Below are 57,671 nucleotides of genomic sequence, written 5' to 3'. Positions count from 1 at the left end.
GCGGTGGGCGGCGATGCCAAGGACCCCAACACCAAACACAACGTCAATTACCAGTTGACCGTCGACGTGAAACAGAAGCAGCCGGCGCAGTGAGACCACGGCGCTTCGCTTCGGTCATCCGCCAACTTTCAAGTCCGACCCGTTTTTAGGATTCACGATGAAAAGAATTATCACCGCCCTGGCCCTGGGGCTCGTCTGCGCCGCGACCCCGGCGGAAGCCGTCGAAATCGTCCCCGGCGACGGCATCATCTACGCCGCGAAATTCGTGTTCCAGAAAAAGGACACCAAGGCCGGCGCCTCGGCGCTCTCGGTCTATTCCGGCCAGACCATCGACACCCCCGGCGACGGCGGCTCGCCCGCCAGCATCCCGACCACCAAGTCCATGGCCTGGTGCGACCCGGCGACCAATCCGCCGGCCGGCGCCGTACCCGGAACCTGCTACGGCTGGGCCATGCATTCGAAATGGTTCCTCATCGACCTGAGCGGTCTGAAAGCGCAGGGTCTGAGCAAGCTCAACGTCACCATCAACGCCAAACGCTATATCGGCAGCGATCCGGCCAAGAGCGACCTCATCCCCGCCCTCACCGTCTGGCGCGGCAACCAGAACCAGGGGCCGCACCTGCACTGGTATCCGAGCCAGTTCCAAACCACACCGCCGTTCTGGGGCTGGCTGCTCACCCCGTGGACCAGCAAAACGAACCCGGGCTACATGTCGGCCTACGGTGTCGGTCCGCAGACCGTGGCCAGCGTCAGCGGCCCTCTGACACTCAAGGGCAGGAAGGAAGACTGGCTGACCGTGGCCGTGGGCGGCGATGCCAAGCACGGCGATGCCAGCCAGAAACACGACGTCTATTTCCAGCTCGAGGTGGACGTCAAGCAGGCCAGCAGTGGTGGCGGCGGCGGCCAGGTGATCGATCCCAACGGCTGCGTCGTCGGCAAGACCTGCTGGCATCCGCCGATGAGCCACTGCATGAACGTGGATCTGTGCAACCTGCCGCAGTATCTGGGCCAGTGCCAGTGCTACTGAGACCGTAAGTTTTCGGGATACACGGACGTATCCCTCTTGAGATGCGGCCCGCCGCCTCCTCTAGACAGGCAGGAACAAGCCTGGAATCGCCACCTCCCGGACCAACCGGCCCGACCCGGGCCATTCCCGGCCGCCAGCGGGCAGAGAGCCCGCCGGACGGTCTGTCCGACACCGACGGTAAAACGCCATGCTTTCATCCTCTCGACACCTTGCCTCGCTCGCCGCCGCCCTGGTGCTGGCAGCGGCCCTGGACACCGCCTTTCTCGACGAATCCCAACCGGCTGCCCCGATGCTCGGCCACGGCGATGCGGCGACCCTCCGTTCCGTCATGGAGCGATGGAAAAGCCGGCACGAGCAGCAGGGCGACGCGGAGACACTGAAGCTCGCCCTGGTTCCCTCCTCCACCCTCTCGGCAGCCAGGACACAAGGCCGAGGCGAACTGCGCCTCAACCTGCTCACCGGCGCTCTGGAGGTGAAGGCGCGCGGTCTACCCGCGGAGAGGGATTACGAAGTCTGGCTGGCGGACAACCGCGGCGGCACCAGCCGGGCGGTGAAACCCGAGGCAGGCGATCGCCTGATCGGGCTCGGCATGCTGAGGCGGACGGCAGACGGCGGGGCGATACTGCGCACCACCCTCGACCGGACATCGCTGGCCGGTTTCGAACTCGACCAGGCCATCATCACCGAGAGCGGCACCACCCCGGACCGCGGCGGCCTCCTGTTCGGCGCCCCCAATCTTTTGCAGCGCACCTATTTTTCCTCCCAGCCCTGGAGCTTGACGGTGAGCGGTGACGCACCGGCTCCCGCCTCCGGCCCCGCCCTGCCGTTCGCCTTCCTGCTCCCGAAGGCCGCGGTCGCGCAGACGGCCGGGCCGGACGCCGCCAGCCTGGAACAGCTCATTGCCCGCGGCCGGCAAATATTCGTCGAGGAAACCTTCGACGGCAACGGCCGCACCTGCGCCACCTGCCACCGCCCGGACAACAACCACACCATCGATCCGCGCTACATCGCCAAGCTGCCCGCCTCCGACCCGCTGTTCGTCGCCGAGTACAACCCGGATCTCAAGGACCTGGAGAAACCCGCCCTGCTGCGGCAGATGGGCCTGATCCTGGCCAACGTCGACGGCTTCGACAAACCGGGCGTCATGCGCAGCGTCCCCCATTTGCTCGCCTTGCCCACTTCCATCGATGTCGAGGTCTGCGTCGAACACGGCGGCAAAGGCGATTTTTGTGAAGACGAAGCTTTCGCCAACGCTCTGGGCTGGTCGGGCGACGGCTCCCCAGGCACCGGTTCGCTGCGGGAATTCGCCCTGGGCGCCATCACCCAGCACATGCCGAAGACCCTGAACCGCGTTCCGCAGGTCGATTTCCGGCTTCCCACGGACGAGGAGTTGACGGCGCTGGAAGCCTACATGCTGTCCTTGGGACGCACCCAGGACATCGACCTTTCCAAGCTCAGTTTCAATTCCCCGCTGGTCCAGCAAGGCAAGCTGCTGTTCGATGTCAAGGAAAACCCTGTGCGGAACGGCGAAGTGATCCTGGGAGAAACGGCCAACTGCAACGGCTGCCACCAGAACGCCGGCGCCAACAGTTCCACCACCCATGCCAATCCCACCCGCGACACCGGCGTGGAGAACATGCGCACCCCCCCCGCGTTCCTGCTCGATCCCGCCCTCGCCGTGGACGGCGGCTTCGGCAAGGAGGAACGGGTCAGTTGCGGTTTCAGCCAGGACCACACCTGCTACGGTAACGGCCGTTTCAACACCCCCCCGCTGGTCGAGGCCGCGGACACCGCGCCGTTCTTCCACAACAACAGCGTGAACACGCTGGAAGAGGCGATCGCCTCCTACAACGGCGACTCCTTCAACCAGTCGCCGGGGGCGAAGACCTCGTCCGGCAAGGACAGGCGGGTCAAGCTCGAATCATCGCAGGTGACCGCCATCGCCCTGTTCCTCAGGACCTTGAACGCCCTGGAAAACATCCGCAGCTCCAACAGCCTGTCCAGGAAATCCATGGACCTGCGCGGCAGGAACGCCAAGGAAACGCTGAAATTGGCCATGGCCGACACCGAGGATGCCATCGAAGTGCTGCAGGGCGGGACGCTGCTCCCCTACCCCGAAGCCCTGGCCCGGCTGGAGGAAGCACTGGCCCTGGAAAAGAAGGCGCTGCACACGGAAATCGGCCCGCTCCGGAACCTGCGCCTGCACAAGGCGATCGCCCTCAAGCTGCAGGCCAAGGCGTTGATGGTGACGGAGCAGCCTTCAGAACCTGTCTTGAAAAAGAAAACGTAGTAACGTCAATGCTCCTGGATCTGACGAGCGAGGCCATTGAGTTATCCGAGTGAGTTGAAGGAGCACGAATGGGTGCGGATAGAGCTCTACTTCCAACCCAACAATCGGCGAGGTAGGGGGTGCAAGCATTCGCGTACACGGATCGTCGATGCCATTCTGTACTTGGTTAAAACGGGTGCCCAATGGCGGCAACTGCCTCACGGGGGCTGTCTGAATTTTTGTGTTCAAGGCTCTTTATTCGGGCTGCCGTTTCAGACGAGCCCAGTGGACATATTACGCGGCCGGTCGTGTAAAGCGCTCCCCATAGGCGATGGCGAACTGGTTCATGGCGTCTTTCCACTCCCTGGCTGCTCGGCCCCAGTCAGCCGTGATGTTGCGCAAGGCCAGCCACAGCAGCTTGGTGGCGGCCTCGTCATTGGGAAAGTGCCCCCGCGTCTTGATGATCTTGCGCAGCTGACTGTGCAGGCTCTCGATGGCATTGGTCGTGTAGATCACTCTGCGCACCGCCGGGCTGAACGCAAAAAACGGTATGACGCGGTCCCAGGCCCGGCGCCAGGTCGCCACCACCGTGGGGAACTTCTGCCCCCAGGGGCCAGCCTCCAGGGCATCGAGTTGGGCCGCTGCGGCTTCTGCGCTGGGCGCCGTGTAGATGGGCTTGAGCGCCGCTGCCAGCGCTTTGCGGTCCTTCCAGCTGGCATAGTCCAGGCTGTTGCGGATCAAGTGCACGATACAGGTCTGCAGCGTCGTGGCCGGAAACACCGCCCCAAGCGCCTCGGGAATGCCCTTGAGCCCGTCGGTGACGGCAATCAGGATGTCAGCCACGCCGCGCGTCTTCAGATCGTTGAACACCTTCATCCAGAACTTGGCCCCCTCGGTGTTTTCGATCCACAGGCCCAGGATGTCGCGCGTGCCGTCGGGCAGCACGCCCAGCGCCAGATAGATGGCCTTGTTGCGCACCACGGCATCCTCGCGGATCTTGACCCGCAGACAGTCGAAGAATACGACCGGGTACATCGGCTCCAGCGGGCGTGCCTGCCAGGCGGTGACCTCGGCCATCACCTCATCCGTGACGCAACTGATGAATTCAGGACTGACCTCGGTGCCGTACTGCTCAGCCAGAAAGCCCTGAATCTCGCGCACGGTCATGCCCCCCGCGTACATGGCCACGATCTTGTCGTCAAAGCCCGTGAAACGCCGCTCGTGCTTGGGGATCAGGATGGGCTCGAAGGAGCCTGCGCGGTCGCGCGGCACCTCGATGCGCAGCGGCCCGTCCTGAGTCAGCACCGTCTTGGCGGACTTGCCGTTGCGCTGGTTGGCTGCATCCTCGGGGCGGGCGCTGCCAGGCGGATAACCCAGGTGGTACGACAGCTCTGCGCCCAGCGCCCGCTCGATCAGCGCTTTCTTCAGCGCCATGGTGGTGGCGTTGATCTGTTCGGCCGTCATCGGCGTGGTGCCGCCGGTCAATTGTTCAATGAGTTCTTGCGGGATCGACGGCAGCGCCGTCATGCCGGCTGCCGCCGGCTTCTTCTTGCTTGGCATAGATGCTCCTTTCCAACATGCTATGCCTCAAACACAAAATTCCTGACAGGCTCGCCTCACGATTTTCCTCGTTGGAAAACGGTGCACGACCATCTCCGCCGCTGGGGCAAAAACGGCGCCTGGGAGCGCGCTCTGGATGACTTGAATCGGCAGTGGCGGGAAAAAACGGCAGAGCCTGCTGTTCCAAGACTCGCAAAACGTCGAAACCCAGTATGACAGGGGAGACCGCAGCATCGATCGCGGCAAAAAAATGAAAGAGCGCAAACGCCACGTTGTGGTCGATGTCTTGGGCAACCTGTTGCACGTCCAGGTTCATGCCGCCAACCTTCACGATACGGTGGGGCTTGCGAGGTGCTACGTCGAACCGCGGAAAAGCATCCCAGCCTACAGTCCTTTTCTGGCGACACAGGGTATCGCGGCACCGCCGTTCGGTTTGTCGACGAGACCTTGGGGTTGACGCTGTACAATTCCGAGAAGATCCAAGATGGCTTCGCGGTCTTGCCCAGGCGCTCGGTGCTCAAGCGTACCTTCGCTTGGCTCGGAGCGTTCCGCAGACTCGCCAAGGATGTCGAAATCCTCACAGCCACCCTCGAAAGTATGATTCGCCTTGCCATGCTCAAGCTGACTCTTGCTAAATATGCCTGAACTTTTCCCAGACAGGGTCTAAATGATCGTCTGAATAAAATCAATGAGTACAACGCCCCTCCTCAGATTACGCTCTGGCATGGGAGGCGTGGCCACGGCAGCATTGCCTTCATTGATGACGTTTAGGGTCCTCAACGGCCAACCGTCGCACAGCGTGTCACGCAAGAGACCAGCCCACCAGACCCGACGGATTGCGTCAGCGGCGCGTGGCAACTGTTGCTCGCGGCTTGGCAACCGCTTCGTTTTTCTCAGCAGATTCCTCTTCATCGTACAATACGCTGGGTACACCCGTTTGTGGTTGCACGGATGGACATCGGCCCAGAACCGCCGATAAGAGCCCGTCTGGTAAATGCCCGGGCGCGTTTAGCAAGAGTCAGCTTGAGCATGGCAAGGCGAATCATACTTTCGAGGGTGGCTGTGAGGATTTCGACATCCTTGGCGAGTCAGCGGAATGCACCGAGCCAAGCGAACGTGCGCTCGACGCTCGTCCTGAGTTCAGCCGAGTGGCCCCAGCGCTTGGGCAAAACCGCAAAGCCAGCATGTATCTGCTCGGAATTGTACAGCGTCAACCCCAACGTCTCGTCGACAAGCCGAACGGCGGTGCCGCGATACCCGGAATCGCCGGAAAACGCTTGTAGGGTCGGATCTTTTTCGCGGATAGACGCAACGCCTCGCAAGCCCCCCCCTTGCCCCATCGTTAAAGTTGCGGTATCAGCCTCGATGTCCAACAGATTCCGCCACAATGTGTCGCTCCGTTCGACCGTGCTCAGGGCAAGTGCACCCTTTCGCTTTTTTGCCGCCATCGATGCTGCGGTCTTCGCTGTCGTATTGGGTGCTCACGCTTTGCGAGTCGATGATGCCGAAGCAAGAGTGAGGGCCTCTGCAGTTCTTTTCCGCCCGTGCCGATTCAAGTCATCCAACGCACGTTCCCATACACCTTTTTGTTCCAGCGGCGGAGATGGTCGTACACCGCTTTCCAACGGGGAAAATCGTGAGGCAATTGTCGCCATTGGGCGCCCAGTTTAACCAAGTACAGAATGGTATCGACAACCCACGACAATCCACTTACGCGAACGCTTGCACGCACTGCCGCGCCGAAGGTTGGGCTGGAAATAGCGTTCTATCCACACCTCAATTAATTCTAATTCAAATCGCTTGGATAACTCGCCGGCTTCCCCAAGCAGGGTTCGATCATGGAGATAGTAGCGATACGCTGACCAACTGGCGCATGGTTCCAACTCTGAAACTCACCAATGAATTCCTTCGGAAGACGCTCGGCCTCCAAGTGGAGATCTCTTTACCTACCACCAGAGCAGTTCCGGCTTTTCACAAAATCAAAACCTATCGACAGCTGACCGGCTGAAAGCCGGTGTTTTAAACCGCATGATGGAAAATCAACGTACGCAACTCTAATGCTGCCCATAAAAGATGCAACACATCAAAGATATCGCGCCGATATCGACGGCCTACGCGCCCTCGCAGTACTATCTGTTGTCGGGTTCCATATGTTTCCAGAACGCATTCCTGGCGGATTTGTCGGCGTCGACATTTTCTACGTTATATCGGGATATTTAATTTCCACCATAATATTCACCAGCCTCCAAACTGGCAAATTCAGTTTTGTTGAGTTTTACAGCCGCCGCATCCGGCGAATATTTCCTGCATTGCTCATCGTATTATCTGCATCTTTTGCTGTTGGTTGGAATATATTGTTAGCCGACGAATATAAGCAACTAGGAAAACACATTGCTGGCGCCGCAACGTTTATATCAAACTACATACTATGGCAGGAAAGCAGCTATTTTGATACCTCCGCAACGACGAAGCCATTACTACACTTATGGAGCCTTGGAATCGAAGAACAGTTCTACATCGCATGGCCTCTCTTGCTTGTTTTGACATGGAAGCAACGACTCAATCCTCAGGTAATCATCGTTCTAACCGCAACCATATCATTCTCACTCAACATCGCCATATATCAAAGCAGCCCTGTAGAAGATTTTTACTCCCCCAAAACTAGATTTTGGGAGTTGGCGAGCGGCTCTCTCCTTGCTTCCTCTATATTTTATAAAAACACATTTTTTGAGCGATTCTACTGTGCGTTAGAGGAGCACCTTAACAAGATACTTCACTTACCGCCAAAAAAAACAGCACGAGAACTGTTACGCAATTTTGAATCAGTTCTCGGAGTGATGTTAATCGTCCTTAGCGTACTCAATATCACCAAACAAAATGCATTCCCTGGCATCTTAGCAACAATACCTGTTATTGGTACGATATTTGTTATCTCGGCAGGAGCCCATACATGGCTAAATCGCTTTCTTTTGTCCAACCGAGTTGCGATTTGGTTCGGCACAATAAGTTATCCGCTATATTTGTGGCATTGGCCACTACTGGCATTTACGTACATCATAGATAACGAGATCCCGGGATATTTTGTCCGAATCACGACTACCGTGATTTCTATTGCACTCGCTTGGGCTACGTACGCGATAATTGAGCGACCGATACGCTTCGGAACACAACCCAAGAAAAAAACAGTCGCCTTGTTATCGCTGATGAGCCTTATTGGCTTTACAGGATGTATAACATATTGGAGAGAAGGAATACCAAATAGGTCATTTTCAGAGCGGCACAATGCGATTTCTGAGGCAGTAAACGATTGGAAATGGCCAGTAGGCCTAAACAAAATGGAAAAAGACGGGCTCATTCTTTATGGAAATTCCACACACCCCCCAACGATATTAATTGTCGGTGATTCCCATGTTATGCAATTCGGCCCCAGAGTTGTGCACCTCGGACAACATACTCAAATGCCTCCCGTGGCTTTCATGACAGACATAGGATGCCCGCTAGTGCCTTTTGTATTTGATGACGAGAGACATCAACACTGCAGATCTTTTGTGGACAAATTTCGTGAGATCTTGAAGAAATCGATCGATATACAAAAGATCGTTATAGGGGGATGCTGGAATTGTTACTTCATTGATCAAACCAAGCCATCCGGATTAGTACATCACCCCCAAACTTTTAAACTTGTCAATGACCCACAAAATTTCTACTACGAAAAGAGCGGGGCCAAGTCCCTATTTAGAGGCCACGATGGAAAGAAATTAGCGATCGCTTCGCTCAGAGAAATGCTCGCAGATCTCTCAAAAAACTATTCCGTGTATTTGCTCCTTGATAATCCAAATGGTGAATTTTTCAACCCGCGTAATATATTACGAAACAGACTAAATATTACAAGACGCATTGCGACTGACACAATCGACATTCCTCAGGAACAACTCAACCTCAATAATGAGCTACGGTCGATTGCTCTAGGAGCTGGCGCAAGAGTCATTGACCAAATCCACGACTTATGTCCCAATAATAAATGTTTTCGACTCGACAAGTTTGGTCGCCCCATTTACAAAGATGAAAATCATCTTCGATCTAGCTTTGTAATTGAGACAAAGAGTAAGTTAGACGATGTCTTTCTGGAGTAATTTACCCATTGAGAAAAATGCAACTGCAAAAATCAATTTTCCCAAACCGAAAGGCTGACAAAATACATTATAGATTATTTTCCATGCACGGCATAGTGGGCGATATATTAACAAGACAATCAAATCTCGGTTAGTGATATAGTATTGGGCATGGAAAAAATTGATGCTCGGAAGTTACCCCGCGAAGCCCAAGACGAAATGCGTCGGCAGGCGATGCGGATGCGTACGGAATTGAAATTACCATGGCGGGAAATTGGGCGGGTGGTTTGCGTCAATATCAATACGGTATCAATACGGTCATTGGTTGGTCCAAGCGTTATTCAATGGAGGGCGAGTCTGGTCTGAAATCGAAGACGCGAGGTCGTCGGTATTTGTCGGGACGGACGCTGACCCTGGCCCAGGAGTGGCAATTGCGATCGGTCATCGTGGGCGAGAATCCCAAGCAATTGAGTCTGCCGTTTGCCTTGTGGAACCGGCGGGCGGTGATGCAACTGGTCAAGGCGCTGTTCGGCATCGACATGCCAATTCGTACCGTCGGCGAATACCCGCTGCGCTGGGGCTACACGCCGCAGCGCCCGATGAAGCGGGCACTGGAACAAAATCCGGTCAAGGTTGAGCAATGGCGCAACGACACTTATCCGGCGATCGCGGCCCGCGCCAAGGCAGAAGGTGCCGTCATTTACTGGGGTGACGAAACGGCGGTCGCGGAGGATGGACACTGGCTGCGCGGCTATGCGCCGGTGGGACAGACGCCAGTGCTTGCGGCGCCGAGCAAACGGCATGGCCTGTCGATGGTTTCGGCGATCAGCAACCAAGGACTGGTGCGCTTCGAGTTCACCGAGGAAGCCATGAACACCGATTTGTTCATTGGCTTCATGGAGCGCCTGATCGCCGACAGCCGCCAGAAAGTCTTCCTGATCCTCGACAACCTGAAAGTGCATCATGCAAAACGCGTGACCGCTTGGTTGGCCGAGCGTAAAGCGCAGATCGAAGTCTTCTATCTCCCGCCGTACTCGCCCGAGATCAATCCCGACGAATACCTGAACAGGGATTTCAAAACCGAACTGCGATCCTCTGACCGAGCCACCAGCAAAAAATGTTGCTTCAAAAGGCGAACCGATTCATGGAATTCCTCAGAAAAACGCCAGAACGGGTTAGGGCTTACTTCAATCATTCGGCTGTCCAATATGCAGCATTTCAGGATATTTGATTGCCGGATTAATATTCTATTACGCAGGCCGAACAAACCTCATTTCACCCAAAACTTTAATGAAGCAAACGGCCACAATTTATCTGTAGAGCGCATTACAAAGATAACTTGACACCATTAATACAATTACCAACCACTCTTGACTTAGTATGACGTTGAAAATATTACACATCGATCTCGACTATCCTTTAAGCACTCTCCCTCGATACGAATTAGGGAAGAAACCGCATCCAGGGCTCTTAGCGGTATTGGAACGACAACGCAAACACTATGAGGATATTATACATTCCTTCAGCGAGTTTACTGAACCACTGTCTAAACTAAGCAGGCTCCCTCAATCTCTCCAGCTTTCACCCCATGACCTAACCCAACTCTCGCTTAGATACTCCCAAGCAATTCAAGGAAATCATGAGGCCAACGAATGGTTTAAGCCAATTGCAGGGGAAGTTGCTCGGGAAATCAGTCCTTGCTGGTTAAACGGCTGGATTCCAGGATTAGATGGAATGGCTCTTTATGCTTTTATGGCGCTTCATAAGCCTCAAAATTACATAGAAATTGGTTCAGGGGCTTCCACTAAATTTGCTCACCGAGCCGCTTCGGATTATCGGCTCTCTACCCGAATTATATCAATCGATCCTCGCCCAAGGAGTGAAATCGACAAATTATGTGACAAAATAATCCGCACCTCGCTCGAAGAAACCGATCTTGCTATATTTGATAATCTCAACGCGGGAGATATGCTTTTTTTTGACGGAACCCATCGATGCTTCACGAACTCCGACGTCACCGTTTTCTTCTTAGAGGTGCTGCCCCGTTTGAAGGCTGGTGTATTGGTCGGAATTCACGATATTTTTTTACCTTATGATTATCCTACGGAATGGGTAAGGAAGGGCTATTCAGAACAATACCTCCTAGCCGCATTGTTACTAGCTAATACGCCCATGTTTACCGTTGAATTTCCAGCATTATTTATTAGCTTCGATAAGCGTTTGAGCCAGCGTATGGAATCACTATGGGAGCAGATTCCTAATGTATTCGAAAAGCACGGCGGAGCATTTTGGATACGGACCAGTAAACCATAAATAGTTTCAGCCGCTTCACCAACTGAAGCTATGACCGGAGGGCCAAATCGTGACATCACATAGCGGCAGCAACTGGGGATCGAACAGCGTGCCTAAACTCGTACGTTCTCTGCTTTATTCTCGCCTTGTCAATGGCAGGCCTGCTGAACCCCCATGACAATGTGTCCAAGGGATTCAGATGGCTAGACTATTAAGCTACTCTAAAACTCAATCCCATTTTAGAAGCTTGTCCAGGGAAATCCTACGCACGTATTATAGGCCCGGAACTGACGGGGTATATAATATGGAGCCCAGGTGTTACCAATGGCGTAACCTTGTGCGCTATTTGATGTAGCCAGAGCAAGGGCAGAATTAAACTCGCTTAAAGATATTTGCCTGACATCAACGCTACTACTCGACGCCCCCCAAAATATTTGCGGGCTTCCCCAGTCATATATAGCATCTGCGCCATAAAGAATATCGCCGTCTTCCGACGCTCCAGTGAATGAAAACTGCCCTGTTAAGCCTGGCATGTTCCCAGACAACGTACCAATCTCGTGAAAAAACATCACGCCTCGTTCTACAAGAACCGTGGTTTGCGCAGGATACGTGACTGGCGGCGGGCTTGAAGGCTTTGACATATAATTCCCCACTGTAGCAGCGCCGAAGAACCTCCATGCCCCCAACACACCGTCCCAAGTTCGACTGTTCATCGCCGGCCAGAGGTTACATTCTTGATCAAAATGCCAGCACACCCCATTATATACTGTTCCAGACGAATTTCTATATTCGTGACATGCACCCCAAACACGATCTTGTAGCGGTCCGTCTTCCGCTATGGCCCAGTAGGTCATACCGGCATCAACGCTTGCGTACGCAGCTTGCCCCACTATAACCAGGCTCCCAAAAATAAGAGCAATGTATTTTCTCATCTCGATACCTTTCAAAAATCCCAGTTTAAAAGAGCCTTACACGTACCAGCTGGCGTATTCGTTTTTGCTGAATTTAGAGCGGACGCCCATTGGCTGACTGATATAACTTTGAATGCTCCTCCAAATTGCTGATCAATAGTGACGCTATCGCTAGCCCATTGAGAATCAATGCGGCCACTATATGTTCCATTTATTGAGTCTGTCATTATTACGGTTGGATATGCAAGCGCTAGTTTGCGCCCCGGATATCCATTCGCATTAAATGTATTTCCGCGCTGAGCCCATACATATATTTGAGGACCAGGCGCACTCGGTCTCTGGTAAATGTAGATGGCACTAGGGTTTAGATTGCATCCGGCGTCAAAGTCCCAGCACTCTCCATATGAATCTGTCTGACTATTTGTGTTCCGCCAGATGCGGCATTTGCTATATATGGTCTGTTTATTACTTCCAGATGTGTCTACGTACTTGTAATAAGTATATCCAGAGTCGGCAAAATTTGAAGGTATTGCTTTGCAATTCACAGAGAATGCAACCAAGCATATAAATAATAAAACATGATGGAATGACTTAAACATTTACGCCTTCTATACCATAAGTTATCGTTTTCATATTAAATCCCCAGATTACCGTTCATGCCTTCTCTAAAGCAGGAACAGCATAACTAGATAGATACCACCAATTTGAAATGCGACTCAAAACCGCAAAACACCGTTACCACAACAGCACAACCCCGCCAGATGTCAATATTTTCCATAGACGCACCCTATTTGGCCGCCCATAACCAGCCTCTATTTGGTAACCCCCCCGCGATCATCGCCATGATATTTTGTCAAATTCATACATATGGCCTCCGTTCGATAATAATGCCAGTTGAAGTGAGTTTTTTGATATCTGATTGCTTTAGATGGTAATCCGCAAACATTTGACGGGCTTACGTGACAATTAAGAAGATACTGCCACTGTTTACTTGCCATCATCCAACTCTTTCCAAAAGTAGATGGCTCGATGTATGAAGTTCTTTTCTTTACGCTTAGCAAACTCAAGCCCGAAGTGCTGACCGGCGAGCAGTTGCAGCAGCGCTTATTCTTGAACCGTCGCCAGGGACAGCCGGTTGACTCCGGCCTTGTGGGCGGTGGCCAGCACCTTGGCGACGACGGCATAGGACACCGCCTGGTCGGCGTGGACGATGTACAGGCCTTCCGGATTCTGCTGCACCCGTTCCCGGAGCTTCGCCTCCAGCTCCGCCAGACCGGCGATCTCGGTCTTGTCCAGCACGATGCGCCCCTGGGCGTCGATGCCGATCGGGGTCGATTGGCTGTCGTCCGAGGCGGCCACCGCGCCGGTCTTGGGCAGGTTGACGTTCATGCTCTGGGTCAGCAGCGGCGCCGTCACCAGGAACACGATCACCAGCACCAGCATGACGTCCACCAGCGGAGTGACGTTGATCTCGCTCATCACTTCGTCGCTGTCGCCCCCGGTTTTCATGGCCATGGCGTCTCTCCTTCAGCGGTGGGCGGTCTCGGCGGCGACCAGGTGCAGGAAGTCTTCGGCGAAGATTTCCAGCGCCTGCTGCTTGCGGCGCGATTGCCGCATCAGGAAGTTGTAGGCCAGCACGGCCGGCACCGCGACGGCGATGCCGATGGCGGTGGCGATCAGCGCCTCGCCGATCGGGCCGGCCACCACTTCCAGGCTGGCCTTGCCGCTTCGGCTGATGTCCTGCAGGGCGTGCATGATGCCCCAGACGGTCCCGAACAGACCGACGAAAGGCGCCGTAGACCCGATACTGGCCAGGACCGTGAACCCGATATCCGACAGCCGGGATTCGCGCTCCAGCTGGCGCTTGAGTTTGCGCTCCAGGGTCGCCACCAGATCCCCGCGGTGCTTCAGGCTGGCCGCACCGTTGCCGTTGCCGCTGTCGAACACCTGGAAACCCGCGCTCGCCAGCCGGTAGAGAGGACAGCCGCCGGCTTCACCCATCCTCAGCCGCGCCTCGTCGAGCGAGGCCGCACTCCAGAATTTTTCCTCGAACAGGCGGTTACCCACGGCATGCCGCCAGTATTGCCCCCCTTTCAGCAGGATGACGGTCCAGGTCAGGACGGAAAACGAGATCAGCACCCAAAGGGTGACGTTGATGATGAGCGCGGAAGTATCGGTGACCATGATTCCTGCCAGTGCTGTCAATGAGTCAGAGAGAATTCGAGCGGCACCACGACCCAGCTCGCCACGGCCTTGCCGCCCTTGGTGGCCGGGACGAAGCGCCAGCGGCGGACGGTTTCCAGCGCGGACTCGTCGAGGATGTCGTGGCCGCTGCTGGCTTGCAGCTCGACTTCCGCCGGAATGCCGCTGGGCAGGACGTGAACCTTCATCGTGACCCTGCCCTGCCAGCGCTGCTTCCTGGCAAACGCTGGGTATTCCGGCAAGGGATTGTGCAGATAATTGGCGTTGAAACTCGCGGGAGTCGATGCGGGGACTGAACTACCGCTCCTCCCGCCTGGCACGCCTTCTCCGCCCGCGGCGGACGACGCTTCGGGAGGGGGCGCGGCCGGCTCGCTCCGTGGCGCGGCGTCCCCTAGCGTCCGCTCGGGCTGGACCGGGAGCGGCCTGGGCAGGGTCTTCGTCAACGGCTTGGGCTTGGCGACGGGCTTGGGTTTGGGCGGGGTGACCGGCTTCGGCGGCGCGGTCGGCGCCGGGGCGGGCTGGGCGGCGGGCTCCGCCGGCTTCGGCGCCGGGGCGATCATTTCCAGCGACACCTCGATGGGCTGCGACGGCCGCTCTTCCGGTTCCAGCAGCTTCAACTGCCGGTAAGACCACCAGACAGCGAGATGCGCCAGGGACACTACCACCAGAATCGCGCTGCCGGGGCGATACAGGGACTCGGCTCCGCTGCTCTTCGAGTCGGTCTGGACAAGGGGAACTGCGGCCATGGCTGCTGCGGCGAGATACCCGGTCAAAACTCCAGGTTCAGAGACACGTAGACCGACCGGCCGATGGCGGGAAGTCTGACGACGTCTTGCGCCTTGATGCTTTCGACGATGTCCACGCCGCCCAGCGGATGGTAGTAGAGCTTGTTGAGCAGGTTGTCTGCGCCCACGTCGACCCTGAGGTGCTCGCGCTGGTAGCTGGTGCGCAGGTTGAGCAGGACGTAGCCCGGCGTGGTCGGCTCCGCATAGCTCTGGGCCACTGCCGTCTTGCTGTCCACCAGGTTCACCGAAATCGCGCTGTCGACCACGGCCGAGCCGGCGGGGATGCTGTGCTCCAGCGACACGGTCGCGTTCAGCGGCATCATGTGGTAGAGGTTGACCGAAGTCGGCGCCAGAAAGCCGTTGACCGGCCAGAACTGCTGATTGTTATTGCACAGGCCTGCCAGTGAGGTCCCCACGTAGGGGCAACCCATCGAGCGCTGGCCGTCGTTGCCCACGCCGCGCACGTAGGCCGCGACCACCTTGGCCGCGAAGCTGCCGGCGGGCGATTCCGGCAGGAAGGCGTAGCGGGCCGAGAAGTCGCCGCCGTACATGTCCGCATGGCTCAGGTTCACGAACTGCATGCCGTGGAAACCGTTGGAATACTGCGCGACCTTCTGGCCGTAGATGTAGTCGTTCACCCGCGTGTAATAAGGCGTCAGGCTCACGCTCCAGACCTGCTGCCGTTCGTCGTGCCAGTTGGCGGTGAAAGTCGCCGTGTAGGCCGCCTCGGGTTTGAGGTCCAGGTTGCCCAGGTAGGAGTTGCCGTCGCCGAACCAGGTGATCATCGAGTTGGGCCCGGCCCAGGCATAGCGCTCGTACAGGTTGGGCGAGCGCTGCTTGCGTGAGAGGCCCAGCTCGTAGCGGCTGTTGGCATCGGGGGTGAAGGCCGTGGTGGCGGTGACGTCGAAGTTGTGATCGACCCGCGACCGGTTGGCGGCGTTGAAGGGCGTGGCCCAGAAGCTGTAGAAGGCGCCGTTGTCATAGCCCTGGACCCGGCCGGTGTTCATCCACACCATGTCGTTGCGCACGCCGAGCTGGGTCAGCCACTCCTTGTTCCAGTTCGCCTCCCACTCGGCGAAAGTGCCGAGGCGGTTGCGCTGTCCGTCGTTGATACTCAGGAAGTCCTGCGGCATGTGCATCCCCTGCCCAGGCCACCAGTCCTGCAGTCCCTGCTGGAAGTACTCGCTGCCGACCCGCACGGTGTGGACGTCGTCCACCGGCAGATGCGCCCGCACCCGGTAGCCGAGGTCCGAACCGTCGGCCTTCATCGGCATGTTTCCCTTTTTGCGATCCGGCAGCAAGTCCATCAGATGCCAGGTGGAGTGGTAGTAGACCCGCGCATCCAGCTTGCCCCAATCGAAGCTGTTCTCGTAGCTGAAGCCGCCGAGCAGCCCGGTGTTCTCGGCCACGTCCATGCGCTGGTTCGGGAAACCCTGGTAGGGAATGTACTGACCGGTCACGTCCGCCGAGAGAAAGCCGTTGTCGAGCTTGGTCGAAGCCCGCAGGTTCATGTTGGTGCTCAGGTACCGGGTCGGCAGCACCGTCGGACCGCCGTTGCCCGCCATGTAGTTGTTGCCCTTCGCCCAGGATCCGCCGTAGTCGAAGGCGAAGTCTTCGCTGGCGATGGAGCCGCTGAAGTTGTTGCCGAAGGTGTCGCTGTTGCTGCGGAACATGCCGCCCAGCTTGCCGGTGTAGGCCATCTGCCCGGCCTTGGCGAAACTAGGCGCCGCCGGGTCGACCGAGATGGTGCCGCCGATGGAGTCGCCGCCCTGGCTGACCGGCGTGACGCCGGCCATGATCGAGGCCTTGCCGACCGAAGCCGGCGCGACATAGGACAGCGCCGGGTTCATGTGGTTGCTGCAGGCGGAAGTGATGTTCATGCCGTTGACCAGGATCTTGACCCGGTCGTCCGCCATGCCGTGGATCGCCGGCAGGCTGGAGACGCCGCCGCCGGTGTACAGGCTCACCCCCGGCACGTCCTTGAACAGGCTGGCGGTGTCCATGGTCTGCGCCTTCTTTTCCTCCAGCTGCTCCTCCGGCAGATCCTCGGTTTCGGGCGAAACCTCGTCTTCCTCGCCATAGACGGTGATCTTGTCGAGTTCCACGACGTCTTCCGCCGCCTCGGCAGATCCGACTCGAAGACCGGCGGAACCGAAGATGAAGAGGAACGGCGCCAGGACCCACGCCTCGCGGCGAAGTCGGGAACGGCGAACGCCGGTTGCCGGCAAACCTGAACCTGAATGCGTATTCATGAATTTCCTGCACCTGATGGCGAATCGGCTCCAATGCTCTACAAGTTCTGCGCCATTCATTCCCCAAAGCTTCCCTTTTCCCCGTCCCCGTCGACCCGCCGTCGCCACTCGGCCGAGCCTCCCGGCCGCGGGGACGAAGAAGACGACGCCATATCAGTGAGTTGCATCCACGCCGCCGGGTTCCTCCCCCGCCGCCGTCAGGGCCGGGCGAAACGACCGGCCACGACCCCGCCCGGAGATGTTGAGCGATATCACACACAATACTGTGTCATTTCACGCAGTTCCGTTTTCGGCGATCAGAAGTCCATGCCTCAGAGGCGGATACGCTACGCTTGTCCCCTTTCCCCCGCCGTTTACGGAGAGAGAAAAAAACGGGGCCGGATCAATCCCTTCAGTGGACGAAACTCGGTGAGGCAACAATCACACCAATTAAAAATCCATCAATAAACAATCGATTACATCCTGTTCATCCGCTACAGAGGGTGCCTTCACACATCCGTTGCGCGATCTCACCGGGCCGCGGCGCAGCCCTTTGCAAAGAGCCTTGGCATGCGCACTCAACGCCGCTTGAGCCTGAACTCCATCGTCAGCATTGCCCGCTGCTCCACGGCCCGGCCTTCCCGGAACGCCGGCTTGAAACGCCAGTGCCGGATCGCCTCGAGCGCGGCCTCGTCGAACGTGTCGCGGGGGCTGGCAGCCACGACCCGGGCATCGCCGAGGAGGCCAGCCGCCGTCACCCGGACTTCGAGCCGGACCCAGCCTTCTATGCCCCGGCGCCGGGCCACCTCCGGGTATTCGGGCACGACCCGGAACAGGACGATCAGGGGATTGCCGCCGCCCCCTGCGCCTTCGGCGCCGCTCGCAAGATCTCCCGGGGCTGCCGGCATCTTCCGGAGATTCCATTGCGCTGGCGGCGCTGTCAGCCGCGAATCGGTCCCAGCCACGGCCGGAAACTCCACCCCCGTGCCCCGCGCGGGGATGTCCAGCCGGGGCGCGGCGACGCCGGGCATCCGGGGCTCCGGCTTCGATCGGGACACGGCGGGGGCACGGGACAAACGCGGCGCCGATGGCGTGGACGGCTTCGCGGAATCGGGCCGCGCATCCGACGGACTGCTCTCGGCGGGCGATTCGGTCACGGTCTTCCGTGTCTGCGACGGTGGCGGCCCGGACTCGGCGGGTCTGGGAGGGAGCCGGACGAAGTCCACGGGTACCGGCTGCGGCCCGGGCTCCTCGATGAAGTCTTGCCGGCGTACCAGCGTGGCAATCAAGAGGAGCAGGGCCAGATTGACGATCAGGGCAGCGCCACAGCGCGCCGATGCCGCCCCCAACGCGCGTAGCGGTATGCCGGGAGTGGCGGCGTTCACGGAGGTTCGGGCGAGGAGCTGGCCGCCACCGAAATGTTGGTGAAGCCGGCCAGCCGGAGCTGGTCCATGACCTTCACCAGCAGCCCCGTCGTGGTCCGGGCGTCGGCCAGGATGATGGCCGAGCGCGCCGGATTGCCGAGTCCCGAACCTTCGAGGCGGGCACGCAACAGGCGGACGTCCACCGAGACGTTGTTGAGCCAGACTTGCTCGTCCGCGCCGATCGTGACGACGACCTCGACGTTGCGCGCCAGCGTCGCCGTGGCGGCCCTGGGACGCTGCACTGCGATGGACGACTCGCGGATGAACGAGGTCGTCACCAGGAAGAAGATCAGCAGGATGAACACCATGTCGATCAGGGGGGTGAGATTGATCGCATCGGCGCTCTCTTCGGCGCCGCCTGTCCGCGACATGAACGAACCGCGGCGTTTCATGGCGACCGGCTCCCGATCATGGCTCGCTCGCCGGCCTCCGCCCGCCGGCTCAGGTCATAACCCGCACCCACGCCGGAGAGCCCCATGACCAGGCCGGTCAGCGTCGTGATCAATGCCTGCGACACGCCGCGTGCGACGATACGGGTTTCGGCACTGCCGAACACCCGGATCAGGTCGAAGGTCTCCACGATCCCCGTGACGGTCCCCAACAGGCCCAGCATGGGGAGGATGCCGGACAGCGTCCGGATGAGCCGGAGATGGCGCCACAGCGCGATGCGTAGCTCGACGGCCTCCACCTCCGAACGGGGCCGCCTCCGCACCCTGGGCAATACGCGCAGGAAATACCAGTAGCGGTCCAGGATCAGCCCCCACGACAGCAGCGAAACGCCCAGCAGCGGCCACATCACCGGACCGCCCGCATCCATCAGCTCCTCGACGCGCCGAGCCGCGGCCAGCACGGTATCCACCACAGACGAAGACCCGGCCGCTGCCATCCCACCGTCACCCTTCGAGGAGCCGCGGCCCGCCCGCGACCGGAACGATCCGGTCTCGCCGGCCTGTGAGACGGGCGGACAGGGCGGCGGAGGCCTGTGCCTCCAGCAGCGTGCCCAATGTCTGAGCCTTGCCGACCAGCACGCTGTGCAGCAGCAGGATTGGTATGGCGGTCACCAGACCCTCGACGGTGGTCACCAGCGCCTCGGAAATCCCCCCAGACATCAGCCTGGGGTCCCCCGAGCCGTGCAGGGCGATGGCCTGAAACGTCCGGATCATGCCGGTCACCGTGCCGAGCAGCCCCAGCATGGGCGCTATGGCCGCGACCAGTTTCAGGAGCCCCAGAGCCCGTTCCAGGCGCGTCCGCTCGCCGGCCAGGGCTTCATCCACCGTCAGATACAGCGCGTCCTCGTCCTCGGTCTGAGCCTGCTCCAGCCGAAGGAGCACCCGGCCCAGGGGATTGTCGGACCGCGCCTCGAGCGATCCCAACTGCCTGCGGATGCGCCGACTCGTCCGCGCCAGGTCGGCAAACCGGCAGCCGCCGAGGACGAGCGCGAACGTGGCCAGAGCCAAGATGAGGTAGCCGACCGCGCCCCCTTGGGCGATGCGTTCCGCCAGATCCGGCACCTGCACCAGTAGCTGCAAGGTCTGACCACCGGAAGGGTCGAGAGCGACCGGCGCCAGCGAATCCGCGTCCGCCTCGGCGAACCGCTGCGCCAGATCCAGCAGGGCCGAAGACGGCTGGCGCGCCAGCTCCGCCAGGGCGCGGACCTCGGGCGCGTAGACCAGATAACGCCTGCCGGCGATGAAACCGAAGCCGCCGAGCCGGACTACCTCGCGTTCCGCCATCCGTCCATCCGGAGCATAGACCGGGGCCCGGAAGGTCGACACGCGTCCCAGGGCGTCCATCTGGGCCCCCAGGCTGGCGAACAGGTCTTCCAGTTCGGCGGCGGCAGGCACGTGTTGCGGATCGGCCAGGCGATCGAGGAGTCTGCGCTGTCCGGGGCCGTCGCCGGCGAGGTAATTCTGCTCGTAGAAGAGCTTGAGATTCGCAGCGCTTTCCCGAACCGCGAGGAACAATGCTTCCAGGGCGGCGGTCGGCGCGGCCCCGAGGCCGGATGGTTCCGGCGGAGGTGCCGGGAAGCCGGGCCGGGCCGTCGCGAAGAACACGAGTCCCGCGGCGGCTCCGGCCAGGTTCCGGAAAAGGGAAAGCCCCTTCATGGCGAAGGCGACCGTGGCCCCGGCAGGGGCAAGGACAGGAGCTGCGGGGGCTCCAGCTTGCGCGCGGCGCGCAGGCCGAGCGCGATGGCGCGGTCGTAGCGGGGCGCGAGTCTGTGCCATTGCCTGTCGCGGTCGTCCCACATGCCCGACTCGCGGCCATCCAGGGTTTGATAATACAGGGCCAGACGGCCGATGCTCAGGAAATCGACCAGGCGTTCGCCCTCCTCCGTCCGCAGCAGGTCGCGGTAGGCTTCCACGGTTTTCCCATATTCGAGTTCCGCCCGGTACGCCTCCAGAACGCGCCGGTATTTTTCGGCGATGTCGACACCAGGCTCGGCCAGCAGCTTTTCCAGCCCGTCGATGCGGCGCTTGCGCTCGGTGAGCGAAAACGGCGGACCGTTCTCGATCTCCTGCCTCAACCGGGCCACCGCGGCCTGGATGAGCGCAGGAACCGCTGACTCGAAGGGCAGCGGAGCCGAAGAAGCGGGACGGGCGGGCGCTTCCGGCGGCCCCTCCTTGCCGGCACGGTCCGCGGACGGCGTCCGGTCGGCAGCCGGCGCAACGGCCGCCTGCCCGAAGAAGGCTCCGGTGACGAGGAGGACACTGGCGAACAGGGGCCGGAGCGGAAAGCGCCGGGCCGTATCTGCACGGGTCGAGTCCAGAAACTTCATGACCGCCTCACCCTGGTCGTCTCGATCAACGTGAAAATCGCAGCGACCTCGATCACTCCTCCGGCGATCCGGGAGTAAGGGCCGGACCGGCCAGGGCTGCCTGCATCGCGGTCCAGACCTCCCAGGTCAGCCTGCCGACATGACGGTAGCGGACGATGTTGCCGCCGTCCACCGCATAGGTCTCCGGGGCCCCCATGACCTGGAACGCCGCACCGAGGGTACCGCGCTCGTCGAACAGCACCTCGACATAGGGATCGCCGAGACGGTCCAGCCAGCCCAGTGCCGCATCACGCTGATCCACGTAATCGATGCCGTAGATCTTCACGCCGGCATTGCGGGCGAGGTCCACCAGCAGCGCGTGCTCGTCGCGGCAGGCGGCGCACCAGCTCGCCCAGAAGTTGACCAATGCAGGTCCCTCGATGTCTCCGTCACGAATCGTTCTGGACAGATCGCGCAGCGCGGGCAGTTCCAACGCCGGCAGACGCTTGCCCAGCAGCGGCGAGGGAAGCGTATTGGGATCGAGGTTCATGCCCTGGAAAAACAAAAAACCCAGGATGGAAAAGATCAGCAGCGGCAGAAGGAGAAAGAGACGGGGCATGGCCGGACTCCTGACAGGCCGGGTGTAGAAGGACTGGACACCCCGGACTGCGCTCGTCGGGGATGATCCCATGAATCGATAGGCACTACCTGGAAAATACCGTGCATTTCAACATCGACCTGGACGATGAAACCGGCCTCCGTTTGAATGGTCTCGCCGGGGCCGACCGGATCGCCGGTCTGCAACCGGAAGACCGGCAGAAGAACGCTCAATGGACCCTTCACCGCAGATAATCCACCCCCCGGTTCCGGGCGCGCCTGGCATCATGGTAGTACTTGTACTTCACCAGGGTGTCGAGACCGTGGCAGTCGACGCAGAACACCTTGTCGGCGTCCTTCGCCCGGAGGAACGCGTCGCGGTTGCTGCCTTCCAGGTTTTCCCGGTTGGCGGAGGGCGCGATCGTCCCGTCCTTGCCCGGCGGCGGGATCTTGTCGGCATCCCAGACGTGCGGTTCGTGGCAGGTGATGCAGGCGATGCCGCCGAAGTCCGCCGGCTCTTCCCTGGCCCCCAATAGCGGCAGGATCTTCTGATCGGAGCGCAGCACCAGATCCCTTTGCGGGTGGCTGAAGTGATGGACCACCTTCTTCTCGCCGACCCCGCCCTTCTGGTGGCAGTTCAGGCACAGTCCATCCCGCTCGAAAGGCGTCTCGTCCATCGCCGGGCCGGGCTGCGGCTCCACCTTCCTCGCCGCGAACAGGAAGCGGCGGTCGCCCTTGCCGCGGTGCAGCGTATGGCAGCTTCCGCATACGCCGGTGGCGGACGGCAGTTCGCCCAGGGCGTTCTTCTGGTCCTTGGCGGTGATCCGCAGGTCGTGGTCGGTACCCACGACGGTCTGCTTCCGTTTATGGCAATGGCTGCACAGCTCGCCGTCGCGGTCGGTCTCCACCAGGGCGGAGGTATGGGGTTTTCCGCCGTGCACGGAGTGACAGGTGAGGCAGCCCACCGTCCTGACTTCCCTGCCGCCGATCCGCACCGGCTCGTCCAGTTCGGCGTTGACGGGATGCACGCCCTTCTTCCTGGCGTCCTTCTCGTCTTCGGCGTGCTGGCGCTCGTGACAGTTCCTGCACAGGCTTTCGGCGTTCGCCACGCCTTCCGGCAGCAGCGAGGTGCCGGCGCTGCCGTCGTGGACGCGGTGGCAGGTCTGGCAACCGACTTCGGTGATTTCCGGCCTGCCTTTCCACAACACCGGCCTGGCGCCGGACTCGTCCGGCTCGCGCTTGACGTTGACCGGGTGCACGCCCTTCTCGTGGGCCTCCTCCTTGCTCTTGGTGAATTGGCGCCGGTGGCAGGCGGCGCACAGTTCGCCCTCGGCGGTTTCCAATACCGTGGTCTTGCCGTCGCCGTGGCCGCCATGGACCTGGTGACAGGTCTGGCAGATCAGCTCCTTGTGATCACCGAGCGCGGCGCCGCCGGCGGTCAGGCGCTCCGGCAGTCCTTTGCGCAATTCGTTCTCTGTGGGATAGCCCTTGGCCTCCGGATGCTGCGGTGGCATGAAGCGTATCCCCAACGGATGGTTGAGGCCCTTGCGGCCCTTGGTCCCCTCGGCGGACCCCGCAGGCACCGGCGCGTCGACACGAGCGCCCTTGACCTTGGATTCGTGGCAACGCTCGCACAGGTCGCCGCCGCGGTTCGGCACGCGCAGCCAGGCATTGCCGTGGGCGGGATACAGGGTCTGCGCCTTGTCCGCGTCGGTATGCGGGGTGTGGCAGGAAGTGCAGAGCAGCTGTTTGTTCCCGGTGACCGGAAACTTGTCCGGAAGCTTGTCCTTGCGCGGTTTGAGCCCCGCATGGCGCTTCTTTTCCTTGGGGCTTTCGTAGACGGTGGGATGCTGTGCACCCCGGTGGATGGTCAGGCGCGAGTCCATGACCGCGCCGTTGTGGCAGCTGTAGCACATACGGTAGGAAGCCTCCGGCAGCGCGCCTTCCGTATCGGCGGCGCGGACCTCGGGCGGCGCATCGCCGGCCCAGGACAGGTGGCAGAGCAGGCAATCCTTTTGCGACAGCTCGGTACGCTGGCCGCTTCCCCTGCTGGAGACGGCACGCCCCGGATAGCTCACCCGGTAGCTCCAGACCCGGCTGGCGCCGGTTTCGGCGACGTACAGCCGGCCGTCGCGGAAATGGAGTCCGGTGGGCGAGTCCAGCCTGACCGGCTGGCCGTCCGCCTGCCGCAGCAGTCCCAGGAACTCACCCTTGCGGAACACCGAGATGGTGCCGAAATAGCCGTCGCTGACGAAAAACGCGTCCTGCTCCCGGTCGACGGCGAGGCCGTTGGGCCGGAACAACTCGCCCTCGTCGAGGCCGAAACGGCCGATCTGGGAAAACACACGCCCGCTCTTGTCGAATACCTGGACGCGGGCATTGACGATGTCCACCACGTTGAAATAACCGTCGCGGTCCTGCGCGATCTGGAACGGGTACTGGAAGCGCCCCGGCTCCCCGCCGCGCCCGCCGAAGCAGCCGAGCCCCCGGCCGTCGGCCAGCCGGGTCCGGCACACGCGGTGGCTGCGCCGGTCGGCCCAGAAGGCGACGCCGTCCTGTACGCTGACGGCCACCGGCTCCGGCGGCAGGCTCGGCGGGGAGCTGGCTGATGGCGATCCGCCCGGCTGCGGGGACGGCTCCGGCATGGGTTCGATGGGGAGTTCCAACACCTTCAGCACCCCACCCTCGGGGCGTAGCAACACCAACCGGTGATGGCCGGTGTCGGCGACCACCAGCCCTTCCTCCGACAGGGCGAAGTCCATCGGCAGCTTCAGCAGGTCGGCGCCGCCCAGGATTCGAAGGACTTCACCGTCCGGCGACAGCGCCACGATCCGGTGATGGGCGCCGTCGAGCACGTAGACCCGGCCCTCACCGTCCGTGGCAACGGCCGAAGGCTGCTCGAAGCCGGCTTGGTACCCGACCGGATCGGACGCCACCACCGCCTCGAACGCGCCGGCCGCCACCGGCCACAGCCCGATCAGACCGGCCGCGATCGCGGCGGCACGGCGCAGCACGAGTGCAACATTCCTCGCCATGATCGCGTCAGCGCAGGATGTCGATGATCTTCAGCCGTTCGTCGTCGGACTGGTAACGGCCGAAGAACTGCGGAATCACATGCCTGCGGATGGCCGAGGCCTGACGCGAATCCGCGCCGAGGGCCGAGAGATCCAGCAGGGGGGAGTCTTCGGTATGGCACTTCGCGCAGGCCGGACCTTCCTTGCTCAATGGAGCATGCAGACGGGCCTTGAGCTGCGCCCTGGCGGCGAGATCGCCCTCCTGCCACTCGCGGCCGACCCGTTCGGCGAACGCCGTTCCGGGCAGGACGAACGCCGGCTCGCCCCGGTAGAACGGCGCGATCTTGAATTTGCCGTCGATCGGCACCGAATTGTCCAGGTTCCGTCCGGTCCGGAACCGGCTGCCATCGGCAGCGGCCGGCCGGCGGGCGGCATAGTCGAACCAGCGGTACTCCAGCCGCACGTCCTCGGGCCGGAAGTGGCAGGTCTCGCAGGCGACGTAACGGCTGTGCATGTTGAGGAAACTGCGGGTACGGAGTTTCTTGCTGTGCGGCTGGGGACGGTGGCAGCCCTGGCAGTAGGTTTCGCCTTCGTGCAGTGGCGGCTCGATCCGTTTGTGGAACGCCGGTACCGCCATCTTTTCCCGGAGCTTGACGTCCTTGTGCTCGCGCACCTGTTCCTCCGCCTTGCCGATGGCTTCCTGCGTCGGCGCGGCCGACTCGACCCGCTGGACGAACAGCGGCTCGCCGGCGAAGGACGAACCGCCGTTCGCCCAGCACGAGAGGGACAGCACCAGACCCGCGGGTCCCAACTTCATCTTGTCCTTCAACTTCATCTCCAAGCACCGTTCGGCGAAACCGGCTCAGTACACGTCGCGCAGATAGCGCCGGGAGGCGGCCATGGCCTCGAGGTATTCCTCGGCCTGCTCCTGCGTCCTTCCGCCCTCCTGCATCACGATCGCCAGCAGCGCCCGGTGGACGTCCTGGGCCATGCGCGAGGCGTCGCCACAGACGTAGAAACAGGCGCCCTCCTCGAGCCAGGCGTACATCTCCCTCGCGTTCTCCAGCATTCGCGTCTGTACGTATACCTTCCGCTCCTGGTCGCGCGAGAAAGCCAGATCCAGCCGGGTCAGCACGCCCCGCCTGAGCTTGTCCTCCCATTCCTCCCGGTAGAGGTAATCGGTGGCGCGGCGCTGGTCGCCGAAATACAGCCAGTTCCGGCCCCTGGCGCCGGTGACCTCGCGTTCCTCGACGAAACCCCGGAACGGCGCGATGCCGGTGCCCGGCCCGACCATGATGAGCGGCGTCTCCGGGTCTTCGGGCAGGCGGAAATGTTTGTTCGGCTGCACGAAGATGGCAAGCCGCTCCCCCGGCCCGATGCGACCGGCGAGATAGGTGGAACAGACCCCTTCCCGGTTCCGGCCATGGGCGTGGTAACGCACCGCGCCGACGGTGAGATGCACCTGGCCGGGATGGGCCTTCATGCTGGAAGCGATCGAATACAGGCGGGGCGGCAGGCGCCGCAGGACGTTGACGAAGGTCTGGGGCGAAATGCCCTGGATCGGGAAATCCTCGACCAGATCGATGATCTGGCGGCCCCACAGGTAGCCTTCGAGCCGTGCGGGATCAGGATCGGACAGCAGGCCGGCGAGAACCCGGCTGTCGCACAGTTCCGCGTATTTCTCGACCAACACCCGGCTCAGACCGGTGATGTCGAGATGCTTGTAGAACGCTTCCCGCAAGCTGAGGGTCTCCTTGCCCAAGGTCACCTCGCTGTAGCCGTCGGCCTGCAAGGCGGCCAGCAAGGCTTCGACGTAGGCGGGGTCGTTCTTCGGATAGACGCCGAGGGCATCTCCCGGCTCGTAGCTCAGACCGGAATCGCCGAGATCGATTTCGATATGGCGGGTCTCCTTGGCCGAGCCCTCCCCGTTGAGATTGACGTTGCGCAGGACCGCCGCCGGATAGGGATGGGTCTTGCCGTAGCCGGACTTGGCCACGGCGTGATCCACCGGTTCGGCCTCGAGCGGCCGTTCGATGCCGGTGTCGCCGATGATGGCGCGGCAACAGCCGAGCACTGCGTCGATCCAGGCGGCTGCCGCCTCCTCGAAATCGGCATCGGCATCCACCCGGTCGAGCACCCGGCTCGCCCCCAGTCGCTGCAGGAAGGCATCGAAATCCTTGCCGGCCTTGCAGAAGTGCTTGTAGCTGCTGTCGCCGAGGGCGAACACGGCGAACTTGAGGTGCTCCAGCCGCGGCGCGGTTTCGGCGTAGAGATAGCCGTGCAGCTTCTCCGCCGGAAGCGGCGGCTGACCCTCGCCGTGGGTGCTGACGATGACGAACAGCAGCCTTTCGTTGACGATTTCACGGGGATCGTAATCGGCCATGTCGGCCAGCTCGACGCTGTAGCCCCAGGCCTTCAGCCGGGCTTCGAGATCGGCGGCGACGCCCTCGCCGTTGCCGGTCTGGGAGCCGAACAGGATGGTCAGCGACGTGATGGGGGCATCGGGCTCGACCAGCGGCGCGGGAACCGGTACGGCAGGCGTCCCTCCGACCAGCCGACCCCGGATGCGCCGCCACAGGCCGTCCTTGGCGGAACCGCTGCCGATCATCACGCGCTGGAAGTGGTCGTAGCCCACGACCTCCGTGACCGGCGCCCGCCGGGAACGCGACAGCGGCGAGAGGAGGCTCGATGTCAGGAAAATCAGGCCGAGCGGACCCAGTACCCAGGCGGCGGCATACCAGGCCGAATCGAGGCGGGAGAAGTCCAGGGCGAAAGACAAATCCTCCATGCGCAGGAAGTCCAGATCGTGCAGGTCGGTGTTGAGGAATCCGAGATTGAGCGGGCTCTTCGCATAGCCATGGCAGCCGGCCTGCGAGCAGGTCTCGCCGAGCCGGTCGGGATGGGTCGGTGAGTCCTTCGATTCGTCCCGCAGGATGCCATGGCGGAAACCGTCGGGCGCGTGACAGTCGATGCAGCTTGCGCCGGACTCGTCGTCGACCGCGAGGAGCCGGCCATGAAGCGTCTTCGCGTAGCTGTCGGTCGCGTGGGCGAAACGGAAACTGGCCTTCTTCCTTTCCTTGGTTTCCGGATCCTGGATTTCCACTTTCGCCATGGCTTCATGATCGCCGTGGCAGTCCACGCACATGGCGTTGGCTTCCATCTTGTCGTAGTTCTTGCCGACCAGTCTGCGCAGGATGTGACCGCTGAACTGGTTGCGCCAGGTTTCGCCCTGGTGGCAGGTGCCGCACTCGGTCTCGGTGTGATGAAGTTCCTGCTTGAAACGCTCCAGGTTGGCGTCCTTGATGTACGGGGTGTTGGAATGGCAGCGCCGGCAAGAGGGATTCTGCTGGCTGGTCTCCTCTTCGAGGCGGTTGCCGCCATGGAAATCCTTGGTCGCTCCCGGCGCATGGCCGGCGCCGTGGACCGACTTCTTGAACTCGTCGACCACCGGCTTGTGGGTGAAGGCCCTGTCCTTGGACGGCTCCTTGAGGTGACAGGACTCGGAGCAGTCCACATAGCCCTCCTCCGGCTTGTGCGGATAGCGCTCGATCTTGCGGTGGCAGTCCTTGCAGGGCACGCTGCCGTGCAGCGAGCCGTAATAATCGCTCTTGAGGATCGTGGCCACCCGCAGCACGCCGTGGTCGTCCAGGTATTCGAGCCCCGGCAGGCCGTGGCAGGAGAAACAACCGTCGGGATCGCTGTGCCGCTCCGCGGCCAGGGCGCAGCCGCAGGCGATCCAAAACAGCCCGGCCAGACAAAGAGAACACGCGTACCGCATCATCGTCGAATTCAAAAATCGCTGCCGCATCGGTGCGGATTCAAGTTCCTCGAGCTCAGTGCAACCACACGGCGGTCGCGAACAGGAATACGGAGAAACCCGCGACGATCACGCCGTTGACCACCCGTCCCCAGTGGATGACCCGGGCGGTCGGTGCCGGTTTCGGCCGCATCCTCACCACCGCCTGCCATTGGGGCTCCGGATGGATCTGGATGCCGCGTTTGACCCGCTTGGGCGTTTTGTTCCTGGGCGCCGTGGTCCACTCGATGGCATTCCAGTCACAGGCATCGACGCAGTCGTGGCAGGACATGCAGGAGAACTGATCGACCACCGCGACCTTGTCCACCATCTTGATGGCCCCGCACATGCATTTCTTCGCGCATTCGGTGCAGCCGGTGCAGCGCTGCTTGTCGACCCGGATGTGATGGGTGAACCGGAACTTCGCGCCCAGCCGGTTCACCAGTCCGTCGATGGCGCCGATCGGGCAGAGGAACTGGCAGTAGGCGCGCCCCTTGCTGGCGAAGAAGCCGAGCAGGAACAGCAGGGACAGGTTGACCAGTCCTACGGTGGAGAAGATGAAGGCCAGACCGACGAAGCCACCGCTCAGCGCCTCGACGAAACGAGGCACGGTAATGAAGTTGCACAAAGTACAGGCGCTGACGCCCAGTAGCGGCAGCAGCCCCATGTAGACCGCGAGATAACCGTAGCGGATCTGGACCTGGGGCAGCCCGCGGTATTCGATCTTCCAGCGGTCGCTCAGCATCCGGCTGACCAGCTCCGAGAACCCGCCGACCGGACAGATGAAGGAACACCAGATGCGTCCGAAGAAGAAGGTGAAGGTGATGATGACGAAGAAGGCCACCACCCCGATCAGGGCCACCGAGACATGCATGAACAGGTCGTCCCAGCTCATGCCGGGAAAATACAGATAGAAGCGGCGCATGCAGAGCTTTCCGCACAGGTCGGTGTTGCCGGCCAGGCCGGGCAGCACCGCCAGCGGCCCCAGGAACATCGCGCAGGATACGGCGATCCAGAAGTAGCGGTAGCGCTGGATCTTCGGCACCGATCGGATTTTTTCGGTCAGTTTCGCGGTCAGGGCATTCATGGTCTTGCTCCTCGCGGATGGGTTGGTGTCATTCGTCGAACTGATGGCAGGCCAGGCACAGCTCGCCGTTCTTGGCCGGCAGCCTCAACAATACTTCCTTGTCGATCCGCCGGTACCCCAGCTCGAATCGTCGTCCGCTTTGTTCGCTCAAAGTCTCCAGCCGCGCCTTCTTGTCTTCCCGGACCACCGCATCCCAGGGGTGCTCGCGGTAGCTGACACCGGTTTCCAGATCGGCGTCGTCCACCCGGCCGGCGGCGGGATTGAGCGCATCGATGACGCCCGGCTGATGCGGGGCGTGGCAGGTCGGGCACATGACCTTGCCCTCCCGGCTGAGGGGCAGAATGATCCCGTAGCGCTCCTTCGAGTCCTTCATGTGGAGCTTCATCTGGGCGTCGGGCTTCGATTCCTGATGTTCCAGCGCATTGAAGTGAGGCGTCTTCAAATGGCAGCCGTAGCAAAGATTTTCCGGCGGCAGCCGCAGCTTGTAGTCCGGCGCGCGCAGCGGCCGGTCCCGCTCCCGGTGAACCTCCTCGTGACAATAGGTGCAGTGTTCCTCCTGGAGCTTGCCGCTCTTGTCCAGCATGATGTGGACGTTGGGACGCTTGAACCTGTTTTCCTCGTGGCATTGGTAACAGAAGGCATCCAGCTCGTCGTAAGGCCCGCCCCGCAGGAAATCCGGCAGGCTGCGGTCGATGAGGCGGTACGGCACCCTGTCGATGTCCTCGACGCCATGACAGGTCGGACAGCGCAGCTCGCGGTCCTCGCGCAGCGGCAGGCGTTTCGGCGTCTTCATCTCCTCGGGCAACACGACGCCGGTGACGTGGTGCAGGGGGGGCAGCTTCTTCGTGGTCGCATAGCTGTCCTCGGCGCCCGCAGCCGCGATGCCGGTACCGAGCAGCCACGCCATCATTCCCGCCAACCACCTGCCCGGTCCCGGCCACGCGCTCCGGCCTTCCCTCACAATCCCCCCTTCACCGGCTCCCCGTGGGTGTGGCACTGGCTACAGTCGGAGGTGACGTCGTGCACGCCGGACAGACCGTTGCCCGCGTCGTAGGCGCCTTCCTCGACCGAAGGGTCCTCCATCCGGTGGCACAACACGCAGAATTCGGCGTAGTTGCCGTCGTGGACCCGGGCCTTGTAGGGCTTGGGCAGCGTCTTCAGCAGCCGGTTCGAGCCCTTGCGGGTGTCGTCCAGGATGAGCTTGGGGTTGCGGGTTCCATGCATGACGTGGCAGTCGGTGCAGGCGACCTCGTCCGCGTAGTGGAACTTCTTGCCGCGCAATCCGGGGTACGGCCCCGTACCGCCGTTGACCCAGCCGTGGCGGTCGATCTGGGTGTAGTCGTCCTCGATGGCCACCAGCGGATCGTTGAGCCCGTAGCTCGGCCTCGACTTGATACGGACGCCGGCCGGCTGATGGTTGCGGTTGTGACAGCGCAGGCAGAAGTCGCTATCGCTGGTATACGGCGCGAAGCTGCCGGCAGCGTCGCGGATCGCCGTCAGATCCACGTCGCGCTCGAACCGGCCGTCCATGTCCGGCTTGACGTGGCAGGTCAGGCAGTCGCCGTCGCCGAGTGGCCGGTCCTTCTCGACCGAGAAATCGTGCTTGTGGGCACCGCTCTGCCGGGGCGAGGTGACCAGGTCGGCGGTGTTGTGGCAGATGATGCAGCGCCGCGGTGCGTTGGTCCCGTTGGTGCCATGGCAGCCGGTGCAGGTGGCCGTGCCTTTGTAGAGCACCCAGTTGCGGATGTTGGGGGCCTTCTTGTGGATGTTCTGCAGAAAATGGCAGCTGACGCAGTTGGTCCGGCCCCAGGCGGTACCGTCGCCGCCGTGTTTCGGCGTCAGCAGCAGATTGCCGGTCACGGTCGACACCGTGTAGGCCGCCGCCATCGAGGGACAGACCGCCGCAAGCCAGACCAGGCACAGCCAGACCGTCAGACCATGGGTGTTCGTCTTCATTGGAAACGCGTCCTCGCATGGCAGGTCTCGCAATAGATCTGGTTGTGGCAGCGCCCACAGTCCAACGTGTCGACCCGCACCCCGAGGCCATGCAGGGTGCGGTATCCCAGCGGGTGGTAGCCGGTGCCCATGGTGTCCCTGCGGAAATGGCAGTTGGTACAGAAAGCCAGATCGAGATGGCACTCCTTGCAAGCGGCTTCGTCCCGGCGCGCGGCCTCGCCGTGGTGGTCGACATAGCCGAAACGGTGGTCTTCCGGCCAGATCTTGGTCTTGTCGTCGTGGCACAGGTTGCAGCGCCAGGGGCCGCGCTGCTCGGTCACGTGGCAATCGTGGCAGACCGCCTTGAGCGGCTCGTTGGCGATGGTGGTGAGCGGCTTGAGCTTGCTCTCGTCGGTCATTGCGTTGGGGGCGAAGGAATGGCACAGCATGCAGCTGTCACCCTCCTCGTCCATCACCTCCATGTGGGCATTGTGCGGATAGCGAATGTCCGTGCGTTGCTCCCGCTTCTCCCACCATTTGGGGTCCTTCACCGCGTCGGGCAGGTCGCCGGCGCCGACCATGGGGGCGAGGACCACGGCCCAGAGCAGAACCAGTATCAGCCTCGCCATCACATCCCCTTCGGTTTGAAGTTGTCGAAGTAATAGATCACCTGGACCGCCCCCAGGTATTCGTCGAGGATGCGGGTATACCAGACGTAACTCCCCGCGACGTTGAGCACCAGATTGTTGCGGAGCATGTAGAAAGCCTCGATTTCCGCACCCACCGCCCGGTTGAACCCGTACAGGATCTTGTCCTCGAACCGCAGCGCGGTGTTCACCCGCATCTGCAGCCTGGAATTCACGGTGTGCGTGCTGCTGACGTAAAAGCTGCTGGCACTCTCGGGTCCCAGGGACATGTAGTCGAACTCGCCGATCAGGCCGAAATTGGGATTGAACACGTAGTTCGCCCCCAGCTCGCCGCCATAGCCGTCGTATCCTTTCCGGCTGGAGGCGAGACCGCCGACGTAGTAGTTGAAACCCTTCACCGGCTCGTGCTGGATACGGGTCCGCGCCAGGGTCTGCTCGCCCAGCGCGTAGGCGCTGTAGAATTTTTCCCGGAAGGTCAGGATGGGATCGCGCGGCTGGAAGTATTCGTAGGAACCGCGGACGCGCACGTCGTTGGTCAGATCGAGCTGGCCGTTGAGGCGGATGTTCTCGAATGCATCCCGGTCGGCCCGGTAGGTCCCCAGCACCCCCAGTTCGTAGTCGCTGTTCCGCCAAAGCCCCAGCCTGCCCGCGCCGGTGGTGGCGAAATAGAGGCGCTGCAGGGAGCTGCCCCAGGGCTTGGAACCGCCGTAGGCCGAATAACTGCCGGCGACCGCGCCTTGCAAGCCGGTATCGCCGATCAGCATCCCCGGGTTCACGGTGCCGCTCCCGTTACCCCCGTCCCCAGTGTACGGAGAATAGCCGAACGCGCGCTGGGACAGGTCGCGCCAGAAATACTGGTAGCCGCCGCGCACGTCGATCCAGCCGAGGGAAGGCCCATCGCTCCCCCAACCCCAATCCGGGGTCCATTGCGCGCGCCCCTCCAGCCCGCCGACGAACTTCCCCTCGACGCTGATCACGTGGTCGTATCGGCTGGGATGGCCGGCATAGGCGTCGAAGCCCCAGCCATTGTCATCGGCGGCATAGGCGACGGCCCCGCCATCGACCAGGTACAGACCCAGGTTGTCGGTGCGCTGGAAGCGCCCCAGCTTGACGCGGGTGTTCAGGGAATCGAAACCCTTCTCGACGAAAGCCTGGTACAGCCCCGCCACGCCGCCTCCATCGGGCTGATAACCGGTGCGCGTCACGAACTCCATGGCGCCGTGCAGATCATCCTGGGAATCGTCATAAAACCCCTGCCCCCACAGCTCGCCGAAAACATGGGCGTTCTGCAAGGTATAGCGATTGTCCACCTGGAGCTTGCTGCGCACCGAACCGTGCCAGTTGTCACAACGGCCGGGAAACGGGACCAGTCCACCCACGGCCAGCCAGACCAACGGCAGGGCGCGCAAGACACGGGCGGACCGCTGCCCCCTCCCGCCACCGAGACCGCCTCGCCTCGCTATCATCAGGACTTGCTTCCCGCCTTGCCCGCGAACGCCAGGTATGCGACGGGGCGCTTCAGGCGCAACAGGACATAGCCCGCTGCACCGCCGGAGGCGGCTTTGAAGGCTACGATCCTGTGGCGCGACAGCGTGCGCCAAGTCTTCCCGTCCTCGGAATACACCACCTTGACACCCTTGATCCGGGTCGCGGCGCCCCAATACGGCAGTTTGATCCAACCTTCGCCGCCGCCGAAATTCTTCACTCCGCTGCCGCCACTCCGAGTCAGACTCAGGCCGTAGACGTCCGGGGCCAGCGTGCCCGTGCCCAGCTTGCCGACCTTGCGGCGCTCGGCAGCCGTGGACTCCCTGCTGCTCAGCTCCACCCGGACGCCTTCCAGCAGCAACTGGTTCAGCGGGGAACCGGGAATGAACAGCGCCGCCCCCTGGACGGAGGGGTGGCCGACCCTGGCGGAAAAGGTCAGCGACAGTCCGCTGTCCCATCCTGCGGTGAGCTTGCCGGTAGCATCCTGATCCAGCGCAGCCAATGCCGCGGCTTCGGAGGCCGGCAGTTTTCTCAACGGCCCGCCGACGGCGCGGCCGGTCGCAGCCTTGAGGATCGACATGTCCGGCGCCTTGTCGGTGGCCTCGAGCACCTCCGCGACGGTTTCGGTGATCCTGCCGTCGGCCTGCACCTTGTGGTAGCCCGACGCCAGCTCCACCACGCCTTCGTCGACCAGGCGCGCGTCCGGGATCCTCGCCACCTCGATGACGCGATTGGCGCCCATCAGGCCGTTGGCCGCCACCGCGCCATTGATCGAACCGTCCGCCCGGCGGGTATGGCACTCTTCGCAGGCGACCGCCTGCTCCGCCGGCCGGGTCTGGTGGGTGAAGATGTATTCATTGCTCTCGGCGTAGACGAAGCGCACGTCGGCGCTGGAGTAGCCTTTGCCCTTGAGCAGGTTGTCATAAGCCTGCTTGAGCGCCTTGAAGTCGTTGTATGTCGCGGGCAGATCGAACTGGCCGGCGGTGACGGTGACCGACCCGGTTTCCTGGCCACTGGCCGGATCGACGATGGCCGCCTGGCCGCCGTTCTTCGAACGGAACACCGACTGCCTCTCATAGCGGTACAGCACCCGGCCGCTGCTGCGGTCCTGGACGAAGAACCGGGCGTTGGGCACATAGGGGATGACCCGCAGCGCTCCGTCCGCACGGGCCCGGTAGCGGTAATGCATGGGCAGGGTCTTGCCGTTGTACACCGCCTTGTGGTTGTGGCACGCCTGGCAGGCGAGATCGTCGAAATGCACCTGAACCACCCGGTTGTACGAGTTCGTGGCATAACCGCGCATGAAGCCCGAGGACTTCCAGCGCTCGCGGTGGGCGTCCAGCAACGTGGGCTGACCCGACGGCAGGGCCGGCGCCTTGGCGGTGCTGTGGCAGTATTCGCAGTCGGCCGGACCGGGCTGGTAATCCAGGTCGTTGCGGATGTCCGCGTCGCCGTTGCCCTTGGGGAAGTCGTGGTCGGCGTCGAGATCGATGTTGGCGTAGGCCGGCTTGTAGTACTGCTTGGCATGGCAGGCGTTGCAGTTGTCGATGATCCGGGTCTCGCCGGTATCGTCGGTCCAGCTCTTGCCCTTGTGGACGTCGTCCTTGTAGTCGTCGACGGGCTTTCCGTCCTCGCCCAGGGTCTGAGCGGCCTCCTCGCCGAAGCCGTAGAAACCGCGCCGGCTGCTCTTCACCTTGGCATTGATGCGATTGATGCCGGCCCCCGCCAGATGGCAGAGCATGCAGTTGTCGTTGCCGGGAAAGCGGCGCATGGGGATGCGGACCTTGCCGCTGTCGTCGAAGGCGTCCCGGTTCCAGTGCAGGACGGGCTCGCCCGAGTCCCCCAGCACCAGGTCGTAATCCGGTTTGGCGGTTCCCGGCTTGACGGCCCGCGCCACGGTCAGCAACTGAGCCCCGCCGGACAAGTCGGGCCGGACGTCGAGAAACTCGAACATCGCCGAGTTCGCATAGCGGAAAAAGCCCTGGGCCACGAACTTGCCGTCCTGCAGCAGGCCCCAGTGATCCTGGGCGCCGGCCGTGCCGTCGCCGTTGCCGCCGAGTCCGCTGGCGGAAAATTTTTTCAGGAGCGAGAAATCGGCGTGGCAGGTCAGGCAGTCTGCCTCACGCACGCCGCTTTTCCTCCAGTCCCAAGGGACCACCTGGCCGTCGCCATTGCGGTCGTAGTAATCGCCGTCCCAGGCCGGGACCGAGCCGGCCGGCATCTGGTCGTAGCGCACACCGCCTCGGTCCGACTCCTCCCAGCCGCCGCCCAGGTGGCAGGTGCTGCAGGCCTTGACGTAGCCCGCCGCCCCGTAATCGCCGAATTCCGCCTCACTGGTATTCGCTTTTTTGGCGAGCGCGGCGGCGGCATTGCCCTGCATGCAGTTGAAACCGCCGAAATAGCCGGGGCCAACCAGCTGGGGAAGGCCGCGCCTGGCGCCGTAATCGTCGCGGGTTTCGTCACGTCCCTGCTCGAAGTGGTAGGCGTGGTTCATGCCGTCGTAGTCGTGGCAGCCGCCGCCATTGCCGTTGCCGCAGCTCATCCGGACGCTGTAGGGTCTGCCGCTCTCCAGGACATGCCGGCCGTCCTCGTCCACCAGCGGAATGGCCGGGTGCATGAGAGTCCGGTCGAAGGCATTGACCGCCCCCGCCGCAACCGCGCTCGGCAAAAAGCCAAACAGCGACAGACACCACGCGGCGGAACGCAGCCGCCGCCCGAGCTCCCCCTTCATGCCCGATCTCCCCGCTGTCGCTGAATCCCAGCCACGACCGCCGCTAATCTCACCGTCTGCCCTCCTCGTAGAACGCGCCCCGTCCCCGCTGTCGGGACAATGCCCAGGCGACCAGGGAACCGACCACCACGATGCAGCTGCCGCAACTGCTGCAACGCCCCTGCTGGGGAACGGTACAGTTGGAAGCCACCGCCGCATGTCCCAGCCCCATGCCCGCTCCTGCGAGCCAGGGCAGGACCTTCTGCACCAGCGGATGCCCCGGCATTCCCGATGCCCGCGGCAAGGCGGCCGCGTCTTCGGCGACCGGCGGACTCGAAGAGCAGCAGAGCTGACTCCGGCGAGATTTGGCGTGCATGTCACGAATCCTCCTGCGATCTTTGAAGTTCCCGGGCCCGGCCTCACGGCTTAGCCCACCTTGTCGGCGAGGGTCAGATAGAGGGCGGAACGCCTGATCCGGACCACGACGTAACCGTCCACGTCGCCCCGTGGCCGGAATACCAGCAGGTTCTTCCCGCCGACCCTTTGCCAGACTTTGCCGTCATTGGAAACCAGCACGTTCACCCCGCCGCGCGCTTTCGCCTTGCCCCGGTAAGGCAGCCTGACCAGCGCGGTACCCTCGACGAGTCCCGGCAGTGTCCTGCCGCTGGCGTCCATGACGGCCAGTGAGTAAATGTCCGCGACCAGGTTGCCGAACCCCTGGCCGAAAATCCGGGTCCGGTCCTTGGCCTTCGCCGGCCGGCTCTCCACCCGGCCCTTGAGGACGTCGCCATAGGCTAGGGTCCGGGTCCCCCGCGTCTGGATCAGGGCGAATCCGCGCAGCGAACTGTGCCCGACCTTCGAGCCGAACAGCAGCGCCTCGCCGGAAGGGAGATCCGCCGCCAGCTTCTGCCCCGCCGCCTCGTCCAGATCGGCGAAAGCCAGCGCCTCGGCACGGCTCAGGGTCTTGAACTCGTTCTCGACCGTCCGGGCCGTTTCCGACCTGAGAATCGACATGGACGGATCGAGACGGCTGGCATAAAGCACGTCGGCCACGTTCTCGACGATGCGCCCATCGTCCTGGACCTTGTAATACGGCATGCCGAGTTCGACGATACCGGCGTCCACCAGCCGTCGGTCCGGCAGCTTCGCGACTTCGGCCACGTTGGCCTCGCCCAAAAGCCCTTCTGCGGAAATCAACGCGCTGAAAGCCCCGCTCTGCTTGCGCGCATGGCAGTCCTCGCACTGCACCGCCTGCGGCGATGGCCGCGTTGCATGACTGAGCGCGTATTCATTGGATTCGATGAAGACGAAGCGGACGTTCGGCATGGCGTAGCCCTTCATCCCCAGCAAGGCGTCGTAGGCCTGTTTCAGCGCCTTGTAGTCGGCGAAAGTCGGGGGCTCGCCGAATTCATCCCCGTTCATCACCACCCGCCCCAGTTCCTTGCCGCTGGCGGGATCGAGAATCGCTCCGTACTTTCCGCCGTCCGAACCCGTCCGCTCCTCGATCACGGAGAAGCGCTCGTAGCGGTTCAACACCCGCCCGCTGTTCCGATCCTGGACGAAATAGCGGTAGGCCGGCTTATAGGGGAAGATCTTCAGCCGTCCGCCGTAGCCGACCCGGTAGCGGTAACGCATGGGGAATTCCTTGCCGTTGTCGGCCAGCCTGGAAATATGGCAGGTCTGACAGGCGACGACGTTGAGGTGCGTCTGGGTGATCCGGTCCAGCGTGTTTTCCGGATAACCCCGCATGTCACCGTTGGCCTTCCAGATTTCGCGGTGAGCCTCCAGTACGTTCTTGTGGCCGGACGGCAAGGCCGGCTTCGCCGCCTGGTCATGACAATGCTCACAGGAGGCCGGCGGCGGCGCGTTGTCGAGATCGTTACGGACGTCGTTGTCGCCATTGCCCTTGGGGAAATTGTGGTCGGCATCCAGGTCCACGTTGGCCGCAGGCGACTTGTAGTACTGCCTGGCATGGCAGGCGTTGCAGTTGTCGATGACCCGCACCTGGCCGTTGTCCTCGGTCCAGACCGCGCCTTTGTGCACGTCGGTGCGGAAATCGGTGATCGTAGTCCCGTCGCCCGCCATCCTCACCCGGACTTCAGGCCCGAAGCCGTAGAAGCCGCGCCGCGAATTGCCGGTCTTGTGGCAATACATGCAATTGTCGCTGGCCGGAAACCGCAGCATGGGTACCTGGATCTTGCCGGACTCGTCGAAAGCGTCCCGGTTCCAGTGCAGCTTGGGATTGCCTTGATCGTCCAGCACCAGCCGGTAATCCGGCGTCGCGGTACCCGTGGCAGGAGTGCGTTCCACCGCCAAGAGCGCCGCGCCGCCTTCCGTATCGGGCCGCACGTCGAGGAATTCCCAGATGGCCGATGCCGCATGGCGGAAAAAACCGCCCGCGATGAATTTTTCGTCGCGCAGACGGGCGAACTGCAGCGCCGCGGACTCGGAACCGCCCGTACCCAATCCACTGGGAGGGAATGTCTTCAGGCGGGAGAAGTCGGCGTGGCAAAGCATGCAGTCGGCCTCCCGCACCCCGCTCTTCCTCCAGTCCCATGCCACCACTTCGGAAGGTCCGGAACCGCCGTACTGCCCTGTCTTGCCGGGCTCCTGAAACTGACGGCTGAAATAGTCGCCGTCGAAAGCCTTGACCGTCTCGGCGGACTGCTCGTCATAGCGCCCCCCGTTACGGTCGAATTCGCCCCAGCCGCCGCCGGAATGGCAGGCGCCACAGTAGCGAACCAGGTCGGGCGCGCCGAAATCGCCGAATTCCGCCGCGCTGCCGTTGCTCTTCCTGGCCAGCCAGCCCGGCGCATTGCCGGACATGCAGTTGTAACCGCCGAAATAGCCGGGGCCGGTCAGTTGCGGCAACCCCAGTTTGTTACCGAAGCCATCGCGGGTTTCGTCGCGCCCCTGCTCGAAGTGGTAGCCGCGGGTGATCCTGGCATAGTCGTGGCAGCCGCTGCCCGACCCGTTGCCGCAGCTGGTCTTGGGGCTGTAAGGCAGGCCGCTGTCGAGCACATGGCGTCCGCTCTCGTCCAGAAGAGGGATGGCGGGATGGAGTACGGCCCGGTCGAAACCGTTGTCGGCAGGCGCCTCCCCGCCATACGACGGAAGAATTCCGGCGATGAAACAGACGGCCCACAGCCAGGGGCAGATCTGTAGCCGGTGAATCCACATTCGTCGTGCCTCGCTCATACGTCCAATGCCGTGGGCGCCCTTCCCGGCGCGCAGCCGCTTCTCATTCCATCCCTCAGGGATGCCGGCGATGCCGTTTTCCCTGGAGTGCGAGGAGCTACAGCAAAATGCGAACCATTCCAAACAGTGTTTCAAAATCAGACACCACGATGCGTCGAACGAAATCCAGACCGCCAGACTTAAGCGATTTCACGCGCCGGTTAAGTGAAATCACTCAATGCGTTGAGAAAAGGACGCAGGCGCGGCTGTCGTCGCTCCCCTGCACACACAATGCAAATGATAGTTATTATCATTACTTAAGTAAACCGGATTCCATTGGCTTTCGATGGAAAAAGCCGGCGTCGTTTCCGACGCCGGCTTGCGGGACTCCGGGGGCCGGCCCCGACGGGACCGCCCGGATGCCTGTACAGCCGGGCTCAGTGACCGTGGCCGCCACCTCCGCCGCCCCCGCCACCGTGGATCGGCGAGGGCGTCGGCGGCGGATAGGCCTGAGGCTGTCCCGTGGGAACGCCCGTGAAGCTCTTCTGCAGGCTGTGGCAGAGGTTGCAGCCGATCGGGGTATTGGCGGCCACCTTGACCACCTTGCCCTTCTCGTTCACGAACTCGCGGGCCGTCAGAGTCTTCGACAGCCGCGTACCCTTGTGGTCACTGCCGTGGCAGGCCGCACACTGGTCTTCGCCGAACGGCCCCGGCTTCTTGGCAAAGTCGTTGTGCCAGCCGCCCTTGCGGGTGCCGCTGCCGTTGGGCGCAGAAGCGGCGGCCTCCTTCCACCAGTACGGATCGTTGACCGGATGCATGCCGTGCGGCCCGGCCAGGTAGGCGCGCCCACTGGTGGCATCCACCACCTTGCCATCGCGCACACCCTGCGCCACGCCCTTGTTGCTAGCGCCACCGTCGGTAGCCACCAGCCCTTCCTTGAAATCATCCTTCACATGGCAGACCGAACATTCGACGATATTGCCGTCGTAGCCCTGCAACTGCCGGGCGGTCACGTTGTCATTGGCGTCCGGGTCGGCGTTCGGCCAGATGGCATGGGAGCCGCCATGGCAGGTGGAACAGGCGATGGCGCCGCCCGATCCGGTGCCGTGCACGTCCTTGCTCTTGCGGAACAGCGCTACGGACACCTGCTTGTCCACATAGACGGTGTTGCCATTGGCGTCGGTCGATTTCTCCTTGCGCATCTCGACCACAGGCATGACCGCGAAGCGGGCATCATCCGGGAACACGCTGGCCTTGGCCGGATCATTCGCCTGCCAGGCGGTTTTCTTCACACCGGCGCTAAAGAAGCCCTGGTTCGGGTCCTTCCGGTTGCCATCGCCCACGTGACAGGAGCCGCAGTCCGGCTCGTCCAGCCAGGGCCGTCTGAAGTGGACGGAATCGCCGACATAGGCACCGGCACCGCTCAGGTTGGCATCGTAGCGGGGACTGGAATAGGCATTGCCGACCGCCAGCATGTCACCATGACAGTTATCGCACTTGAGGCCCGAGGCATAGTGGATGTCGCGGTAGGCTTTCTCGGTGTGGCCGGTGTGACACTTCGCGCAGTTCTCCTCCGCGGCCACGCCCTCACCGAACTGATACAGCAGCTCACCCTTGGGGTGCATGGGGAACTGCTCCGGTGCCCAGTCGTTCTTGCCGGTGTCCCAGGCGTAGCTGGTCCCGGACCCGTCGGACTTGACCGGAACGCCGTTGTTGTCGTTGTGCTGCGAATCCCAGCCGCGGCCGCCGAACATCAGCGGATGGCCGCGCCGGTCGCGGATCAACTCGCCCTTCTTGTGCTCCTGGCCATCGGCGCTTTCGGAAGCCGAGACATCCTGCGCATAGACCTGCATCTTGCCGTGGAAGGCGTGGAAAGCACGCGAATAGTCGGAGCGGTTGGAGGGATAGGAGCGGGCCGCGACACCGGTGTCGAACTTCAACTGGCTGGTGTGATGCGAGGAACAGAAATACATCGCCGCGCCCCGGCTGCCACTCAGCTTGTCCTCGACCAGATCGGCGATCTGCGAAGAGATGGTACCGGTGGGGCTGTATTTGACCATATAGTCGTGCAGTACCAGTGTGTTGAACAACGCCGCTTTTTCCTGTGCGACCCAGTCGTCCGGGTCACCGTATTCCGATGCGTCCTTGAACTTCAAACGGATCTGCAGCTTGCCGTCCGCACCGACGCGCGACTCGGCCACCCGGTCGGTGCGCAGTCCGGAAGCATCCGCCGGCACTGCACCGGCCAACAAGTAGGGCGCCGGCTTGTTCGGCGGCAGGGGATCGTACGCATTGACGTTGAACACGTTGTGGATCGCCGGCGGCCAGATGCCGTTGTAGCCGGTGTTGCCGGCCGAAAAACTCCCGGCGCCGGTGGCCGGCCCTGGACTCCCGTCGGCGTTGACCAGCTCGGTCTCCTGCACCGGCGTGCGCCACACGGTATCGTCGGCGGCCACCTTGCCCTTGGCGTGACATTCGCGGCAGCGGGTTTCCGAAGCCGTGGAGAACACCGCATCGGTCTTGGCCACCAGGTTGCCGCCCTTGTCCCGGGCTTCGACCCGGAACAGCGGATAGGGATTGACCCGCCCTTTGTCGTCGACATCGCTCGCCGGAATGAACTGGGCGAGGAAGGTCTTGGAGGCGCTGTCGTAGGCGGAAATCTGCTGCGGATCGTTGGCCCGGTAAGGATTCGCCGCGCCCGGCATCCTGCGGGCGCCCGCGCCTTCGTCGGCATTGCCGCGGATGCCCTCGTCCAGCTGCATCATCGGCTTGGCGGGTGTGTAGGTGCTCTGCTGCTCCGCCATGGACTTGCCGTTCTTGGGCTTGCCGGAAAGGTTCGAGTTGGGCTGGTCGATCTTGTCCCACATCTCGGTCTTGCGCAGCGTGGCCTCGGCGAAGTCACGGCCGCCGATCAGGACGGTCTGGCTGGCGGTGGTCTGGGCGGGATCCCAGTTGGCACCGGATTCCCCGGTCGAAAACCGGTTCTGGCTGGTCGAGTTGATGGAGTCGCCTCCCACCGGGTCCTTCGGATTGGAAGCCGCCGAGTAGAAGACGTCGAGCTCGCTGGGATCGATGAGTGCCGGCTTCTGCTTCACCTTCTTGAACACCTGGGCGTTGAGGGTGTTGTAAGGAATGAGCGGATTGAACGGCAGTGTGACCTGGCTACCGCCCTGCATACCGGTTTCCTCGAACGGCATGACCACATAAGAACCATCCGCCGCGTTCAATGCCTCGGCTACGGTCGGCGCCGGCCGCTCGGAAACCTTGGGATAAGGATTGGCGTTCGGCGGCACCACCCGGACGACCACGTCGTCCGCACACCGGTTGCCAGTGGAATCGGCCACCTGCAGCATCACGCGGTACTGGCCGGCGTGATTGAACTGATGCGAGAAGCTCGGGCTCTGGTACGGGTCCGAACCGTCGCTCACGGTCCAAAGATAATTCAGCGTCACCTTCTTCTTCGCCTTGGCCCAGGCGGCGAATTCGACCGACTGGCCTTCGGCGATTTCCACATCGCTCGCCGGATTCTGGATGGAACAGGCCGCCGCCTTCTTGCACGAGGCGTCGGCGCCGCCCACCGGCACCAGCACCTTGCTGCCGTCGCCGGTCTCCAGGCGCAACCGGCAAGGCACCCCGCCGTTCTGCAGCGTGACCTTGAATTTCTGCTTGCCGTCGGTCTTGGCCGTGTAAAGGAGCATGTTGCTGTCGGCATCGTAAATCGATACCCATGAGCCCGGTGCAAGACCCGCTGTTTTACCTTTGACGCTCACCTTGCCCAGCCCGGCATCGAGCTTGGCCGAACCGGAGACGGAAGCGGCCTGCGCCCCTCCACCGGCGAGGGCGAGCACCAGCGCCGCGACGCCCGTCGCAACGCCCAGCGGCCCTCCGCGTTGCTGAAGATGTATCGAGTTCATACCTACCCTCTAAAAAATGCGCTTTTCTTGTTCTCGATGTTCCCCGTCCCACAAAGGCGCATAGCCGAAAGCACGGCGTGCCATTGCGAGGACCCCAAAGCACGAGGCAAAACCCATACCCGGCTGTATTTCTGCAGTTCTACCGGGCGGGTCTTCCTTCCCCCCTCCTGGCGGCTGGAACTCGATGCCAGGCCATTCAATTGATTTCGATTCACTTTTTCATGAGCTGGGAGGGAGGCCGATGTCCTGGGAAATCGAGAGGGTTGCGAACATCGGGAAACTCGGCGGGAGTTGGGCTATTCATTCACCCCGGAATCCCGAGTGAAATCCCACGCCCCCATGAGGCAAATGGCGCAATCTCTCCGAGCGCGGGTGGACACCCTACCCAGGCGTCCGCAAGGTAAAACCTCGGGCAAAAAAAGCGGGGCACATCGTGCCCCGCTCATCGCCGCCCTCCCTGGCGCCGATTCTTTGAACTGCCGTCAATGTCCCGGCGAGCCGATGAAGCTGGTCTGGAGACTGTGGCAGGTATCGCAGCCGATCGGCGTGCCGGCGGCCACTTTCACGACCCTGGTCTTGAACCCGGCCTTCTTCAGCTTCTTGCCGTCGAAGCCCCGGAAGTCGAACACCCGGTCCACCGGCGTCTTCGACAGACGCGTGCCCTTGTGGTCGTTGCCGTGGCAGGCCGCGCACTGGTCTTCGCCCTTCATCCCCGGCAGCTTGGCGTAGTCGTTGTGCCAGCCGCCGTAGGCGGTGCCGTCGCTGTTGGCTCCGTCGCCCTGGGCGCCTTTCCACCAGTACGGGTCGTTGACCGGGTGCATGTCGTGCGGTCCGCCGAGGATGCCGGTCTGCGCGTCGCCGCTGTACTGGCCGCCGTCCAGATCCTCTTTCTTGGCGAACGAATCCGCCGTGTGGCAGACGTTGCATTCCAGGATGGTGCCGGTGTGGCCCTGGAGCTGCAGCGCGGTGACGTTGTCGTTGGCGCTCGGGTCTCGATTGGGCCAGATCGAATGCGCCGCTCCATGGCAGGCCGCGCAGGCGACGTTGCCGTGACGGTCCTTGCCTTCACGGAACAGCGGGGCGTCGACTTTGGTGTCTACGATCTTGCTCAGAAATTCCTCGGTCTCTTCGACGACGTCCCAGTAGAAGTACGTCGGGAACGCAGCCTTGTAGTTTTCCACTGGAGCTGCCGAGAACCGCCGGGAGTTGGGGTCGGTCCGGTCGACGGCGCGGGGCGTGGCGGAGAAATCCGCGTCGTCGAAGGCCCGTTTCATGACCCCGGCGCTGAAGAAGCCGCCGCTCTTGTCGGCGCCCTGATTGCCGTCGCCGATATGGCAGGAACCGCAATCGGGCTGGTCGAACCAGGGCACGCGGTAGTCGTCCCGGTCGATCGAGCCGAGCTTGTCCCTGTTGGCCAGATAGTTCTTGGGGAAGGCCTCGCCCACCGCCAGCATGTCGCCGTGGCAGTCGTAACAGGTGACGCCCGCCGTGTACATGCGGTCGCGGTATTGCTGCTCACGGTGGCCGGCATGACAGCGCAGGCAGTTCTGCTCCATGGGCAACTGCTTGCCGTTGTCGTCGAAGATGGGGAAGAGGCTGCCGGTCTTGGTGGAGTTGTTGGGGCCCTTGGTCTTCCAGTCCCAGCGCGCCATGACCCCTCTGGAATCCCGGACGATGTCGGATTTGTCGGCGTTGTATTGCAGTTCCCCATGCCAGCGGTGGATGGCGATGGAGTAATTGGGCGCATAGGCCGTATCGTTGACCTTGAAGCCCTCCTCGTCCCACCATTCGGTTCCAAACGGCGTGAAGGAGATGGCGGTGGCGTGGCAGCCATAGCAGGGCCGCGGCGTATCCTTGGTTACTAGACCGCCGCCGTTGAGATTACCGAGTCCACTCAGCGAGCCATTCAACATTTCGTCCAGAAAAGGAATCTTGTCGTAGAACTCATGGATACTCGAATAATTGAGCGCGGCGGCGTATTCCTGATCGTGGATATTGTTCGGGTCGCCCCCGAAATCGCTGACGTCGAAGAATCGCGGCTTGTCCAAAATCCGTTCAGGTGAGGAGGGGCGCAAGCCTTCGGCGTAGGCGCCCCAGGCGCTAGAGTGAAATGCTGCCCGGGTGTGCCCGGCGTTGGGATTGGCCGCGATCTTGCCTTTGGCATGGCATTCCCGGCAGTGGAAATCGCGGCTGGCACTGACCACGCCATCGGTCCTGGCCAGCACGCTTCCACCCCCCTTGGCCACCGCCTCCACCCGTAACAGCGGATAGGGGTTGACCCGGCCCCGGTCATCGACGTCGGTGAAGGGCAACATGTTGGCGGCGAACCAGGACGCCGCCTTGTCCTTGCCGTCGGACTGGGTGGCCGCGACGAACTTGGAGAAGGGCTGGGGCGAATTGGTCTGGTAGGGGTTGTCCTTGCCCGGCATGAAGGCACCGTGGCCGTTGTCGGTATTGGGATCGTCCGAGACGACGTTGCCCGCCCCATCTTTCTTGGCCTTGAAATAGCCTTCGTCGGCCACCGGAAAGCCCAGCGCGGCGGCACAGCCATAGGCACCCCAATAGCCGGTCATCATCCAGGAACAGGCGAAATAGTCCTCGGCCTTTTCCGAATCCGGGCGGCTGGGGATTTCCCAGACATCGGTTTTCTTGAGCAGCGCATCCTTGAAGGCTGCCGCCACCGGAAAATTGCGGCTGGTGGAGTTGATGGAGCCCGCCCCGGCTGGATCGGTGGGATTGGAGGCAGCGGAGTAGCGCAGTTCCACCTCGCTGCTGCTCAGGAACACCGGCAGCCGGTCCTTCCTGAAGGCATAGGCGCGGACGTTATTGACCGTGGGCGAGAACGAGCCGTAGCCGTTGCGGTCGTACTTCATATCGCTGAGGTTCTGGAAGGTCCACTCCTCAAAGGGGAGGACCACCACATCGCCCTTGGTGCCGGCCAACTCGCTCCCCAGTTTGGGGGCTTCCTGTTCGGTGACCTTGGGCGGGAGCCCGCTGGGCGGGTTCCCGACCAGCACCTCAATGGCGTCCTCGCAACGCCGCCCCTTGGCGTCGGTGGCGACGAACCTCACCCGGTAATGGCTGTCGTTGCGCACGAACGCGACCGTGGTGGCCAGCGTATCCGGCCGTTTGTAGGCAGGCGGATTGCTGCCGGCGATGAGTTCACCCATCGCGCCGCCGGCGAAATCCCATTCATACTTGAGTGGCTGCGCCGCAGGGTCCTTGGTGGACGCGGTGGCTTCGAAGGCGGTTTCGGCACCGGCCTGCACGGCCTTGCCCTCCGGGGGATTCACGATGCTGCAAGTGGGCGCACCGGCACAGGACTTCGGCGCCCCCTTGACCGCCTTGATGACCTCGGCGTCGCCGGACCGAACCCGCACCGCGCATGGGACGCCCGCCAGATCCGACCGGCTGAGCGTCAATGCGAAACCGTCGCCCTGGCCACTGCCCAGCCACCGGCCGTTGATGTCGTAGATGTCGATGGCGCCGCTGCCGCCCTTGGCTTTGCCGGCGACCGTCAGGGTACCGGCCTTGTCCGACCAGACCGTTTTGGCGACCTTGATTTTGGCCGCTGCCGGGACGGCTTGCGGCGCCAGAGCCAGAACCAGCGGGAGCAGCGGGACTCCGAGGAGGAGACGCCGAGAACGACGCGTCTCAGTGGCAGGGCGAGGGGTATTCATGGTTCCTCCAGGATTCTTGATTGTTGTGCGCGGCGCCCGAGTGGGGGATGGACGGCCGAATTGATAATCAGCAATAACCAAGCCAGCCCAAAAACGTCATCCCTCCTATAGGGAAGGGTGGCCCCGATTCCGCCGATAGCGCGATTTCACTGACCGTGTGAGTCATTACACGCACGAGATCGCCGGCGAGGCTGGAGCTTTCGGATTGCGGTACGGTACATGATGCAGCTCAGGGCGGACCACTCACGCCGGGAGCGGTCGCGCCGATCCGCTCGATCTCGACCGGGCCCTTGCAGCTCCGCCACAGATCGGAAGGAGGAAGCGGCGGCCCGATTTGTGCTTCATTCTTGGGCGTTCCAGCGAACGCTCGACTCCCGGCCCCACGGGACAAGGAACGGCGCCATCGGGCACCGTTCCATTTCTCCGGTAGCCGCTGGACTCGCCCTTGCCGTAACATATCGTGTCGATCCCAATCAGCCCTTCATCCGAGGCTTTCCTCAAGCACATGAATTTTCAAGAATTCTTCCATATGGGCGGCTATGCCGTTTATGTATGGACTTCCTATGGCCTGTGTTTCGCCGTGCTCGTCTTCAACCTGATCACTCCCCTGCGCCGCAAAAACGAAATGCTGAAAAGTCTTCGCCGCCAGTTGAAGCAGGAGTCCCGCCCATGATGACGCCGCGACAAAGACGCATGACGTGGGTCGCTTTGATGGTGGCGGGCGTGTCGCTCGCCGCTTTCTTCGCCCTCACGGCGTTCCAGAAAAATCTCCTGTATTTCTACACGCCCTCCCAGGTCGCTTCCGGCGAAGCCCCGAAGGGCTATCCGTTCCGCATCGGCGGACTGGTGGTCAAGGACAGCGTGAAGCGCGAGCCGGACAGCCTGACCGTGCGCTTCGAGGTGTCAGACGGGCCGAACGCCGTACCGGTGCTCTATACCGGCATTCTTCCCGACCTGTTCCGGGAAGGCCAGGGCATCATCGCCGTGGGCCAGATCGACGATGGCGGCACTTTCCAGGCGACCGAAGTGCTGGCCAAGCACGATGAGAATTACATGCCGCCCGAAGTCGCCGAATCCCTGAAGAAGAACGGTGGGCTCCCCGCCGACTACTCGGAGTACCAGAAAAAATGATCGCCGAACTCGGCCACATCGCCCTGATCATGGCCCTCCTGATGGCCCTCCTGCAGGGCGCCTTCCCGCTGCTGGGCGCCTCCCAGGGCGTGGACATCTGGATGAGCGTCGCCAAGCCGGCCGGCCGCGCGCAGTTCCTGTTTCTGCTGGTATCCTTCGGCGCCCTCACCGCCTGCTTCGTCAACAACGATTTTTCGGTGGAATACGTCGCCCGCAACTCGAACTCGGCCCTGCCGCTCTACTATCGCATCGCCGCGGTATGGGGCTCACATGAGGGGTCGATGCTGCTGTGGGCCACGATCCTGGGTCTCTGGACAGCGGCGGTGACGGTGTTCAGCCGCAGCCTGTCGGAAGACTTTCTGGCCCGGGTGCTGGGCATCATGGGGCTGGTGAGCGTCGGCATCCTGCTGTTCATCCTGTTCACCTCGAACCCGTTCGAGCGGCTGACACCGGTGCCGCCCGACGGCAACGACCTGAATCCGCTGCTGCAGGATTTCGGCATGACGGTGCATCCGCCCATGCTGTACATGGGCTATGTGGGACTGAGCGTAGCCTTCGCCTTCGCCATCGCCGCCCTGCTGGGCGGCTCGCTGGACTCGGCATGGGCGCGCTGGTCACGGCCCTGGACCCTGGTGGCCTGGCTGTTCCTGACCGGCGGCATCACCCTCGGCTCATGGTGGGCCTATTACGAACTGGGCTGGGGCGGCTGGTGGTTCTGGGACCCGGTGGAAAACGCCTCCTTCATGCCCTGGCTGGTCGCCACCGCACTTATCCACTCGCTGGCCGTCACCGAGAAGCGCGGCGCCTTCAAGGCCTGGACCGTGCTGCTGGCGATCTTCGCCTTTTCGCTGAGCCTGCTGGGCACCTTCCTGGTGCGTTCCGGCGTGCTGACCTCCGTGCATGCCTTCGCTTCCGACCCCACCCGCGGCCTGTTCATCCTGATCCTGCTGGCCATCGTGGTGGGCGGTTCGCTGCTGGTTTACACCGTGAAGGCGCCGGCCGTGCGCGATGTGGCGCGCTATAGCCTGGTGTCCAAGGAAAACCTGCTGCTGCTCAACAACATCCTGCTGGTGACCGCCTCCGGCAGTATCCTGCTCGGCACCCTTTATCCGCTGATCCTGGACGCGCTGAAGCTGGGCAAGATTTCGGTCGGCCCGCCGTATTTCGGCACGGTGTTCGCTCCGCTGATGGCGCCGATCTTCCTGCTCGCCGGTATCGGGCCGATGTTCGCCTGGCGGGAGAGCCCGATCGGCCGCATCCTGCACCGGGTCCGCTATCTGTTCCCGGCGAGCTTCGCGGCCGGCATCGCGCTCGCCGCCCTGGCCTGGGACGAGACCGACTTCAAGATGATGGCCGGGCTGGGCTGCGCGTTCTGGCTGGCGGCGAGCGCCTGCCTCAGCCTGTGGACCCGGATCCGGCTGCGCGACGGCTGGCTCGAAGGACTGCGCGCCCAGTCTCCCAGCGTCTACGGGATGACCGCCGCGCATCTCGGCGTCGCGGTGTTCCTGGTGGGCGCCGTGCTGTCCGACCGCCTGAGTCAGGAAAAGCTGGTACGCATGGCGCCTGGCGACAGCGTGATGCTGGCCGGCTACGCCTTCCACTTCCTCGGTACGGAGACCGTGCAGGGGCCGAACTTCTCGGCCCAGCAGGCCACCTTCCGGGTGGAGCGGGACGGCGAAAGCCTGGAACTTCGGCCCCAGAAGCGGAACTACAAGGTGCAGCGCAACATGATGACCGAAGCTGCGATAGACCCCGGTCTGTCCCGCGATCTCTATGTCGCACTCGGCGAGCCACTGGACGGGAACGCCTGGAGCGTGCGGCTCTACGTCAAACCGTTCATCCGCTGGATCTGGGCCGGCGGCCTGTTCATGATCGCCGGGGGCATCCTGTCCGTCAGCGACCGACGCTACCGCCTGCCGCTGCCTGAAACCCGCGCAGTTGCCGGACGCGCCGCGTCCCGTGCAATTTGATGCCTATCGAACGCAACCCCACGGTGACATCACACATGCGTTTCGCCATTCCTCTCGTCATTTTCGTTCTGCTGGTCGTGCTGTTGGGCGTGGGCCTGACCCTGGACCCGCGCGAAGTGCCCTCCCCCCTCATCGGCAAGCCGGCCCCGGCGTTCTCGCTGCCCGAGGTAGCCGCTGCCGACCGTACCCTGAGCCTGGAACAGCTCAAGGGGCAGGTGTTCCTGCTCAATGTGTGGGCGTCCTGGTGCGTGTCCTGCCGCCAGGAGCATCCGGTGCTGGTGGACTTCGCCAAGCGCGGCATCGTCCCGATCTATGGGCTCAACTACAAGGATACCCGGAATGATGCCCTCGCCTGGCTGAAGCGCTTCGGCGATCCGTACCGGGCCAGCGTTTTCGACGAGGACGGCAAGACGGGGATCGACTGGGGGGTCTACGGCGTACCGGAAACCTTCCTGATCGACAAGCACGGCGTGATCCGCTACAAGCAGACCGGACCGGTGACTCATGAAGACCTCGAAAACAAGATACTGCCACTGATCCGCGAATTGCAGGGCGCCGCATGAAACGACTGATTCTTTGCCTCTGCGGCATGCTGGCCATTTCCGCCGCGGAAGCCATGGAAATCCGCCAGTTCGACGATCCAGCCAAAGAGGAGCGCTACGAAACGCTCATCAAGGACTTGCGCTGCCTGGTCTGCCAGAACCAGTCGCTGGCCGAATCCGACGCCGAACTGGCCAAAGACCTGCGTACCGAGGTCTACAACATCATCCAGAGCGGCAAGTCGAGCGAAGAAGCGGTGCGGTTCCTGACCGAACGCTACGGCGACTTCGTGCTTTACCGCCCGCCGTTCAAGCGCATCACACTACTGCTCTGGCTCGGCCCCTTCCTGCTGCTGGCCGGCGGCGCCGTCTTCCTGTGGAAGCAGGCCAGGCGGCGCGCCGCGGCCGCACAGCAGGACGCGACTCTCTCCGCGGAAGAACGCCGACGCCTCCAGCAGTTGAAAGACCGATTCCAGGGGTAAACCACATGACATCGTTTTGGGTGCTGGCAGCGACCCTGCTGCTGGCCGGCTACGGCTTTTTCCTTCCCACCCTGCTCGGGCAGAAATCTGCCGCTGGCGTGGACCGCGCGAGGCTCAACTGGCTGATCAACCGCCAGAAGCGGGAAGAACTCGCGGCCGAGACGGGCGACGACCAGGCGGCGGAGCGGCTCGGCGAGGAATTCGACCGCGACCTCCTGGCCGACCTCGCCGCTGCCGAAACCGGCCCCCGCCGGCAGCCGCCGGAGGCCGGGAAAACCGCCGTCATCGTCGTGCTGACGGCCTTGCCGCTGGCAATCCTGGCGCTGTATGGAGGGCTCGGCCGGATGGACCTGGTCGCCCGCCCGGCCACCGTCGCCGCCGCAGAGCCGGCCATGGCCGCCGGGGATTTGCAGGCGAGGATCGAGCAGCTCTCCAGACGGCTCCAGCAGCAGCCCAATGATCTGGACGGCTGGCTCTTGCTCGGCCGCTCGCTCCTGGCCGTCCAGCAGACGGACAAGGCCGTGCAGGCCTATGAATTCGCTCTGAAGCTGGCGCCCGGCAATCCCGACGTGGAGGCACTCTACGCCCAGGCGCTAGGCGAAGCGAACCAGGGCAGCCTCGCGGGCAAGCCTACCGAAATCATCGAGGGCATCCTACAACGCAACCCGGATCACATGCACAGCCTCTGGCTGGCCGGCCTCGCCGCCGTGGAACGGGAGGACAAACCCAAGGCCCTGGAGTACTGGAAGAAGCTCCGCTCGCTGCTGCCGCCGGACGGCGAGCAGACCCGGCAACTGGACGGCTACATCGCCGAGCTGGCGGGCACGGCACCGCCCCGGGCCAGTGCGGACACGGCTCCCGCAGCCGCCGGAGCGGGCAAGAGCATCCGGGTGAAAGTGACCCTCAATAACAAGCTGAAAGGCCAGGCAAGCCCTGACGACGTCGTCTTCGTCTTCGCCCGCGCGGCGGACGGCCCGCCCATGCCACTGGCCATCAGCCGCAAGAAGGTCCGCGACCTGCCGGCCGAAATCACCCTGAATGACGGCATGGCGATGGCCCCCGGCATGAAACTGTCGTCCTTCCCGCGTATCGTCATTGGCGCCCGTGTGTCCAAGACCGGAAACGCCATGCCCTCCCCCGGCGACCTGCAGGGGCTCACCTCTCCGGTGGAGGCGCAGGACGGCGGCACCTATTCGGTGGAAATTGGGCAGGTGGTGAACTGACGTCGGCTCCGCCGATAGGCTATATTGACGGCTACGGCAAAAGTCCGCTCATCCGCCGGCGCGTTTTCCGAGGCGCCATCGCATTTTTGGGAGAAAACAAAAACATGAACACGAAGCGCGGCCTCACCATCATCCTGGTCCTGACAGCCGCCCTGGCGAGCGGATGCGCCAGCATCCGGGCCCGTACCGATGTGTTGCCGCGGCAAGGCTGGACCGTCTACCCTGGTGCCCAGCAAGGAGTGAAGGACATCGATGCGGCCGTCGACGGCCGACTGCCCTATCCCGGCTGGATGCACGTACTGTTGCTCCCCGCTTTCGTGCTGGACCTGCCGGTCGGCGCCGTCTTCGACACCCTGGCCCTGCCCTACGATCTCTACCGCATGCATCACCCGGAAGACTTCGCCGGGAGAAAGCGCAAGTGATTCCCGCGACGGCATGGGATACACTCCGGCCATGCCGTCCCGCCTTTTCTCAACGGTGCTCCTCGTCCTTTCGGCCGTGCTGGCGCTCGGCTCCGCCGCCTCGGCCTACGTGCGTCCACCGGAAATCCCCGAGGGGCATGCCGATACTTCTGGGCAGTTCCTGGTCGCGCATCCGAAGATGCCGGCGAACATCTTCGCGCACAGCGTCATCTATGTCGTCAGCCACAACGCGGACGGTGCGATGGGCCTCATCGTCAACCGCCTCGCCGGGGCGGGTCCACTGGGGAAACTGCTGGAAGCCTTCGGACTGGCTTCCAAAGCGCAGCGCGAAATCAAGCTGTATCTCGGTGGCCCGGTGGGAATCGGGCAAGGCTTCGTGCTGCATTCGGACGATTACGCCGGCGCCAGTACACGCGCGCTGAAAAAGGGGCTGTCCCTCTCGACCGGCCTGGATGTCCTGGAAGCCATCGCGCGCGGCCGCGGGCCCCGGCAGGTGCGCATGCTGTTCGGCTATGCCGGCTGGTCGCCGGGCCAGCTGGATGGCGAGATCGCCCGTGGCGACTGGCTACTCGCCCCCGCCGACACTTCCCTGATTTTCTCCGAAGAGCCGGACAAGGTCTGGGAAGAGGCGCTCAAGCATGCCGGCCTGCCCCTGTAACCCGCCATCACTGGCCGGACCGCGCCAAAGGCCTCGCCCCCGCCACGTGCATCGAATCGATGGGCGGGCGCACCTCGGCATCGAGTTCCAGATCGATCTTCAAGCGCTTCGCCACGGTTTTGGCGGTCTTATCGTCCTTGAACGGCCCGGCCAGCACTTCGAAGCCATCGCCGGCCTTGACCGCCCGCGCGGGGATCGGCGGCCCCTGATGATTGAGTACCGCTGCGACGCGGCGGGCACTCGATTCTTCATGTGTCGTCGCCGCCTTCACCAGCCAGCCGCCCGCATCTGCGGCGGGAAGCTCCGGCCGGCCGAACCAGGCGACGGGCCGCCGAAGCTCGATCGCCTGGGCCACGACGGCCGCCATCGGCGGCGAATTCGCCTGAATGGGCACGGGGATGCCGCGCGCCTCGGAAAGAACCTGCTCCACCCTGGTCCAGTCCAGCACGACGCCGTCCTTCTTTTCCAGACGTTTCAGCCGTGCGGTCAGCTCGCTTTTCAGCCGGGCCCGATTCAGCTCCTCGTAGGGCTCATGCGCCTCCAGGTAGACCTGCCCGCCTTTACGACCCACCAGATAGGGCTGATTCACGATACGCACGGCCGCTCCGGGCTTCACTTCGGGGAACACGGCGGCGATGTCCTCGGGGTACAACCGGATGCAGCCGTTGCTCGCCCGGAAACCGATGCTGTAAGGCTTGTTGGTGCCGTGGATCAGATACTGCGGACGGCTGAGATACATTGCGTAGTCGCCCAGCGGGTTGTCGGGGCCCGGCGACACCGCCGGCGGCAGCGGATCGCCCTTCAGCGCATGATCCCTGCGGATGTTCTCGGTGGGATACCAGGTCGGAAACTCGGTCTTGCGAACCACGGTCATGTAGCCCGTGGGCGTCGAGCGTCCTTCCTTGCCGATACCGACCGGATAGGTGGAGATGACGCCTTCCGCAGCCTTGGCCGGAAAATGGTACAGACGCATCGTCGCCAGATTGATGACCATGCCTTTGCGCGGCGCATCCGGCAACGTGAACTGCAAGGGCAGCACCAGCCGGCGGCCGGCTTCCGGCACCCACGGATCGACGCCCGGGTTGGCTTCGGCAAGCTCCTGAAATCCCAGGCCGTAATGGCGGGCGATGTCCGACAGAGTATCGCCGTCGCGGATCTCGACCGATGCAAGCTGACCGACCACGCTTTCGTCTCCGGCCACACTGAACCGGTGTTTTTCGACCGCAAGAGGAAGCGGCGGCGGGCTCGGAGGCGCCTCGCGCGGCGGCGGCGTGAAAGCACAGCCTCCGAGCAGGGCGCCGGCCACGGCCATCAGAATCAAGGGCCGCGGCAAAGGGAGAGAGAAATGGCCGCACAGGCGGCGAGCCGAGACAAAGGCAGGAAAGTGTAAGACGTTCATGCCATACGCCGAAGCAGCATGCATGCCACGCACAGCGCACGCCTCACGCCCGGCGAATCACTCGACGCTGTAACCCCGCCCCTTCGGGCAGGCGCCACAGGAGTGCGGAAGATCGGCGGATTTGGCCCCCTGAGCTCGGATCTGCCGGGTCACCACCTCGAACCGGGCCTTGTTCATCACCTCCAGCAGGGTATCGGTGCCGAGTTTGCGCAGCATGTCGCGCTCCTTGGGCTCGAGCCTCTGCAGCCAGGAATCGCCCGTTTTCGCCCACAGCGTGACGGGATTGACCATCACTTTGCCTTATTTCCGGCAATCCGCGGCCGGATTGGCATAGACCAGCAAGGGCCCGTCACCGTTGCCCTTGCGCAGGCTCGAGTAACTTCCCAGGAATCCCGATGGCTGGACCTCCCGGGCCTGCTTGGTCGCGCCGCAGCCGCAGAGAAGTGCCACTGCCACGGCGCCCGGCAAGGCACGGGAGCGGCCGGAAACGTCACGGGATGGCATCCCGCCGCTCCCCTTTTCCTCGTTCGAAATCCTCACGACGGTTCTCCGGAAAATGATGGGCTCAGGCATTCGGACTGTTGACGACCTGGTAGACCACGTCGCTGCCGCTGTAGAACGGCCGGTACCAGACGCCGCCGAACTCGTAGTACCGGACACCGTTGACGGTATGGGTCGCCGCGCCGCCGGGGAGCGAGTTCACGGTCAGGCCGGGAGGCGGCATGACCACCGTGTAACCGCCGCCTGACGGCGTATAGAACGCCCCGCCGCAATCGGAATAAGGCTGCTGGCCGCTGTAGACCGTGACACAGGATGGCGGCAGGCTGGTCACGGTCGCTCCCAGGGGCGGCGGCGTCACCACGTAACCCGAACCCTGCGGCAGATAATAGGCACCGTTCGAGTAGTAGTAGGTGTTGTTCTCGACTACGACCGGCTGCGACTTGCGCGGCACCGAAGCGACCATCTCCCCGATCATGAGGCCCTCCATCATGCCCATCATCGCCATGCCGCTGTAATAGCCGCCCCAGGTACCGCCGATGAACACCGGCCCGTAGTAATTGCCGCCGCCGTAGTAGTCGTAGCGGTTCTTCTGGAGCTGCTCCGCCTGCTGATAATGGTATTGCGCCATGGCATCCTGCTGCTTATAGGCATTCTGCTGGACGGTGTCGATTTCCTTTTCCCGATTCTGCTGAGCCGTGTTGACTTCATCGTCCCGGTCTTCCTGACGCTGGGCCGGCGTCGCCGCCTGGCGGTCTTCCGGGGCCTGGAAACCCTGGACTCCATTTCCGAAATCGCGATTCGCGTTCTGCCGCCAGTCATGGCCGGCGCCGTCCGCGCCGTCGGAGGCCCGCACACTGCCCAGGCCGCCGCCGCCGAAACTGCCGCCGCCTATCCCGGTCCCGCCATAACGCGGACCTTCCTCGCCGCGGTCGCCCCCTCCGCGCTGACCGAAACCGCCACCCCCGACATGGCTGCCGAATCCTCCCCCACCGAATCCGCCTCCGAAATGGCCACCCCCGAAACCGCCGCCGAAACCGCCATGTGCGCCGGCGATCCGGGGCAACCCCGCACAGGCCAACAGCAACGCCAATACGGTGATGCCCAGCCGCTTCTCAAATCCGGTATTTCGATTCATGCGCTTGTCCTCCCCTCGCGTCACGGCGCTTTTTTTGCTCGCTCTTGCCCGGCGGAAACCGCGGCTTTCAAGAAACCGATGCGGTCGGCCTTGGGCGGGATCACGGCACTGAAGGCGGAATCCGGCAGATGGGTGGCGAAGTCCCAGTCGGACAGCACCGCCATATACTGCGGCGCGCCTGGAAGCGTTTTGTAGGTGATGACCAATTTCCGGGGCAACGGCAGTTTGCCGTCCTCGATCCAGAGCTGCCAGTCGACGTTCTTGCCGACGAAGGCGAGATGATGGCACGGCGTCCCCTCCACGTCACTCATCCCGGCTTGGAACCCGAACACCACGTGTTGCTTCAAGGTGGCGTAGGGATCACTGTAAAGAAGGTCCGACAATGGCGGCGTGAAGCCGAGCCGGCCAATGAGATAGTCCAGCGTGGCGTCGATGCCCGCCGGCGTCTGCTCCACGGCATAGGTGCCGTGCGCCTCGTCCAGCAGGGTGAAGGTCTTGCCGTCGTACCAGAAGCGCTTTCCGCCCATGTCGGTGCGGTACCGGACCCGGAAGCGGTCGGGGCGGCGGACCGAGATGTCGTCGGATGCCGCGAGCTGGATCT

The 57,671-nt window shown here is 62.7% G+C and carries 48 protein-coding genes and 1 pseudogene (2 of these 49 running past the window's edge); 18 read left to right on the top strand and 31 right to left on the bottom strand.

The annotated features are described in order from the left end of the window. The 4 genes and pseudogenes from ACSHWJ_RS10480 to ACSHWJ_RS10465 form a co-directional block, all read left to right on the top strand. A protein-coding gene (locus ACSHWJ_RS10480) for a hypothetical protein (RefSeq protein WP_218797243.1) crosses the window boundary here: on the top strand, nt 1-93 show its 3' portion. Its footprint begins 654 nt before the window's first position; the window shows 93 of its 747 coding nt (coding positions 655-747); its start codon lies beyond the left edge, outside the window; its stop codon occupies nt 91-93. A gap of 64 nt (nt 94-157) precedes the next feature. Further along, nucleotides 158-1,027, top strand: a complete 870-nt coding sequence (locus tag ACSHWJ_RS10475) for a hypothetical protein (RefSeq protein WP_218797242.1) — start codon at nt 158-160, stop codon at nt 1,025-1,027. Nucleotides 1,028-1,214: 187 nt separating this feature from the next. Continuing rightward, a complete protein-coding gene (locus tag ACSHWJ_RS10470; RefSeq protein WP_432539764.1) occupies nt 1,215-3,317 on the top strand; it encodes a hypothetical protein in 2,103 nt (700 codons plus the stop codon). 36 nt (nt 3,318-3,353) lie between these two features. Beyond that, nucleotides 3,354-3,509, top strand: a pseudogene (locus ACSHWJ_RS10465) (transposase); the annotation flags it as partial. 81 nt (nt 3,510-3,590) lie between these two features. Here ACSHWJ_RS10465 and ACSHWJ_RS10460 read toward each other — a convergent pair. After that, nucleotides 3,591-4,856: an IS256-like element ISMca5 family transposase gene (locus tag ACSHWJ_RS10460; protein ID WP_432539763.1), complete on the bottom strand. Its 1,266-nt coding sequence runs from the start codon at nt 4,854-4,856 to the stop codon at nt 3,591-3,593. A 145-nt stretch (nt 4,857-5,001) separates the two neighbouring features. On the opposite strand from ACSHWJ_RS10460, the gene ACSHWJ_RS10455 reads away from it, so the two are divergent. Both ACSHWJ_RS10455 and ACSHWJ_RS10450 read left to right on the top strand, forming a co-directional pair. Continuing rightward, complete coding sequence (locus ACSHWJ_RS10455) at nt 5,002-5,313, top strand: transposase (RefSeq protein ID WP_371131324.1); 312 nt, start codon at nt 5,002-5,004, stop codon at nt 5,311-5,313. After that, nucleotides 5,310-5,501: a hypothetical protein gene (locus ACSHWJ_RS10450; protein ID WP_432539762.1), complete on the top strand. Its 192-nt coding sequence runs from the start codon at nt 5,310-5,312 to the stop codon at nt 5,499-5,501. The genes ACSHWJ_RS10455 and ACSHWJ_RS10450 overlap by 4 nt, the downstream gene beginning before the upstream one ends. Nucleotides 5,502-5,944: 443 nt before the next feature. Here ACSHWJ_RS10450 and ACSHWJ_RS10445 read toward each other — a convergent pair whose 3' ends face one another. Beyond that, entirely contained in the window at nt 5,945-6,304 is a 360-nt protein-coding gene (locus tag ACSHWJ_RS10445; RefSeq protein WP_256996391.1) for a hypothetical protein, read from the bottom strand. A gap of 104 nt (nt 6,305-6,408) precedes the next feature. Beyond that, on the bottom strand, nt 6,409-6,588 hold the full coding sequence (locus tag ACSHWJ_RS10440) for a transposase (RefSeq protein WP_371131243.1): 180 nt from the start codon (nt 6,586-6,588) through the stop codon (nt 6,409-6,411). Between the two features lie 325 nt (nt 6,589-6,913). Here ACSHWJ_RS10440 and ACSHWJ_RS10435 point away from each other — a divergent pair, with 325 nt between their 5' ends. From ACSHWJ_RS10435 to ACSHWJ_RS10425, 3 genes are all read left to right on the top strand, one after another. Continuing rightward, nucleotides 6,914-8,989: an acyltransferase family protein gene (locus ACSHWJ_RS10435; RefSeq protein ID WP_218797237.1), complete on the top strand. Its 2,076-nt coding sequence runs from the start codon at nt 6,914-6,916 to the stop codon at nt 8,987-8,989. Nucleotides 8,990-9,231: 242 nt separating this feature from the next. After that, nucleotides 9,232-10,311 (top strand): IS630 family transposase, encoded by a 1,080-nt coding sequence (locus tag ACSHWJ_RS10430; protein ID WP_218797236.1) that lies wholly within the window; start codon nt 9,232-9,234, stop codon nt 10,309-10,311. A gap of 37 nt (nt 10,312-10,348) precedes the next feature. Next, complete coding sequence (locus ACSHWJ_RS10425) at nt 10,349-11,281, top strand: class I SAM-dependent methyltransferase (protein ID WP_218797235.1); 933 nt, start codon at nt 10,349-10,351, stop codon at nt 11,279-11,281. 1,994 nt (nt 11,282-13,275) lie between these two features. On the opposite strand, the gene ACSHWJ_RS10420 is transcribed toward ACSHWJ_RS10425, so the two are convergent. The 10 genes from ACSHWJ_RS10420 to ACSHWJ_RS10375 all read right to left on the bottom strand — a co-directional run bounded on the left by ACSHWJ_RS10420 (nt 13,276) and on the right by ACSHWJ_RS10375 (nt 22,187). Then, complete coding sequence (locus tag ACSHWJ_RS10420) at nt 13,276-13,686, bottom strand: ExbD/TolR family protein (RefSeq protein WP_432539761.1); 411 nt, start codon at nt 13,684-13,686, stop codon at nt 13,276-13,278. A gap of 12 nt (nt 13,687-13,698) precedes the next feature. After that, entirely contained in the window at nt 13,699-14,355 is a 657-nt protein-coding gene (locus tag ACSHWJ_RS10415; RefSeq protein ID WP_432539760.1) for a MotA/TolQ/ExbB proton channel family protein, read from the bottom strand. A 17-nt stretch (nt 14,356-14,372) separates the two neighbouring features. Next, a complete protein-coding gene (locus tag ACSHWJ_RS10410) occupies nt 14,373-15,119 on the bottom strand; it encodes an energy transducer TonB (protein WP_010959800.1) in 747 nt (248 codons plus the stop codon). A gap of 23 nt (nt 15,120-15,142) precedes the next feature. Continuing rightward, nucleotides 15,143-17,410 carry a TonB-dependent receptor gene (locus ACSHWJ_RS10405; RefSeq protein WP_432539759.1) on the bottom strand — a complete coding sequence of 756 codons (2,268 nt, stop codon included), beginning with the start codon at nt 17,408-17,410 and terminating at the stop codon, nt 15,143-15,145. Nucleotides 17,411-17,967: 557 nt separating this feature from the next. Continuing rightward, nucleotides 17,968-18,774, bottom strand: a complete 807-nt coding sequence (locus ACSHWJ_RS10400; protein WP_282213579.1) for an energy transducer TonB — start codon at nt 18,772-18,774, stop codon at nt 17,968-17,970. Beyond that, on the bottom strand, nt 18,771-19,205 hold the full coding sequence (locus ACSHWJ_RS10395; protein WP_218800896.1) for an ExbD/TolR family protein: 435 nt from the start codon (nt 19,203-19,205) through the stop codon (nt 18,771-18,773). The genes ACSHWJ_RS10400 and ACSHWJ_RS10395 overlap by 4 nt, the downstream gene beginning before the upstream one ends. Then, the gene (locus ACSHWJ_RS10390) at nt 19,202-19,699 is read right to left on the bottom strand and encodes a MotA/TolQ/ExbB proton channel family protein (RefSeq protein ID WP_017364386.1); all 498 of its coding nucleotides are present in this window, start codon (nt 19,697-19,699) and stop codon (nt 19,202-19,204) included. The genes ACSHWJ_RS10395 and ACSHWJ_RS10390 overlap by 4 nt, the downstream gene beginning before the upstream one ends. 7 nt (nt 19,700-19,706) lie before the next feature. Then, entirely contained in the window at nt 19,707-20,918 is a 1,212-nt protein-coding gene (locus tag ACSHWJ_RS10385; RefSeq protein WP_432539758.1) for a MotA/TolQ/ExbB proton channel family protein, read from the bottom strand. Continuing rightward, on the bottom strand, nt 20,915-21,589 hold the full coding sequence (locus ACSHWJ_RS10380; RefSeq protein ID WP_432539757.1) for a DUF3450 domain-containing protein: 675 nt from the start codon (nt 21,587-21,589) through the stop codon (nt 20,915-20,917). Before ACSHWJ_RS10380 ends, ACSHWJ_RS10385 begins: the two co-directional genes overlap by 4 nt. A 52-nt stretch (nt 21,590-21,641) precedes the next feature. After that, nucleotides 21,642-22,187 (bottom strand): DsbE family thiol:disulfide interchange protein, encoded by a 546-nt coding sequence (locus tag ACSHWJ_RS10375; protein ID WP_432539756.1) that lies wholly within the window; start codon nt 22,185-22,187, stop codon nt 21,642-21,644. 101 nt (nt 22,188-22,288) lie between these two features. Here ACSHWJ_RS10375 and ACSHWJ_RS10370 point away from each other — a divergent pair, with 101 nt between their 5' ends. Continuing rightward, entirely contained in the window at nt 22,289-22,420 is a 132-nt protein-coding gene (locus ACSHWJ_RS10370) for a hypothetical protein (RefSeq protein WP_017364382.1), read from the top strand. Here ACSHWJ_RS10370 and ACSHWJ_RS10365 read toward each other — a convergent pair. The 13 genes from ACSHWJ_RS10365 to ACSHWJ_RS10305 all read right to left on the bottom strand — a co-directional run bounded on the left by ACSHWJ_RS10365 (nt 22,408) and on the right by ACSHWJ_RS10305 (nt 47,610). Then, entirely contained in the window at nt 22,408-25,179 is a 2,772-nt protein-coding gene (locus tag ACSHWJ_RS10365) for an NHL repeat-containing protein (protein WP_432539755.1), read from the bottom strand. The genes ACSHWJ_RS10370 and ACSHWJ_RS10365 overlap by 13 nt on opposite strands. Nucleotides 25,180-25,207: 28 nt before the next feature. After that, nucleotides 25,208-26,014 (bottom strand): multiheme c-type cytochrome, encoded by an 807-nt coding sequence (locus ACSHWJ_RS10360; protein WP_218797226.1) that lies wholly within the window; start codon nt 26,012-26,014, stop codon nt 25,208-25,210. A 27-nt stretch (nt 26,015-26,041) separates the two neighbouring features. Then, entirely contained in the window at nt 26,042-28,960 is a 2,919-nt protein-coding gene (locus ACSHWJ_RS10355; RefSeq protein WP_432539754.1) for an assimilatory sulfite reductase (NADPH) flavoprotein subunit, read from the bottom strand. Between the two features lie 52 nt (nt 28,961-29,012). Further along, nucleotides 29,013-30,062: a 4Fe-4S binding protein gene (locus tag ACSHWJ_RS10350; protein ID WP_218797225.1), complete on the bottom strand. Its 1,050-nt coding sequence runs from the start codon at nt 30,060-30,062 to the stop codon at nt 29,013-29,015. Between the two features lie 28 nt (nt 30,063-30,090). Beyond that, nucleotides 30,091-30,972, bottom strand: coding sequence for a hypothetical protein (locus ACSHWJ_RS10345; protein ID WP_432539753.1), 882 nt, complete (start codon nt 30,970-30,972; stop codon nt 30,091-30,093). Between the two features lie 47 nt (nt 30,973-31,019). Further along, a complete protein-coding gene (locus ACSHWJ_RS10340) occupies nt 31,020-32,018 on the bottom strand; it encodes a hypothetical protein (RefSeq protein WP_432539752.1) in 999 nt (332 codons plus the stop codon). Further along, nucleotides 32,015-32,626 carry a hypothetical protein gene (locus ACSHWJ_RS10335; RefSeq protein ID WP_017364376.1) on the bottom strand — a complete coding sequence of 204 codons (612 nt, stop codon included), beginning with the start codon at nt 32,624-32,626 and terminating at the stop codon, nt 32,015-32,017. Before ACSHWJ_RS10335 ends, ACSHWJ_RS10340 begins: the two co-directional genes overlap by 4 nt. Then, the gene (locus ACSHWJ_RS10330; protein ID WP_432539751.1) at nt 32,626-34,110 is read right to left on the bottom strand and encodes a hypothetical protein; all 1,485 of its coding nucleotides are present in this window, start codon (nt 34,108-34,110) and stop codon (nt 32,626-32,628) included. The genes ACSHWJ_RS10335 and ACSHWJ_RS10330 overlap by 1 nt, the downstream gene beginning before the upstream one ends. Beyond that, nucleotides 34,110-36,860, bottom strand: a complete 2,751-nt coding sequence (locus tag ACSHWJ_RS10325) for a cytochrome C (protein ID WP_432539750.1) — start codon at nt 36,858-36,860, stop codon at nt 34,110-34,112. Before ACSHWJ_RS10325 ends, ACSHWJ_RS10330 begins: the two co-directional genes overlap by 1 nt. A gap of 49 nt (nt 36,861-36,909) precedes the next feature. After that, nucleotides 36,910-37,215, bottom strand: coding sequence for a hypothetical protein (locus ACSHWJ_RS10320; protein ID WP_256996386.1), 306 nt, complete (start codon nt 37,213-37,215; stop codon nt 36,910-36,912). Nucleotides 37,216-37,265: 50 nt separating this feature from the next. Further along, nucleotides 37,266-40,037, bottom strand: a complete 2,772-nt coding sequence (locus ACSHWJ_RS10315; RefSeq protein WP_432539749.1) for a cytochrome C — start codon at nt 40,035-40,037, stop codon at nt 37,266-37,268. Nucleotides 40,038-40,453: 416 nt separating this feature from the next. Then, a complete protein-coding gene (locus ACSHWJ_RS10310) occupies nt 40,454-43,930 on the bottom strand; it encodes a PKD domain-containing protein (protein WP_432539748.1) in 3,477 nt (1,158 codons plus the stop codon). A 482-nt stretch (nt 43,931-44,412) separates the two neighbouring features. Next, on the bottom strand, nt 44,413-47,610 hold the full coding sequence (locus tag ACSHWJ_RS10305) for a cytochrome C (RefSeq protein WP_432539747.1): 3,198 nt from the start codon (nt 47,608-47,610) through the stop codon (nt 44,413-44,415). Nucleotides 47,611-48,070: 460 nt separating this feature from the next. Between ACSHWJ_RS10305 and ccmD the strand changes: the two genes are divergently transcribed. The 8 genes from ccmD to ACSHWJ_RS10265 all read left to right on the top strand — a co-directional run bounded on the left by ccmD (nt 48,071) and on the right by ACSHWJ_RS10265 (nt 54,035). Continuing rightward, the gene (ccmD, locus tag ACSHWJ_RS10300) at nt 48,071-48,283 is read left to right on the top strand and encodes a heme exporter protein CcmD (RefSeq protein ID WP_010959780.1); all 213 of its coding nucleotides are present in this window, start codon (nt 48,071-48,073) and stop codon (nt 48,281-48,283) included. Then, a complete protein-coding gene (gene ccmE / locus ACSHWJ_RS10295; RefSeq protein ID WP_432539746.1) occupies nt 48,280-48,741 on the top strand; it encodes a cytochrome c maturation protein CcmE in 462 nt (153 codons plus the stop codon). The genes ccmD and ccmE overlap by 4 nt, the downstream gene beginning before the upstream one ends. Further along, nucleotides 48,738-50,711 carry a heme lyase CcmF/NrfE family subunit gene (locus ACSHWJ_RS10290; RefSeq protein WP_432539745.1) on the top strand — a complete coding sequence of 658 codons (1,974 nt, stop codon included), beginning with the start codon at nt 48,738-48,740 and terminating at the stop codon, nt 50,709-50,711. Before ccmE ends, ACSHWJ_RS10290 begins: the two co-directional genes overlap by 4 nt. Further along, nucleotides 50,708-51,274, top strand: a complete 567-nt coding sequence (locus ACSHWJ_RS10285) for a DsbE family thiol:disulfide interchange protein (protein WP_432539744.1) — start codon at nt 50,708-50,710, stop codon at nt 51,272-51,274. The genes ACSHWJ_RS10290 and ACSHWJ_RS10285 overlap by 4 nt, the downstream gene beginning before the upstream one ends. After that, nucleotides 51,271-51,732, top strand: coding sequence for a cytochrome c-type biogenesis protein (locus tag ACSHWJ_RS10280; protein ID WP_010959776.1), 462 nt, complete (start codon nt 51,271-51,273; stop codon nt 51,730-51,732). Before ACSHWJ_RS10285 ends, ACSHWJ_RS10280 begins: the two co-directional genes overlap by 4 nt. Nucleotides 51,733-51,737: 5 nt before the next feature. Further along, on the top strand, nt 51,738-52,955 hold the full coding sequence (gene ccmI / locus ACSHWJ_RS10275) for a c-type cytochrome biogenesis protein CcmI (RefSeq protein WP_432539743.1): 1,218 nt from the start codon (nt 51,738-51,740) through the stop codon (nt 52,953-52,955). A gap of 104 nt (nt 52,956-53,059) precedes the next feature. Then, on the top strand, nt 53,060-53,377 hold the full coding sequence (locus ACSHWJ_RS10270) for a YceK/YidQ family lipoprotein (RefSeq protein WP_017364586.1): 318 nt from the start codon (nt 53,060-53,062) through the stop codon (nt 53,375-53,377). Nucleotides 53,378-53,408: 31 nt separating this feature from the next. Next, nucleotides 53,409-54,035 (top strand): YqgE/AlgH family protein, encoded by a 627-nt coding sequence (locus tag ACSHWJ_RS10265; RefSeq protein WP_432539742.1) that lies wholly within the window; start codon nt 53,409-53,411, stop codon nt 54,033-54,035. Nucleotides 54,036-54,042: 7 nt separating this feature from the next. Here ACSHWJ_RS10265 and ACSHWJ_RS10260 read toward each other — a convergent pair whose 3' ends face one another. The 5 genes from ACSHWJ_RS10260 to ACSHWJ_RS10240 all read right to left on the bottom strand — a co-directional run. After that, nucleotides 54,043-55,434 (bottom strand): L,D-transpeptidase family protein, encoded by a 1,392-nt coding sequence (locus ACSHWJ_RS10260; RefSeq protein WP_432539741.1) that lies wholly within the window; start codon nt 55,432-55,434, stop codon nt 54,043-54,045. Between the two features lie 57 nt (nt 55,435-55,491). Continuing rightward, nucleotides 55,492-55,725 (bottom strand): hypothetical protein, encoded by a 234-nt coding sequence (locus ACSHWJ_RS10255; protein WP_218800883.1) that lies wholly within the window; start codon nt 55,723-55,725, stop codon nt 55,492-55,494. A 9-nt stretch (nt 55,726-55,734) separates the two neighbouring features. Next, nucleotides 55,735-55,938: a hypothetical protein gene (locus tag ACSHWJ_RS10250; RefSeq protein ID WP_432539740.1), complete on the bottom strand. Its 204-nt coding sequence runs from the start codon at nt 55,936-55,938 to the stop codon at nt 55,735-55,737. A gap of 61 nt (nt 55,939-55,999) precedes the next feature. After that, complete coding sequence (locus tag ACSHWJ_RS10245) at nt 56,000-57,070, bottom strand: DUF6515 family protein (protein ID WP_432539739.1); 1,071 nt, start codon at nt 57,068-57,070, stop codon at nt 56,000-56,002. 20 nt (nt 57,071-57,090) lie between these two features. Next, a protein-coding gene (locus ACSHWJ_RS10240) for a DUF2092 domain-containing protein (protein WP_256996381.1) crosses the window boundary here: on the bottom strand, nt 57,091-57,671 show its 3' portion. Its footprint extends 241 nt past the window's final position; only the last 581 of its 822 coding nucleotides appear in the window; its start codon lies beyond the right edge, outside the window; it ends in the stop codon at nt 57,091-57,093.

Source organism: Methylococcus sp. S1M (assembly GCF_051295855.1).
Taxonomy (GTDB): Bacteria; Pseudomonadota; Gammaproteobacteria; order Methylococcales; family Methylococcaceae; genus Methylococcus; species Methylococcus capsulatus.
This window is presented reverse-complemented; position numbering and strand designations above follow the sequence as displayed.

Excerpts from the sequence above, each read along its gene's own strand:
- ACSHWJ_RS10475 (WP_218797242.1), top strand. The coding sequence starts at position 158 with ATGAAAAGAATTATCACCGCCCTGGCCCTGGGGCTCGTCTGCGCCGCG.
- ACSHWJ_RS10470 (WP_432539764.1), top strand. The coding sequence starts at position 1,215 with ATGCTTTCATCCTCTCGACACCTTGCCTCGCTCGCCGCCGCCCTGGTG.
- ACSHWJ_RS10460 (WP_432539763.1), bottom strand. The coding sequence starts at position 4,856 with ATGCCAAGCAAGAAGAAGCCGGCGGCAGCCGGCATGACGGCGCTGCCG.
- ACSHWJ_RS10445 (WP_256996391.1), bottom strand. The coding sequence starts at position 6,304 with ATGGCGGCAAAAAAGCGAAAGGGTGCACTTGCCCTGAGCACGGTCGAA.
- ACSHWJ_RS10435 (WP_218797237.1), top strand. The coding sequence starts at position 6,914 with ATGCTGCCCATAAAAGATGCAACACATCAAAGATATCGCGCCGATATC.
- ACSHWJ_RS10430 (WP_218797236.1), top strand. The coding sequence starts at position 9,232 with ATGGCGGGAAATTGGGCGGGTGGTTTGCGTCAATATCAATACGGTATC.
- ACSHWJ_RS10425 (WP_218797235.1), top strand. The coding sequence starts at position 10,349 with ATGACGTTGAAAATATTACACATCGATCTCGACTATCCTTTAAGCACT.
- ACSHWJ_RS10420 (WP_432539761.1), bottom strand. The coding sequence starts at position 13,686 with ATGGCCATGAAAACCGGGGGCGACAGCGACGAAGTGATGAGCGAGATC.
- ACSHWJ_RS10415 (WP_432539760.1), bottom strand. The coding sequence starts at position 14,355 with ATGGTCACCGATACTTCCGCGCTCATCATCAACGTCACCCTTTGGGTG.
- ACSHWJ_RS10410 (WP_010959800.1), bottom strand. The coding sequence starts at position 15,119 with ATGGCCGCAGTTCCCCTTGTCCAGACCGACTCGAAGAGCAGCGGAGCC.
- ACSHWJ_RS10405 (WP_432539759.1), bottom strand. The coding sequence starts at position 17,410 with ATGAATACGCATTCAGGTTCAGGTTTGCCGGCAACCGGCGTTCGCCGT.
- ACSHWJ_RS10395 (WP_218800896.1), bottom strand. The coding sequence starts at position 19,205 with ATGAAACGCCGCGGTTCGTTCATGTCGCGGACAGGCGGCGCCGAAGAG.
- ACSHWJ_RS10390 (WP_017364386.1), bottom strand. The coding sequence starts at position 19,699 with ATGGCAGCGGCCGGGTCTTCGTCTGTGGTGGATACCGTGCTGGCCGCG.
- ACSHWJ_RS10385 (WP_432539758.1), bottom strand. The coding sequence starts at position 20,918 with ATGAAGGGGCTTTCCCTTTTCCGGAACCTGGCCGGAGCCGCCGCGGGA.
- ACSHWJ_RS10380 (WP_432539757.1), bottom strand. The coding sequence starts at position 21,589 with ATGAAGTTTCTGGACTCGACCCGTGCAGATACGGCCCGGCGCTTTCCG.
- ACSHWJ_RS10375 (WP_432539756.1), bottom strand. The coding sequence starts at position 22,187 with ATGCCCCGTCTCTTTCTCCTTCTGCCGCTGCTGATCTTTTCCATCCTG.
- ACSHWJ_RS10360 (WP_218797226.1), bottom strand. The coding sequence starts at position 26,014 with ATGAAGTTGAAGGACAAGATGAAGTTGGGACCCGCGGGTCTGGTGCTG.
- ACSHWJ_RS10355 (WP_432539754.1), bottom strand. The coding sequence starts at position 28,960 with ATGATGCGGTACGCGTGTTCTCTTTGTCTGGCCGGGCTGTTTTGGATC.
- ACSHWJ_RS10350 (WP_218797225.1), bottom strand. The coding sequence starts at position 30,062 with ATGAATGCCCTGACCGCGAAACTGACCGAAAAAATCCGATCGGTGCCG.
- ACSHWJ_RS10345 (WP_432539753.1), bottom strand. The coding sequence starts at position 30,972 with ATGATGGCGTGGCTGCTCGGTACCGGCATCGCGGCTGCGGGCGCCGAG.
- ACSHWJ_RS10340 (WP_432539752.1), bottom strand. The coding sequence starts at position 32,018 with ATGAAGACGAACACCCATGGTCTGACGGTCTGGCTGTGCCTGGTCTGG.
- ACSHWJ_RS10335 (WP_017364376.1), bottom strand. The coding sequence starts at position 32,626 with ATGGCGAGGCTGATACTGGTTCTGCTCTGGGCCGTGGTCCTCGCCCCC.
- ACSHWJ_RS10330 (WP_432539751.1), bottom strand. The coding sequence starts at position 34,110 with ATGATAGCGAGGCGAGGCGGTCTCGGTGGCGGGAGGGGGCAGCGGTCC.
- ACSHWJ_RS10325 (WP_432539750.1), bottom strand. The coding sequence starts at position 36,860 with ATGAAGGGGGAGCTCGGGCGGCGGCTGCGTTCCGCCGCGTGGTGTCTG.
- ACSHWJ_RS10320 (WP_256996386.1), bottom strand. The coding sequence starts at position 37,215 with ATGCACGCCAAATCTCGCCGGAGTCAGCTCTGCTGCTCTTCGAGTCCG.
- ACSHWJ_RS10315 (WP_432539749.1), bottom strand. The coding sequence starts at position 40,037 with ATGAGCGAGGCACGACGAATGTGGATTCACCGGCTACAGATCTGCCCC.
- ACSHWJ_RS10310 (WP_432539748.1), bottom strand. The coding sequence starts at position 43,930 with ATGAACTCGATACATCTTCAGCAACGCGGAGGGCCGCTGGGCGTTGCG.
- ACSHWJ_RS10305 (WP_432539747.1), bottom strand. The coding sequence starts at position 47,610 with ATGAATACCCCTCGCCCTGCCACTGAGACGCGTCGTTCTCGGCGTCTC.
- ccmE (WP_432539746.1), top strand. The coding sequence starts at position 48,280 with ATGATGACGCCGCGACAAAGACGCATGACGTGGGTCGCTTTGATGGTG.
- ACSHWJ_RS10290 (WP_432539745.1), top strand. The coding sequence starts at position 48,738 with ATGATCGCCGAACTCGGCCACATCGCCCTGATCATGGCCCTCCTGATG.
- ACSHWJ_RS10280 (WP_010959776.1), top strand. The coding sequence starts at position 51,271 with ATGAAACGACTGATTCTTTGCCTCTGCGGCATGCTGGCCATTTCCGCC.
- ccmI (WP_432539743.1), top strand. The coding sequence starts at position 51,738 with ATGACATCGTTTTGGGTGCTGGCAGCGACCCTGCTGCTGGCCGGCTAC.
- ACSHWJ_RS10270 (WP_017364586.1), top strand. The coding sequence starts at position 53,060 with ATGAACACGAAGCGCGGCCTCACCATCATCCTGGTCCTGACAGCCGCC.
- ACSHWJ_RS10265 (WP_432539742.1), top strand. The coding sequence starts at position 53,409 with ATGCCGTCCCGCCTTTTCTCAACGGTGCTCCTCGTCCTTTCGGCCGTG.
- ACSHWJ_RS10260 (WP_432539741.1), bottom strand. The coding sequence starts at position 55,434 with ATGAACGTCTTACACTTTCCTGCCTTTGTCTCGGCTCGCCGCCTGTGC.
- ACSHWJ_RS10255 (WP_218800883.1), bottom strand. The coding sequence starts at position 55,725 with ATGGTCAATCCCGTCACGCTGTGGGCGAAAACGGGCGATTCCTGGCTG.
- ACSHWJ_RS10250 (WP_432539740.1), bottom strand. The coding sequence starts at position 55,938 with ATGCCATCCCGTGACGTTTCCGGCCGCTCCCGTGCCTTGCCGGGCGCC.
- ACSHWJ_RS10245 (WP_432539739.1), bottom strand. The coding sequence starts at position 57,070 with ATGAATCGAAATACCGGATTTGAGAAGCGGCTGGGCATCACCGTATTG.